The organism is Paenibacillus sp. EB106-06-01-XG199 (genome assembly GCF_058791575.1).
In genome coordinates, this window is sequence record NZ_JBYTDQ010000005.1 from 478,571 (window position 1) to 536,241 (window position 57,671).

46 protein-coding genes, 1 tRNA gene and 1 pseudogene (1 of these 48 cut by a window edge) are annotated in these 57,671 nt (G+C 43.3%); 41 read left to right on the plus strand and 7 right to left on the minus strand.

The features are described from left to right. Positions 1–708: 708 nt before the first annotated feature. A tRNA-Arg gene (locus AC3WT9_RS20715) sits at positions 709–782 on the minus strand. Positions 783–955: 173 nt separating this feature from the next. On the opposite strand from AC3WT9_RS20715, the gene AC3WT9_RS20720 reads away from it, so the two are divergent. The 10 genes from AC3WT9_RS20720 (at position 956) to AC3WT9_RS20765 (ending at position 13,731) form a co-directional block, all read left to right on the plus strand. After that, positions 956–1,849, plus strand: coding sequence for a hypothetical protein (locus tag AC3WT9_RS20720; RefSeq protein WP_492407903.1), 894 nt, complete (start codon positions 956–958; stop codon positions 1,847–1,849). A gap of 97 nt (positions 1,850–1,946) precedes the next feature. Further along, a complete protein-coding gene (tig, locus tag AC3WT9_RS20725) occupies positions 1,947–3,275 on the plus strand; it encodes a trigger factor (RefSeq protein ID WP_341095840.1) in 1,329 nt (442 codons plus the stop codon). Positions 3,276–3,564: 289 nt separating this feature from the next. Next, positions 3,565–4,155, plus strand: coding sequence for an ATP-dependent Clp endopeptidase proteolytic subunit ClpP (gene clpP, locus AC3WT9_RS20730; RefSeq protein ID WP_038595829.1), 591 nt, complete (start codon positions 3,565–3,567; stop codon positions 4,153–4,155). Between the two features lie 12 nt (positions 4,156–4,167). Beyond that, positions 4,168–5,424 carry an ATP-dependent protease ATP-binding subunit ClpX gene (clpX, locus tag AC3WT9_RS20735; protein WP_341379659.1) on the plus strand — a complete coding sequence of 419 codons (1,257 nt, stop codon included), beginning with the start codon at positions 4,168–4,170 and terminating at the stop codon, positions 5,422–5,424. A gap of 101 nt (positions 5,425–5,525) precedes the next feature. Beyond that, complete coding sequence (ispG, locus tag AC3WT9_RS20740) at positions 5,526–6,665, plus strand: flavodoxin-dependent (E)-4-hydroxy-3-methylbut-2-enyl-diphosphate synthase (protein ID WP_038600570.1); 1,140 nt, start codon at positions 5,526–5,528, stop codon at positions 6,663–6,665. A 482-nt stretch (positions 6,666–7,147) separates the two neighbouring features. Beyond that, on the plus strand, positions 7,148–7,810 hold the full coding sequence (locus AC3WT9_RS20745; protein ID WP_492407904.1) for a hypothetical protein: 663 nt from the start codon (positions 7,148–7,150) through the stop codon (positions 7,808–7,810). Between the two features lie 1,082 nt (positions 7,811–8,892). Beyond that, positions 8,893–10,605 (plus strand): ATP-dependent protease LonB, encoded by a 1,713-nt coding sequence (gene lonB, locus AC3WT9_RS20750; RefSeq protein ID WP_492407905.1) that lies wholly within the window; start codon positions 8,893–8,895, stop codon positions 10,603–10,605. A 58-nt stretch (positions 10,606–10,663) separates the two neighbouring features. Beyond that, positions 10,664–11,098 carry a VanZ family protein gene (locus tag AC3WT9_RS20755; RefSeq protein ID WP_492407906.1) on the plus strand — a complete coding sequence of 145 codons (435 nt, stop codon included), beginning with the start codon at positions 10,664–10,666 and terminating at the stop codon, positions 11,096–11,098. Positions 11,099–12,368: 1,270 nt separating this feature from the next. Next, positions 12,369–12,839 (plus strand): hypothetical protein, encoded by a 471-nt coding sequence (locus tag AC3WT9_RS20760; RefSeq protein WP_492407907.1) that lies wholly within the window; start codon positions 12,369–12,371, stop codon positions 12,837–12,839. A 685-nt stretch (positions 12,840–13,524) separates the two neighbouring features. Beyond that, entirely contained in the window at positions 13,525–13,731 is a 207-nt protein-coding gene (locus AC3WT9_RS20765) for a hypothetical protein (RefSeq protein WP_492407908.1), read from the plus strand. Between the two features lie 306 nt (positions 13,732–14,037). Here AC3WT9_RS20765 and AC3WT9_RS20770 read toward each other — a convergent pair whose 3' ends face one another. Beyond that, entirely contained in the window at positions 14,038–15,090 is a 1,053-nt protein-coding gene (locus tag AC3WT9_RS20770) for an acyltransferase family protein (RefSeq protein WP_492407909.1), read from the minus strand. A gap of 538 nt (positions 15,091–15,628) precedes the next feature. Here AC3WT9_RS20770 and lon point away from each other — a divergent pair. The 28 genes from lon (at position 15,629) to AC3WT9_RS20910 (ending at position 46,834) form a co-directional block, all read left to right on the plus strand. Continuing rightward, positions 15,629–17,992 (plus strand): endopeptidase La, encoded by a 2,364-nt coding sequence (lon, locus tag AC3WT9_RS20775; protein ID WP_492407910.1) that lies wholly within the window; start codon positions 15,629–15,631, stop codon positions 17,990–17,992. A gap of 12 nt (positions 17,993–18,004) precedes the next feature. After that, on the plus strand, positions 18,005–18,688 hold the full coding sequence (gene yihA / locus AC3WT9_RS20780; RefSeq protein ID WP_492407911.1) for a ribosome biogenesis GTP-binding protein YihA/YsxC: 684 nt from the start codon (positions 18,005–18,007) through the stop codon (positions 18,686–18,688). A 165-nt stretch (positions 18,689–18,853) separates the two neighbouring features. Next, on the plus strand, positions 18,854–19,441 hold the full coding sequence (locus tag AC3WT9_RS20785; protein ID WP_492407912.1) for a non-ribosomal peptide synthetase module: 588 nt from the start codon (positions 18,854–18,856) through the stop codon (positions 19,439–19,441). Positions 19,442–19,544: 103 nt separating this feature from the next. Further along, positions 19,545–20,327, plus strand: coding sequence for a tyrosine-protein phosphatase (locus tag AC3WT9_RS20790; protein WP_492407913.1), 783 nt, complete (start codon positions 19,545–19,547; stop codon positions 20,325–20,327). A gap of 140 nt (positions 20,328–20,467) precedes the next feature. Next, positions 20,468–22,468 carry an S-layer homology domain-containing protein gene (locus AC3WT9_RS20795; RefSeq protein ID WP_492407914.1) on the plus strand — a complete coding sequence of 667 codons (2,001 nt, stop codon included), beginning with the start codon at positions 20,468–20,470 and terminating at the stop codon, positions 22,466–22,468. A gap of 99 nt (positions 22,469–22,567) precedes the next feature. After that, positions 22,568–23,344, plus strand: a complete 777-nt coding sequence (locus AC3WT9_RS20800; protein ID WP_492407915.1) for a YveK family protein — start codon at positions 22,568–22,570, stop codon at positions 23,342–23,344. Continuing rightward, positions 23,325–24,014 carry a CpsD/CapB family tyrosine-protein kinase gene (locus tag AC3WT9_RS20805; protein WP_492407916.1) on the plus strand — a complete coding sequence of 230 codons (690 nt, stop codon included), beginning with the start codon at positions 23,325–23,327 and terminating at the stop codon, positions 24,012–24,014. Before AC3WT9_RS20800 ends, AC3WT9_RS20805 begins: the two co-directional genes overlap by 20 nt. A gap of 43 nt (positions 24,015–24,057) precedes the next feature. Further along, positions 24,058–25,890 (plus strand): polysaccharide biosynthesis protein, encoded by a 1,833-nt coding sequence (locus AC3WT9_RS20810; RefSeq protein ID WP_492407917.1) that lies wholly within the window; start codon positions 24,058–24,060, stop codon positions 25,888–25,890. 24 nt (positions 25,891–25,914) lie between these two features. Next, entirely contained in the window at positions 25,915–26,586 is a 672-nt protein-coding gene (locus AC3WT9_RS20815) for a hypothetical protein (protein WP_492407918.1), read from the plus strand. Next, the gene (locus tag AC3WT9_RS20820) at positions 26,583–27,554 is read left to right on the plus strand and encodes a copper amine oxidase N-terminal domain-containing protein (RefSeq protein ID WP_492407919.1); all 972 of its coding nucleotides are present in this window, start codon (positions 26,583–26,585) and stop codon (positions 27,552–27,554) included. Before AC3WT9_RS20815 ends, AC3WT9_RS20820 begins: the two co-directional genes overlap by 4 nt. Positions 27,555–27,599: 45 nt before the next feature. Further along, positions 27,600–28,217, plus strand: coding sequence for a sugar transferase (locus tag AC3WT9_RS20825; protein WP_492407920.1), 618 nt, complete (start codon positions 27,600–27,602; stop codon positions 28,215–28,217). 1 nt (position 28,218) lies between these two features. Next, the gene (locus AC3WT9_RS20830; protein WP_492407921.1) at positions 28,219–28,854 is read left to right on the plus strand and encodes an acetyltransferase; all 636 of its coding nucleotides are present in this window, start codon (positions 28,219–28,221) and stop codon (positions 28,852–28,854) included. Positions 28,855–28,856: 2 nt separating this feature from the next. Beyond that, on the plus strand, positions 28,857–29,999 hold the full coding sequence (locus tag AC3WT9_RS20835) for a DegT/DnrJ/EryC1/StrS family aminotransferase (RefSeq protein WP_492407922.1): 1,143 nt from the start codon (positions 28,857–28,859) through the stop codon (positions 29,997–29,999). Next, a complete protein-coding gene (locus AC3WT9_RS20840; protein ID WP_492407923.1) occupies positions 29,996–31,096 on the plus strand; it encodes a glycosyltransferase family 4 protein in 1,101 nt (366 codons plus the stop codon). Before AC3WT9_RS20835 ends, AC3WT9_RS20840 begins: the two co-directional genes overlap by 4 nt. Positions 31,097–31,133: 37 nt before the next feature. Next, entirely contained in the window at positions 31,134–32,456 is a 1,323-nt protein-coding gene (locus AC3WT9_RS20845; protein WP_492407924.1) for a nucleotide sugar dehydrogenase, read from the plus strand. Position 32,457: 1 nt separating this feature from the next. Then, the gene (locus tag AC3WT9_RS20850; protein WP_492407925.1) at positions 32,458–33,432 is read left to right on the plus strand and encodes an SDR family oxidoreductase; all 975 of its coding nucleotides are present in this window, start codon (positions 32,458–32,460) and stop codon (positions 33,430–33,432) included. A 1-nt stretch (position 33,433) separates the two neighbouring features. Then, positions 33,434–34,543: a glycosyltransferase family 1 protein gene (locus AC3WT9_RS20855; RefSeq protein WP_492407926.1), complete on the plus strand. Its 1,110-nt coding sequence runs from the start codon at positions 33,434–33,436 to the stop codon at positions 34,541–34,543. 47 nt (positions 34,544–34,590) lie between these two features. Then, on the plus strand, positions 34,591–35,925 hold the full coding sequence (locus AC3WT9_RS20860) for an O-antigen ligase family protein (RefSeq protein ID WP_492407927.1): 1,335 nt from the start codon (positions 34,591–34,593) through the stop codon (positions 35,923–35,925). 52 nt (positions 35,926–35,977) lie between these two features. After that, the gene (locus AC3WT9_RS20865) at positions 35,978–36,940 is read left to right on the plus strand and encodes a glycosyltransferase (protein WP_492407928.1); all 963 of its coding nucleotides are present in this window, start codon (positions 35,978–35,980) and stop codon (positions 36,938–36,940) included. Then, the gene (locus AC3WT9_RS20870) at positions 36,927–37,697 is read left to right on the plus strand and encodes a glycosyltransferase family 32 protein (RefSeq protein WP_492407929.1); all 771 of its coding nucleotides are present in this window, start codon (positions 36,927–36,929) and stop codon (positions 37,695–37,697) included. Before AC3WT9_RS20865 ends, AC3WT9_RS20870 begins: the two co-directional genes overlap by 14 nt. A gap of 24 nt (positions 37,698–37,721) precedes the next feature. After that, positions 37,722–39,230 (plus strand): lipopolysaccharide biosynthesis protein, encoded by a 1,509-nt coding sequence (locus AC3WT9_RS20875; protein ID WP_492407930.1) that lies wholly within the window; start codon positions 37,722–37,724, stop codon positions 39,228–39,230. Between the two features lie 55 nt (positions 39,231–39,285). Next, positions 39,286–39,828: a YdcF family protein gene (locus AC3WT9_RS20880; protein WP_492407931.1), complete on the plus strand. Its 543-nt coding sequence runs from the start codon at positions 39,286–39,288 to the stop codon at positions 39,826–39,828. Positions 39,829–40,405: 577 nt separating this feature from the next. Beyond that, positions 40,406–41,515, plus strand: a complete 1,110-nt coding sequence (locus tag AC3WT9_RS20885; protein ID WP_492407932.1) for a hypothetical protein — start codon at positions 40,406–40,408, stop codon at positions 41,513–41,515. Next, entirely contained in the window at positions 41,502–42,539 is a 1,038-nt protein-coding gene (locus tag AC3WT9_RS20890; protein WP_492407933.1) for an acyltransferase family protein, read from the plus strand. Before AC3WT9_RS20885 ends, AC3WT9_RS20890 begins: the two co-directional genes overlap by 14 nt. Before the next feature lie 176 nt (positions 42,540–42,715). Beyond that, the gene (gene vanR / locus AC3WT9_RS20895) at positions 42,716–43,411 is read left to right on the plus strand and encodes a VanR-ABDEGLN family response regulator transcription factor (RefSeq protein ID WP_341095796.1); all 696 of its coding nucleotides are present in this window, start codon (positions 42,716–42,718) and stop codon (positions 43,409–43,411) included. Beyond that, entirely contained in the window at positions 43,344–44,552 is a 1,209-nt protein-coding gene (locus AC3WT9_RS20900) for a sensor histidine kinase (RefSeq protein WP_341095794.1), read from the plus strand. Before vanR ends, AC3WT9_RS20900 begins: the two co-directional genes overlap by 68 nt. Before the next feature lie 138 nt (positions 44,553–44,690). Beyond that, on the plus strand, positions 44,691–45,581 hold the full coding sequence (locus AC3WT9_RS20905; RefSeq protein WP_341095791.1) for an ABC transporter ATP-binding protein: 891 nt from the start codon (positions 44,691–44,693) through the stop codon (positions 45,579–45,581). Between the two features lie 23 nt (positions 45,582–45,604). Next, the gene (locus AC3WT9_RS20910; RefSeq protein ID WP_492407934.1) at positions 45,605–46,834 is read left to right on the plus strand and encodes a hypothetical protein; all 1,230 of its coding nucleotides are present in this window, start codon (positions 45,605–45,607) and stop codon (positions 46,832–46,834) included. Positions 46,835–46,900: 66 nt separating this feature from the next. Here the strand turns inward: AC3WT9_RS20910 and hpt are convergent, their stop codons facing one another. From hpt to AC3WT9_RS20935, 5 genes and pseudogenes are all read right to left on the minus strand, one after another. After that, complete coding sequence (hpt, locus tag AC3WT9_RS20915; protein WP_038595755.1) at positions 46,901–47,428, minus strand: hypoxanthine phosphoribosyltransferase; 528 nt, start codon at positions 47,426–47,428, stop codon at positions 46,901–46,903. A 70-nt stretch (positions 47,429–47,498) separates the two neighbouring features. After that, positions 47,499–47,623: pseudogene (locus AC3WT9_RS20920) on the minus strand (hypothetical protein); the annotation flags it as partial. Positions 47,624–47,733: 110 nt separating this feature from the next. Then, on the minus strand, positions 47,734–48,696 hold the full coding sequence (locus tag AC3WT9_RS20925) for a metallophosphoesterase family protein (RefSeq protein WP_341095785.1): 963 nt from the start codon (positions 48,694–48,696) through the stop codon (positions 47,734–47,736). Between the two features lie 26 nt (positions 48,697–48,722). Further along, complete coding sequence (gene bglX, locus AC3WT9_RS20930) at positions 48,723–50,882, minus strand: beta-glucosidase BglX (RefSeq protein ID WP_492407935.1); 2,160 nt, start codon at positions 50,880–50,882, stop codon at positions 48,723–48,725. Between the two features lie 33 nt (positions 50,883–50,915). After that, positions 50,916–54,263, minus strand: coding sequence for a GH36-type glycosyl hydrolase domain-containing protein (locus tag AC3WT9_RS20935; RefSeq protein ID WP_492407936.1), 3,348 nt, complete (start codon positions 54,261–54,263; stop codon positions 50,916–50,918). 399 nt (positions 54,264–54,662) lie between these two features. Here AC3WT9_RS20935 and AC3WT9_RS20940 point away from each other — a divergent pair, with 399 nt between their 5' ends. The 3 genes from AC3WT9_RS20940 to AC3WT9_RS20950 form a co-directional block, all read left to right on the plus strand. Beyond that, positions 54,663–55,607 carry an ABC transporter permease gene (locus AC3WT9_RS20940; RefSeq protein WP_341097770.1) on the plus strand — a complete coding sequence of 315 codons (945 nt, stop codon included), beginning with the start codon at positions 54,663–54,665 and terminating at the stop codon, positions 55,605–55,607. A gap of 28 nt (positions 55,608–55,635) precedes the next feature. After that, the gene (locus AC3WT9_RS20945) at positions 55,636–56,532 is read left to right on the plus strand and encodes a carbohydrate ABC transporter permease (RefSeq protein ID WP_038595743.1); all 897 of its coding nucleotides are present in this window, start codon (positions 55,636–55,638) and stop codon (positions 56,530–56,532) included. A 77-nt stretch (positions 56,533–56,609) separates the two neighbouring features. After that, positions 56,610–57,671, plus strand: partial view of an ABC transporter substrate-binding protein gene (locus AC3WT9_RS20950; RefSeq protein WP_076114210.1) — the 5' portion only. Its footprint extends 519 nt past the window's final position; only the first 1,062 of its 1,581 coding nucleotides appear in the window; it begins with the start codon at positions 56,610–56,612; its stop codon lies off the right edge, out of view.

Here is a 57,671-nt window from a genome sequence, read left to right on the forward strand (position 1 = left end):
GTAGATAAACGCAGCCGGTAGGTGGATCTAACCAGCAGATAACCGCAGTCGGTAAATAGGCAAATGCCCCGCTTGTTATCAGGCGGGGTTGTTTCTTTTATGCATGGAGCTTGAGGTGTTAAAGGAAGGAGGACAATGGGAAGAATTCAAGCGGAATCTGTATCTGCTGACGAAAGGCGCTATTGCTCACCCGCTTCGGACCCAGGAGTCCTAATTATTGGAGATCAGGCTGATTTTAGGCGCATCCGGACTGAGGAGATGTTATTTGTGCTAAAATCCCCGATTTAGGTTGAATTTCTTATAAATAACGTCCCTGGAGTCCGCGACTCCCCCGGATGTCTGGTAATTGACTAAATAGCGTCCCCTGAGTCCGCAGTAGCCGAGATGACACAGAACTGAACCACTAGTATTTTCGTTTGTGGTCGCTCAGCACCCAACGGACTTCATTCAGAGATATGGTAGTCCCCCAATGGGCATCGCTCGCCGTTCCAGACGTCTAACGAACCCCCGGGGGCTTCACAATTCTAGATGCCTAACGACCAGTCAGAAGGCATTGCGTTGCCGGACGCGCCAACGTCCAGCTGACATCGTGTTCCCGACATTCTAACTCCGAACTGCACTGAATTCTCAGACGCGCCTGCCTGCAGCGGGCTCCGCTCGCCTGAACGCAGAAACAGCCTCCCCGAAGGAAGGCTGTTTCTGAAAGGACGTCCCGGAAGGGATTCGAACCCCCGACCGTGCGCTTAGAAGGCGCATGCTCTATCCAACTGAGCTACCGGGACATAATAGCTTGAGCGAAAAGCAAGCAAAAATTATGTTATCATACATAGACAACTTTTTCAACTTGTTTTTTTGAAACCTAGCCGGGATATGCTATAATCTACAATTGACTAAGGTTCGGAGAAAAGGAGGTGCCCTCATTAATCATTCGAATTCCCCTGCCAAAGAGAATGTCGTGCTGTTTCCGAAGACGCTGGATTACTATCAGATTCAGCTCACGGTGATGCTGGAGAGTGAACGTTATGGGGAAGCGATGGAACTGCTGCGCTTTTTGCTGCAATGCCAAGGTCAGGAAGAGCGGCACTACGAGGAATGGCAGTCGCTGCTTAGCTGGCTGGAGGCGGCCTTTCCGTACGCTGCTCAGGGCGGAGATGCGAAAGATGCCGCTCCCGGTGAAGAGCAGGATCTTAAGGAAGAGGACATGGCCCGCATACTGGCTAAATCGAAGCAGGAAGAGGATGCGGATTATCCTGATAAGTTATTGAAGCGTATCATGAACGAGCCGCTGTCAGAAGCGACGATCCTGGCACTGGAGCAGCTTTCTTATCTGGAGGGCGGACATGTCGACGAGACGCTGACAGACTGGCTGGAAAAGGCAACCGTTCATCCGCTGCTGCAATTCCGTACACTGCAGACCCTCCGGAGGCGCGGCGCACAGGGAACCATTAAGCTGATGCGCGGACAGGAAGCGTCGATTGTGGAGATTGAGACGGTACCCCTGCAAAATGAGGATTTCCCGCTGCAGGTAAGCCAAGTGATGGAACGGGTGGCTGAGCAGGCGGAGGTTCATGAGCCTACACTTTATTATTTTGCCCAAGAGCTTTGGGGACAATTTATCATGTCGATTTACGGTTCGGCCGAATATCGGGAATTGTTGGACGGAGAGGATGCGCTGCTCGATATTTGGGCGGGTGCGCTGCATCAAATGGTATCAGAAAGCCTGAACGGAACGCGGCAGGAGGAAGAAACACGCGGGATGTACGGGATAACGGGAGGCATGCGCTTTCAATTTGAAGGAGCCTATCGTTCTCTCAAAGGATTTGTAAAGAGTTCTCTACTTGATAAATAAAGCGATGTTGTATATAATATAATGGTTATTCTGTGCGTGAATTGCGTGATTATTTAAAGGTAAATATGTAACCTATTTTTGGAGGGAAAAGTATATTATGAAGGCAACTTGGGAAAAAATAGAGAAGAACCTTGGAGTTCTTGAAGTCGAAGTGGAAGCAGAACGCGTAGCTGCAGCACTCGACAAAGCTTTTAATAAAGTGGTTAAGAAAGCAAACGTACCTGGTTTCCGTAAAGGTAAAGTGCCTCGGCCGATCTTTGAATCCCGTTTTGGTGTAGAAAGCCTGTACCAGGATGCCATCGACATTCTTCTTCCTGAAGTTTACGGCGAAGCTGTTGAGCAAACCGATATTTTCCCGGTAGACCGTCCTGAAGTGGACATCGAGCAATTCGCTAAAGGTCAAGCATTTATTTTCAAAGCGAAGATCACTGTTAAACCTGAAGTGAAACTGGGCGAGTACAAAGGCCTGGAAGTTCCGGTTCAAAAAGCTGAAGTTACAGAAGAAGAGCTGGATGCCGAACTGAAACGTCTGCAAGAACGTCATGCTGAACTGGTTGTTGTTGAAGATGAAGCGGCAGCTAATGGCGATATCACTGTAATCGACTTTGACGGTTCCGTAGATGGCGTGCAGTTCGAAGGCGGCCAAGCAGAACGTCATTCCCTGGAACTTGGAAGCAACTCCTTCATCCCAGGTTTTGAAGAGCAGGTTGTAGGCATGTCCACTGGTGATTTCAAGGATGTAGAAGTTACTTTCCCTGAGGCTTACCATGCAGAGAACCTTGCAGGTAAAGCTGCTGTATTCAAAGTGAAGCTGCATGAAATCAAACGCAAACAGCTTCCTGCCCTGGATGACGAGTTCGCCAAAGATGTAAGTGAATTCGACACACTGGAAGAATACAAAGCAGATCTGAAAGCACAGCTTGAATCCCGCAAACAGGAAGAGCTGAAAGGCGTTCGTGAAACTGCAGTAGTTGACAAAGCAGCAGCTAATGCTGAAGTGGAAATTCCTGAAGCAATGATCACCAGTGAAGTTCAAAACATGGTTCGCGATTTCGACAACCGTCTTCGCCAACAAGGCATGAACATGGATATGTTCCTCAGCTTCTCCGGCCAAACCCGTGAAGATCTTGAGAGCCAAATGAAAGACGATGCCGAAAAACGCGTCCGCAACAACTTGGTGCTTGAAGTGATCGCGAAGGAAGAGAAAATTGAAGTTTCCGAAGAAGAAGTGACCCAAGAGCTCGCTTCCATGGCTGAATCCTTCAAACGTTCTCCTGAAGAAATCCGCAGCATCCTTGCAGCTAACGGTTCCCTGAGCAGCTTGAACGAAGAAATTTCGCTGCGCAAGACCATTGAACTGCTCGTATCCAGCAGCGTAGAAGTTGAAGCAACTGAAGAAGCTGCTGAAGAAACAAGCGCTGAGTAATTTTTTCTGGAGTTATATTTTACCTAGAACGGCCAAGCAGTAGTACGGCCTCCATAGACAGTTGATAAGGCACGTAAGTTAGTTACGTGCCTTATTTTTATCGGGTGCTGGCGTTTCGAGGTACATAACCGAACAGAGGATTGGCAATGTGTCTGGAATTGCGCTATAATGGCAGGCACATGAGCAATGCGGATTTCCTCAGCAGTGAAAAAATGACATACCGCCTTGAACGTGTTAAAATATTTCTGAACGGAAAGACTAATCTGTATAGAGAAAAGAGGTTGGTGGCATGAGTCTGGTACCAATGGTTGTGGAATCCACAAGTCGGGGAGAACGGTCATACGATATCTATTCCAGATTGCTGAAGGATCGCATCATCTTCCTGAGCAATGCAATTGACGATGATGTCGCCAATCTGATTATTGCCCAGTTGTTGTTCCTGGCAGCAGATGACCCCGAAAAAGACATTCACCTGTACATCAATTCGCCTGGTGGTTCTGTGACAGCCGGCATGGGTATATATGATACGATGCAATACATCAAACCCGATGTTTCTACGATTTGCGTAGGAATGGCAGCCAGTATGGGATCGCTGTTGCTTACTGCCGGAGCTCCGGGTAAAAGATACGCGCTGACCAATAGTGAGGTCATGATTCATCAGCCGCTTGGCGGCGTTCAAGGGCAGGCATCCGATATCTGGATTCACACGGATTGGATACTCAAGACTAGACATAAGCTGAATCAAATATATGTGGATCGCACAGGTCAGCCCCTTGAAAAAATCGAACGGGATACGGACCGCGATAACTTCATGAGCGCGGAAGAAGCGAAGGAATATGGGCTTATTGACCAGGTACTCTCTTCACCGATCATATCTTAAAGGGGTGGTAAGATGTTTAAATTTAATGATGAAAAAGGGCAATTGAAATGTTCCTTTTGCGGCAAATCACAAGAGCAGGTTCGTAAGCTTGTAGCAGGACCTGGTGTTTATATATGTGACGAATGCATCGAGCTATGCACGGAAATCGTGGAGGAAGAGCTCGGCCATGAGGAAGAGCTGGACCTGAAGGATATCCCGAAACCAAAGGAAATCCGTGATATTCTTGATCAATACGTAATCGGCCAGGAGCAGGCGAAGAAATCGCTCTCCGTTGCTGTATATAATCACTACAAGCGTGTGAACAGCCAAAGCAAGATCGAAGACGTTGAACTGACGAAGAGCAATATTCTCCTGCTCGGTCCAACAGGTTCGGGTAAAACGCTGCTTGCGCAGACCATGGCGAAGATTATCAACGTTCCGTTTGCCATTGCAGATGCCACTTCTCTTACGGAAGCGGGCTATGTGGGTGAGGATGTTGAGAACATTTTGCTGAAGCTGATTCAGGCTGCAGATTATGATGTGGAAAAAGCCGAACGCGGTATTATCTATATTGATGAAATTGATAAAGTAGCACGCAAATCCGAGAATCCGTCCATCACACGCGACGTTTCCGGTGAAGGTGTACAGCAGGCCCTGCTGAAGATTCTGGAAGGCACTGTAGCTTCCGTACCACCGCAAGGCGGACGCAAACATCCTCACCAGGAGTTTATCCAAATCGACACGACGAACATCCTGTTCATCGTGGGCGGTGCTTTTGACGGTCTGGAGCAAATGATCAAACGCCGTATCGGCAAAAAAGTCATCGGCTTCAACGCTGCTGTTGAAGGTCAGAAGGACCTGAAGACAGGCGAATACCTGTCCATGGTATTGCCTGAAGACCTGCTCAAATTCGGTCTCATTCCTGAGTTTGTCGGCCGTCTGCCGGTAATCTCCACGCTAGAGCCGCTTGATGAGAATACGCTGGTACGCATTCTGTCCGAGCCGAAAAACGCGCTCACCAAGCAGTATATCAAGCTGCTGGAAATGGACAATGTCGCGCTGAAATTTGAACCGCTGGCGCTTGAAGCCATCGCTAAGGAAGCCATCAAACGTAACACGGGTGCCCGTGGTCTGCGTGCAATCATAGAGAGTATTATGCTTGATGTGATGTATGAGGTTCCTTCGCGCGATGACATCAAGGACTGCGTGATTACGGAGAAGGTCGTTCAAGAGAAGGCGTTGCCTGAGCTGGGCATCAAGAAAGACAAGAAGAAGGAAGAAAGCGCCTAATTAAACAATACAATTCACAGACTCCACCTTTTTGCCGCTATCCCGCTTCACAAAGCGGGAGCGGTGGGGGTGGAGCTTTGATCGTTATGGGGGAGAAAACCATGTTCTTGAGACACCAGACCCGTCCTGTCAATGTTGGCGGAGTTATTATCGGGGGAAACAATGAGGTTGCTATTCAAAGCATGTGTACGACCAAAACCGCTGATGTGGAAGCTACGGTCGCTGAAATCCTGCGGCTGGAGGAAGCGGGCTGCCAGCTCGTGCGCGTAACTGTCAACAATGAAGAAGCGGCTGCTGCGATCAAGGAAATCAAGAAGCAGATTCATATTCCGCTTGTAGCGGATATTCATTTCAACTATAAGCTGGCATTGCTGGCTATTGAGAACGGTATCGACAAGGTCCGGATCAATCCCGGCAACATCGGCCGCCGCGACAAGGTGGAAGCTGTAGTCAAAGCCTGCAAAGAAAAAGGAATTCCGATCCGCATCGGCGTAAATGCCGGTTCACTGGAAAACCACTTGCTCGAGAAATACGGCTACCCTACTCCGGAAGCCATGGTCGAGAGCGCACTTTATCATATTGGAATTCTCGAGGAACTCGATTTCCATGACATTATCGTTTCCCTGAAGGCTTCGGATGTACCTATGGCTATCGAGGCTTACCGCAAGGCAGCAGAAGTCATTCCTTATCCGCTGCATCTGGGCATTACAGAATCGGGCACGTTGTTCGCAGGAACCGTGAAGAGCTCGGCAGGTATCGGGGCACTGCTCTCTATGGGCATCGGCAGCACCGTGCGGATCTCGCTCAGTGCCGATCCAGTTGAGGAAGTGAAGGTAGCGCGTGAACTGCTCAAGACTTTTGGTCTGATCTCCAATGCTGCCACCTTGATCTCGTGTCCGACCTGCGGACGCCTGGACATTGACCTCTTCTCCATCGCGAACGAAGTAGAGGAGTATATTTCCAAGCTGAAGGTGCCGATCAAAGTATCGGTGTTGGGCTGCGCCGTTAACGGCCCCGGAGAAGCCCGTGAAGCCGATATCGGCATCGCCGGTGCCCGTGGTGAGGGACTGCTGTTCCGTTACGGCAAAATGATCCGCAAGGTTCCTGAGGCAGAGCTTGTCTCCGAACTGAAGAAGGAAATCGACATCATCGTCGCCCACTTTGAAGCAACGGGTGAAATCCCCGGCCGCAAGCATGCCGGACTGGCTCCTGCAATAGGCGTGGGTAATCCGGAAGAATAGTAGAACTTATTCTAAAAAATTCTAAGCCGATAGCAATTGAAGGAAATTGCAACTGTTTGACCAGTTGAACAAGCTTCCTTTTTTATCCATGCTTCATCCAGCTGCTGATTGAAACTCGTTGCTCTGAAGTTTGGCTATACTACAATTGCACTAATTGAAATTAACTAAGGGGAAATACTCCCGATAATTTGTTATTATTCAGGAGAATGAAGAGTATAGAGGGAATTCCTCCCTTTAATACAATCATCTTAGGACGAATCGGAGATTTAGAAATAATTAAAGGGTAGTATTCCCTTTATTGCTCGAGAAACAAGCATTCTGGATATAATAGCGGGCGTATTTCCCTCTAAGTATAGATAGTTGTTCCTAATTTTTTTATAGTATGAAGCAAGGTGACGTAGAACGTCCCATTGCACCACGGGTGATCCGGCGGTGAAATGGGGCGTTTTTTATTTTATATAACCAAAGGGGGATTAGCGGATATGTATCACAAGCCGAATATTGAAGAGTTTATTCAGCATCATCTAGATTCTAGGAGCGGAGAGCGAAGGGGGAGGCTGGAGAGGGGGCATCGGCATGCCGAAGCATTATTTCTGCAAAATGTATGGTGGCCGCTGCGTGGTGACTTCTGCGATCTTCATCCGGAATATGAAGTCACGGACTGGCGCGGCCGTTCCTATTTTGCTGATTTTGCATTTTTGCCGGGAACGATCAGACTCCTGTTGGAGATCAAAGGTTATGCTGCACATGTAAAGGATATGGACAGACAGAAATATAGTAATGAGCTGAACCGCGAAACGTTTCTGTGTGCAATGGGTTACCAAGTCGTCTCCTTTGCCTACGATGATGTGGAGCAGTGTCCTGAATTATGTGTTACCTTACTGCGCATGGTGTTGAGCAGATATATAGCACCAGCTGTTCCAGTGGAGAAGTTACTGCTGGTTGAGAGAGAAATTATCCGTTTTGTAATCCGTCAGGCCGGAACCGTGGATGTAGCTGAATATTTCTCACTCGATCCTAAAACAGCCCGGCACATGTTGTATAAGTTAAGTGAAAAAGGTTGGCTGATACCTGCAAAACGTGGCGATGGTGTCCGGAGGGTAAGGTATGAGCTGGCGCGCAATGTTCTCAGTTACTGGGAATAGTAGAGCTAGTACTGAAACTAAGTGGTGTGTCGAACATGGAGAAATAGGATGGGAGGATTTTAGTAAGCGAAGAACAGTTAAATTCACGGGATAGCGGGAAATGTACTTATAAATTTGCTGTGATATGCTCGTGCTTACAAGTTGCGGGGAATTTGCCCGCTAACCTTTAATGGAGAAGCTGATTTTACAATAATCTTTAAAAATATAGGGAGGATATCCCTCTATTTTAGCTGTATAGATTAAATATCTTGAAATAGAGGGAGTATTTCCCTTTTGGGGAAAGTCTGTTCAAAAGTTTTTGTGAGGCTGCTCAATGTATGGCCCGCAGCAGCAACATTTAGAAGGGCATATCAATGGCTGGTGACCGCAGCTACGCGAGGAAGTCGCATCAACGTACTATCGGCTTATCGTTACAGCTTCGTTTAGTGGTGCACATCAACGACTAGTGGCCGCATCAACGCCAAGACGTCCGCATCAACGCACTTTCGCCCACAGTTACAGCTCCGTTTAGTGGTGCATATCAACGACTAGTGGCAAGCAGCTACGTGAGGAAGTCGCATCAACGTACTATCGCCCAGTTACAGCTATGTTTAGTGGTGCATATCAACGACTAGTGGCCGCGGCTACACCAAGACATCATATCATCCCGCAATAGCAACGCAAGACATCCTTATCAACGGTCTAGCGCTCGTAGCTAGGACTAAATAGATGTCAGAAACTGCGCTCTATCACCCTCAACAACGACAATCACCTGGCCTCTCGTGCCCCTAGTTGCAGCATTAGCACGAAGGCGATCCGCGCCTGACCTTCATTACGATTGCCCAACTCCTTACCGATCTTATCCGCCCATACCCTTTCCTACATCACCACCTTAATCATTCCTGTAACATTCAGCTATAAAATTCAGATAACCGTCCCGTTAATCTGGCCTTCGGTCATAACCCTGAATTATTATCCAAAATTTAGTTAATCTTTCATAAATACTGTCCCCACTGCGTTTACGAATGAACGAAACGGCTATACTACCTAGTAGTAGCCAACGGTATAGACCAGGTAGACTGAATAAAATGGGAGGATGACCTATGGAATTAAGCTCATTGAGCATATTGCTGATGATCGTGCAGCTCTTTTTCGCGCTGGTTATCGGCGTTTATTTTTGGAATTTGCTGCGGGGACAGAAGACCAATAAGACGGCGGTGGATCGTGAGTCGCGCAAGGAGCTGGATAAGCTGCGGAAGATGCGGATGATTTCTCTAACCAAACCGCTCTCGGAAAAGACGCGTCCGGCCTCCATTGGCGATATCGTCGGGCAAAAGGATGGACTGCGCGCCCTGAAGGCGGCGCTGTGCAGCGCCAATCCGCAGCATGTCATCATTTACGGACCTCCGGGAGTCGGCAAGACTGCTGCTGCCCGTGTTGTCATGGAGGAAGCGAAAAAAAATGTGCTGTCCCCCTTTAAAAGTGATGCCAAATTTACAGAAATTGATGCGACAACAGCCCGTTTTGATGAACGGGGAATTGCCGATCCGCTAATTGGCTCAGTGCATGATCCGATCTACCAAGGGGCCGGTGCAATGGGAGTGGCAGGCGTGCCCCAGCCGAAGCCGGGTGCTGTGACCAAGGCGCATGGCGGGATTCTTTTTCTGGATGAAATCGGTGAGCTTCACCCCATTCAGATGAACAAGCTGCTAAAAGTTCTTGAAGACCGCAAAGTGCTGCTGGAAAGCGCCTATTACAATTCCGAGGACAGCAATACACCTGCGTATATCCATGATATTTTTCAAAATGGTCTGCCAGCCGATTTTCGTCTCGTCGGAGCAACCACGCGTTCTCCTGATGAAATTTCACCGGCGCTGCGTTCACGCTGCATGGAAATCTATTTCCGTCCTTTGCTGCCTGATGAGATCGCCGTGATCGGGCGTGATGCGATTCAGAAAATTGGTCTGAAGCCGAGCCCGGAAGCCGTGACTGTGGTGCAGCAATATGCCACTAATGGCCGGGAAGCCGTCAATATGATCCAACTCGCCGCAGGGCAGGCTTTGACCGAACAACGTGACACTCTGACTGCAGCAGATGTTGAATGGGTGGCTGGCAGCAGTCAGTTGCCGCTACGGACGGAACGCAAGATTCCATCATCGCCTCAGATAGGGCTGGTCAACGGCCTGGCGGTGTATGGACCTGGTATGGGTACTTTGCTGGAGATTGAAGTTTCGGCTGCACCTGCCAACGGTCAGGGTCGGCTAAACGTTACCGGTGTGGTCGATGAAGAAGAGATTGGCGGGGGATCGCGCACGATCCGTCGCAAGAGTATGGCCAAAGGATCTGTAGAGAACGTGCTGACGGTCCTGCGCACGATGAATTTGGAGCCGGACCGTTACGATCTGCATGTAAACTTTCCCGGTGGTACGCCGATTGACGGTCCATCCGCAGGAGTAGCAATGGCTGTTGCCATCGTCTCCGCAATCCGCCGTCTGCCGGTTGACAACACTGTTGCCATCACCGGAGAGATCGGGATTCACGGACGTGTTAAGCCAGTCGGCGGCGTAATCGCCAAGGTAGAGGCAGCTTTTCAGGCTGGAGCAACTACTGTGCTGATTCCGAAAGAAAACTGGCAATCCTTATTCGCCGACCTCGCCCCCCTGCGGGTCATTCCGGTGGAGACGGTGGAAGAGGTATTCCGTCACCTGTTCGGCGCAGAGACCGCGGATGTAAGGCTGCCTGCAGTCTCCGGCGAGACGTTCTCTGCGTCACCTTCGCTCTTTAAGGCTGACGCTGCAGGGGATATGCAAAATTAGATTTTTGATAACAAATCTGCGATACTATAAACACTGTAATTTGAAAGTGGGTATTGTAATGAAAACTGTTGTGCTTATCGCATGGGCCATTCTGTTGCTTGTATTCACTTGTGCTTCTGACTCAAGCTTTTGGGTGAACGGCACCGTTCCATCGTTTCATTGGTCGGGGTGGCCTGATTTCCATGTTCTGACCAAACTCGATTTCAGTCTTGATTTAATGTACAACACTGGATATGTTCTTAGAAAAATTGGACATTTCTCAGGATTTGCTGTGCTGGCAGTCCTGTTCTATAGACGGAGTAAGAGCACCATCCTGAGCATTCTTGTATCCATTGCCTTTGCCCTGCTGACAGAGCTGCTCCAATTATACTTTGGACGTGACGGCAGACTGTATGACGTAGTTATTGATTCTGCCGGTGTTGTGTTTGGGGCAGTGGTTGTGCAGGCTGTGTACCGGATTAAGCCGCACCGAAATGTGAGCAAGGCTAATTAGAACGTTACTGTGCAGCAGAGGAGGGGGGATGTCTCAAAAAGCCATGGAATGGCAGCCTGGTACATCCCTCATTTTGTTTAGGCTTAGCATATGAACACTTGGTCTGGACGCTCCACAAACGGGTCGTTGTGCCATAAATATCATCGAACAAATTTTTGCCAATCGATTTAGAAGAGAATATTCTCCTAACAAATTTGTTCGTGTAGTCAAGGTTGTCATAAACTGGCTAGCTAGTGCAATTTTTGACGTGCCTCTACTGGCGGTGATTGAGACATCTCGTTCCCAAAAGATACTACACAGAAATCAATTAATAAGCTACCAAAGTCACTCCAATCGCTAAATCAGAAACCGATTCGCCACTAGTGGTCATAATGTTGTAGGGTTTACACGGGAGAAACGTTCTACGAAGATGGCGAAATAACTATTATCAAGTTTGAAGATATGCCTGTCCTAGGGAGCTCCATAATTAATACAAAAAATCAATCACATTATTCTGGACTGCTCTTCAAGTAGCCGAGTCTACCCCTGGAATTGATGGATTACTCTTAGAAAGAGGAATTACTGCAGATAATTGTGGATGGAATAACTTCCCCAGGAGTGGGGTTAAATTGTAGCGGTCACAGTTAGTTCCTGACCTTGCTCCTTACTATTATGTTTTTAATCACTGTGCGTTTGAGTACAATAAAAGCATGGCGTCTTATTGGGTAATCGTGCGAATGCAGTTTATCCTAATGACTGCTACACTAGATATAATTGGTCACCATCATATAGGCTTCAACTGCAAGTCTATATGGCGGTGTACATACGGATGGTAAAAATTCCGATCTTCCGCAGGGACCAGAGTTTGAACCAGAGGGGTGTATAATTTAAGGTGGTGTGAGTGCCTACAATTCCCGTTACGGAACTAATCTGGCGCGTTGTAACGACATCAGTATTATCGGTGGGTACTACGAAGATAATCTAGTGGAAAAGTTTAGCCATCGGAGACAGCTACGGATGTGTAATAATCACCCCGATGCTTACTCAAGGGTTTGTGGTAATAACCTCTGATTATGACCTAATAATGCATCCTGCAACATATTCAGTTATCCCAATTACATCATCATTCGAGGTGGATATGTGGATAACGGTAAGTTGAATTTTTTATGGAGCATTTGAGGAGCGCTTAATCTTGAGGCTCACATCTAATGGGGTTTTTATTAGTCCAGCGGCGAATAATTGAGACATAGTTATCGAGAGACGTTACGGTGTTGGTGTTGAAGCAAAATATGTGATTTCAGATAAATTGCGCTTACTGGCTAAGTATCTCACCATTGGGAGTGCCACCTTTGCCGGAGCTGGTCAAAACTACTTATTAGCTCCTGATGGCTCTACACAAGATAGCATTACCTTTCAGGGGGTAAAGAACAGCCAGTTTACAACACTATCGGTGGCTGATGGCACAAGAGAATCTGTTACGGTAACAACTCTTAGATTGCCGGCAAATAGTGTAACAAGTCGCAGCATTAACGAGGGCGGTACGGTCAATGCGTCTGGAGCCGATTATGCGGAGTATATGCGTAAATCTGATAGCTGTGAGATGATTGATAAAGGAAAAATTTGCGGCATTGATGGTTATAGAGAGTTAACGGATAGCTGGGAAAACACCGTTACCTTTATCGTTATATCGACAACTCTGACCTATGTAGGCGGTGATACTTGGAGCAGCAATATCGAAAATCCATCACTACAACCAGAGTGACACCCCGAGATAATTAACTATTCGGGGTAAGTGACCAACGCAGGGGAATCGGATGATGAATACCACGGTCGGTGGCTTCATACTGGGAGAGACTGCCCGAGTGGGAAGTAGCTCTTGAGTCGGAACGATTAAAGTATAACCGGGTGGCTTTCGCGGAACAAGTGACTGTCAATGTCTATAATGCAGCCTAGCTCTTAGATTTTCCCTATTCAAGACGAGACCGGAATTAAGGGCATATCAGTAGCGGAACCTACGTGCCTCAATATATTACTGCTTTGGGGAGAGTGATTGCCATTGAAGATGATGAGCGATCTCGAACTATCGTGAAGGTTTCGTGACGAAAGCGGATAAATTATATAACGACGGTGAACTAATTGGATAGCTAGTAAGTTAGAGAACGTTTTAATGAATTATTGTTGAAGTGGTATTCAGCAGAGAGTGTCGTTATAAATGATCGAAGTGTGGATTTAGGTGATGATAGGCTTGAAGCGGAAAGAAAAGTTTATGAAGAAGGATGAATGACTTTTTTGAAAATGATTAGTCATCGGCATGGCGAAATGACATGCAGGGTTAGGATATGGCGGCCGAACACTGGGGGGTTGGACTCGCGCTGATCGGAATCGTTGGGTGGCAGCGCAGGCCGGGGGAGGAACGGCACGTCTACTGTAAGTGTATAAGGGGAGTTTTGGCTATTGCAAAGTTGGTGGAAAAGGCGACCCAAACCGGGACCAATGCTGCTTTTTCTTTAAAAGCTGACGTTGCCTACACGGACAACAAACTTGCACTGACGGCCAATCAAGCGGACCTAAGTGTAACGAATGCGAATAAAGCGGACATATCGTGCGTAAATCAACAAATTGCAATTGTGGGTAGTGGTTTGCCTGCTGATTAAGTATCAGGATAAACGTGTTGGCTTCATCTTGCCGTTGCTGCGAACCGGAAAAACAAGTCCTACGAGCGGGTTAAAGAATTATGTCAATGCGATCAAGGATGTGTGCGATCGGTATGGCATACCCACATTGGATCTGTACACAGCAGTTGAATTGCTCCTGACTTCACAGCAAGTAAAACCGGCACCATTCCTGATGGCCTACATCCCAATGACGCAGGCCGTATGCTAATCAGTTATAAAATTGAGGAATTCTTGAGACGCCTATAGAGTATGGATAGCTATTTAGTTGTGACTAAAAAGATAGAGTCATTGAGAATTATTTGGGACATATTTAGTTTGAGGAATAATTCGTTCTCCAAGAAGATATTTTCGGGTTACTTTGAATCGTTCAATTAAAAATTTTGAGAAGATGACGGGAACAGTGACGCCTACTATGGTGAAGATGGTATTTCCATAGTCGGATACTACTGAAGAAAGTATTGAATTCACAGCAATATGTAAATACATGATTATCATGGAGGAGCGCCCTAGCAGTGAAAATGTGCATGTCAGTTTGTATTTAGAAAATACTTGACATAGTCCAAGAAGTGAGATTGTTATTAGTATTGGGATAACAATATCAAGCAGAAAATTGTTATAGTAAACTACTTTTAGGTCAAGATGATAAGTAATCTTGTTCATAACAGATAAAACGATGAAGGTCATCGATAAACTGATTGCGAGCGCAATGAGTATCTTTCTTAAATGTAGCAGGTGCTTTTTTGAATAATATCCAAAAGCAAAGTAAGTTAGTGATATAAGTGCTACATCAAGATTCAAAGGGATTTTCAAGATGCTCGTTAAAATAGAGTTTGAATGTAATAACCATGACTCTATATGTGCTATCATGTAAAAAAATATAATGATTAGTATCTGTAGAGAGGTGCGTTTAATAACCATTATCAGGGCAGAGAAAATAATCTGGGTGGCGAGAAGTGTTGTGACAAACCAAAACACACCATATACACCTCCAACCAGCCTACCTCCGAAAAGAACAACTACAAAGTCTTTAATATACCATATAAGGCTGTAGTTTCCGTTTAACGCTTCATAAGAGTACCTTATAATCGTGAAAATGAGCAAAAACGAGAGATAAGGGATTATAAAATGTTGGATTTTTTTAAGTGTTGACTTTTTAAATTCAACCCACGTTTTTACGGGTTTGAATAAAATCCCGCTGATTATAAAAAAGGCTGGCATATGAACCCAATAAATATATTCAATAGCTGTGTTTTTGTCAAAAGTAGTAGAATGTCCAATTACCACAAGAACAATCAATAAACCTTTGGCGATATCAATCCATTTTTCTCTCTTTTCCAACTGTTAACACTCCTCATAATTTCAATTATTATATTATAGCGGAAGGGAAGAAGTGTGGGAATAATATCGTTTTAAAGTTAGTAGAAAGAAGATCGGACAATACTGCGTATTTAATCGGGCATTTTACCTTAAATCTTATTTCACTGTTGTTGATACATGTTTCTGTGGACAGGCGGGTAGCGAAAAGCGCCCGCTCTTTTTGCGGATTTTTTAGTGACTAGTGCTCTAGATCTTGGTTAGAAGTTAGACTTTTGATCGGTTACTTTTCATGAATGTCCACTAGTGCTGCTATTGTTGTACTGAATGTATGTGAAGTGACCTTCATTATGCATTTGTCTCGTTTCAGACAGGTATACCATACAAGGGACCCGCAAATACTTATTATGTATAGACTCTACATCAACCCTTCAAGTATTATTAATTGTTTATCAAACAAAGAACGTTTACACACTAAGGCAGCCTGTTGGTGTTTTGATGCCGCTTTTGTTAGAATGAATGCATATGACACTACTTGAGAACCATGGGAGGTGCGAAAGCGATGATACCAAACAAAACAAAAGGTCGTCGTTTTCCTTTATTGCCCCTTAGAGGTCTTCTTGTGTACCCCAGTATGGTTCTTCATTTGGATGTGGGCCGCGAGAAGTCCGTTCGGGCGCTGGAAAAAGCTATGGTTGAAGATAACCTGATTCTCCTCTGCTCACAGTCGGAAGTGAATATTGAGGAGCCGGGACAAGAAGATATTTTTCGGGTCGGTACCGTCGCGAATGTGCGGCAAATGCTGAAGCTTCCCAACGGCACGATTCGTGTGCTGGTGGAAGGTGTGGAGCGGGCCGAAATTATTCATTATATGGATAATGAGGAGTTTTACGAGGTGATGGCGCGCGAGCTGCCAGAGCAGGAGGATGTGGATCAGGAGAGTGATGCTCTAATGCGCACCGTACTGAGCCAATTCGAGCACTACATCACTTTGTCCAAAAAAGTCACCCCAGAAACGCTTGCTGCTGTCTCCGATATTGAAGAGCCGGGAAGACTCGCCGATGTCATCACGAGCCATTTGGCGCTGAAGATTAAAGATAAGCAGGAGATTCTGGAGACCATTGATGTCAGCAAACGCCTGGAGAAGCTGCTCGATATCCTTAACAATGAGCGGGAAGTGCTTGAACTTGAGCGCAAGATCAACCAGCGTGTGAAGAAACAGATGGAGAAAACCCAGAAGGAATATTATCTGCGTGAACAGATGAAAGCGATCCAGAAGGAGCTCGGCGAAAAAGAAGGCCGGGCCGGTGAAGCGGATGAGTTGCGCAGCCTGATGGAAGAAAAGAATCTGTCGGAGCGTGTGCAGGAGAAGATCGAGAAGGAAATCGACCGATTGGAAAAAATGCCGGCTAGCTCAGCGGAAGGCAGCGTCATCCGTAACTATGTGGATTGGCTGCTGAGTCTGCCTTGGAGCGAATCGACAGAGGATGATTTGGATATTCTGAAGGCGGAGCAGGTGCTGGATGCGGATCATTACGGTCTGGAGAAACCGAAGGAACGGGTGCTGGAATATCTGGCCGTCCAAAAGCTGGTCAAGAAGCTGAAGGGCCCGATTCTCTGTCTGGTAGGGCCTCCGGGTGTCGGCAAAACTTCACTGGCACGCTCGATTGCCCGTTCACTGAACCGCAAGTTCGTGCGCATTTCTCTGGGCGGCGTGCGGGATGAAGCTGAGATTCGCGGCCACCGCCGCACCTATGTGGGGGCAATGCCGGGCCGGATCATTCAGGGGATGAAGACAGCGGGCAGTGTTAACCCGGTCTTTCTCCTCGACGAAATCGACAAGATGGCGGCGGACTTCCGCGGCGACCCTTCGGCGGCACTGCTGGAGGTGCTTGATCCGGAGCAAAACAATACGTTCAGCGATCACTTCGTCGAGCTGCCGTTCGACCTGTCGAATGTTATGTTCGTGACAACTGCGAATGCTGTGCATAACATTCCACGTCCACTGCTTGACCGGATGGAGATGCTCTTCATTCCTGGCTACACAGAACTGGAGAAACTGCAAATTGCCAGCCGTTATTTGCTGCCGAAGCAGCGTAAGAATCATGGCTTGGAGGATGAACAGCTATCTATTGAAGATGACACCCTGCTGAAGATTGTCCGCGAATACACCCGGGAATCCGGGGTGCGTAATCTGGAGCAGCAGATCGCGGCACTATGCCGCAAAGCAGCGAAGCAGATTGTATCCGATGAGAAGCAACAAGTTAGTATCCTGCCGGGTGAGGTCAAGGACTATCTCGGTGTATCGAAATACCGTTACGGTATGGCGGAGTTGGAGGATCAGATTGGCACTGTAACCGGGCTGGCATGGACCGAGGTTGGCGGCGACACGCTGCTAATCGAAGTGACGGTTGTTCAGGGCACTGGCAAGCTTACGCTTACGGGACAGTTGGGTGATGTGATGAAGGAGTCGGCACAGGCTGCTTTCAGCTATACCCGTTCAAAGGCGGAGGAGCTGGGACTGGCACCGGATTTTCATGAGAAGAATGATATTCACATTCACATCCCTGAAGGTGCAATACCGAAGGATGGCCCCTCTGCAGGGATCACCATTGCTACTGCGTTGATCTCCGCACTGACCAAACGATATGTATCTAAAGACGTGGCAATGACGGGTGAGATTACGCTGCGCGGGCGTGTCCTGCCGATTGGCGGGCTCAAGGAGAAATCGCTGGCTGCCCACCGTGCCGGTTACAAAAAAATCCTTCTTCCGAAGGACAATGAGCGCGACCTCAAGGATATCCCGGAGAGCGTACGCAACGATGTGGAGTTTGTGCCTGTATCCCATATGGATCAGGTGCTGCAGCATGCGCTTGTTGAACATCATACAGAAATTAGCAGTGAAGCGCCGAGTAGTGTGCATTAGAAAGGAAGTCCTATGAAAGTTAACAATGCCGAATTTATCATCAGCGCCGTAGGCCCTGATCAATACCCAGTTGACGCCTTGCCAGAGATTGCTCTGGCAGGGCGCTCCAACGTAGGGAAGTCCTCCCTGATCAACCGGATGATTAACCGCAAAAATCTGGCCCGTACCAGCTCCACACCGGGCAAGACACAGCATATGAACTATTACCGTGTCAACGAAGATATGTATTTTGTTGACTTCCCGGGCTACGGGTATGCCAAAGTTTCCAAAACCCAACGTGCCTCATGGGGGAAAATGGTCGAAAAGTATATGGCTGAGCGGGATACGCTAAGGCTTATTCTGCTTATAGTGGATTTGCGCCACCCACCAACCAGTAATGACAAAATGATGTTTGATTGGCTGAAGCATTATGATCTGCCACTCTGCGTAGTGGCAACCAAAGCGGACAAGATTCCCAAGACCCGCTGGCCAAAACATATCAAAATTATGAAACAGGAGCTCGGCGTATTGCCGGGTGATAATTTCATCTCCTTTTCCTCGGAGCTGGGCCTCGGCAAAGATGAACTGTGGGAACTGATTGAGAGATACTGCCTTCCTTCTGAAGAAGAGCTAGCGGATGAGCAGGAAAGCCAGGAACCCGGAGAAGCATCTCAGTCTGAGGATACCTCTGAAGAAAAAGTTGGTCCTGATCTATAGAAAATATGCGTATATCATAGGATCAATGCGAATTCTTCACCTATCCTCCCATTCCCACGCTATAAGAGGGAGCAATGGTCTTTAGCCTGCTCTAGCATGAGAGGAACCCGCCGCTCTACGTTGTATAATCAATCTAATGATTGCTATAAGAATAGAGGGATGGTTATGGCTCAGCGATTGGCGACGGAATATGTAAATACTACTTTGCAAATGACAGAATTTCAGATGAACCAGTTTCTGCTCACAGCCGATACCTGCTTTATCAGCCACCGTGTTAAGGTCCTCGGAGGTGGAGAACAGGAGATTGTACTGGAGGAAAACGGGGGAGAAGCGATTCGCCTCAATGTGGAACGCCGGGGGCATCTCTATATCTGCACGTTTTCCTGCCGGGTGGTGAACCCTCATCTGAATAATGCAGTCCGCAAGCTTTTTGTCACTTATAAGGGGTCTGGTTCAGTGAATAGGATTTTTCAAGGATTCACAATGGAGTATTATTATGAGAGTGGATCGGTCCGCCGGATTTCAGAGCTTACTGCTAATGGCAGCAAGCTGATCTATCAACACAAACAGTCCTTATCGGAGATGATGACTCTCTTTAAGTCTGACGTTATAGAACGCGAGATTGCAGCGCTGCGCCTCGAAATTGATAGTTTATTAGATTGCAGACTTACCGTCCAGAACGATAAAAAGATAGGTGGAATTGACGGTAAACTTGCAGCGATAAACCAACGTTTGATAGAATTGGAATTATAGGAATAAATTACACATTGATTCTAGCGATTATTCCCCAGTGAGATGGTTGTGTTTTTGCGAAAATTCTATACAATAAAGCTAGAAAAGGAAGAATAAAAAGTATATGATAGATATCCATAACCACATTTTACCTTTTATGGATGATGGAGCTGCGGACTGGGAAGCGGCTCTCGCCATGGCACAGGACGCCCAGAAGGACGGCATTTCTACGGCAATAGCTACACCTCACCATGCCAATGGAGTATATATGAATCCCGCTCCAAATATTGGACAAGCTGTGCAGCTTCTGAATGAGAGACTTCAGCAAGCTGGTATTAACCTGCTTGTACTGCCCGGTCAGGAGATCCGCATATACGGGGATCTTCTGATTGATTTGGAACAAGGCCAGTTGCTGACGCTTGCGGGTTCAAAGTATATATTGCTAGAAATGCCTTCTTCTCGGGTACCACGCAGCATGGAGGAAACTTGCCATGAACTTATGATTCAAGGTTTTGTCCCAGTCATTGCCCATCCGGAGCGCAACGCTGAAATTGCTGAAGATCCCAGCAAATTAGAAAGATTAATAGAGCTGGGAGCACTAGGGCAAGTCACAGCACAGAGTATTGCCGGAGTCTTTGGAAGCAAACTGCAGAAGCTCTCACTCGATCTGTGTCGAAGAAACGCTGTTCATGTGATCGCTTCCGATGCACATGACAGCCGTCATCGGCCCTTTGGTCTCAGTGAAGCTTACAACGTTGTGGAGAAAGAACTGGGGGCAGCCGTTTCTGACTGTTTTCGCCACAATTCACAGAGAATTATCGCCAACGAGGAGCTAGTTCGAGTGCTTTATACGGGTTCCCGCAAAAAAAGTCAAAAAATCTTCGGATTATTTTCTCGTAAAGCGTGACCAATCTCTCGAATAGTGGTAGAATGGGTAATACTGGGTTATTGTTACATTTTATTTGAATAGAGTCGGCTTAGTATGACCTATTCTAACAGCAACAGCAGTAACAGATTCAACACTACATACAAAGAGGTGGATGAAAAGTGACTTTGAAGAAAAAATTAGCAGTATCAACACTAGCAGTAAGTATGGCAGCAGCATCTGTAGCAGGCTTCCCTTTCAGCAGCCAAGGTTTGGCTAAACATCTAGGTGGCGTTGCATTTGCGGCATCAGTAGATAATGCAGCATTACAAGCTCGTGCAGATTTGTTGTATAAAAATCTGGGAGATCCCGGACGAGCAGCACTGAGAGCTACACGTGCTGAGATTAATGAGAAAATTGATTCTGCCAAATTTAATGCTCTGTTCGCACCGGTGCTTGACAATCTTCAGCCCGATGTAAATAAAACGGAATTGTACAATTTGTTCCACGATGTTGCTAATGTATATTATGACCTGAATTACACTGATCTGAAAGATATCCGAAATAACGAAGCGTACATTGCAGTCTTGAAACAAATTGCAGCAGATGCAGGTGTAGCGGATCTAACTGTTGACGATGTAATTGATTTTGTACTTGGTGTGGAAACATCTCTTAAGAATTTGGTGAGCAACAAGACCACAGCTGAGTTGGTTGCGCTTGCTAAGAACCCAAGTGCTCAAGAAAAATTATTCGATGATGCGATCGATGTTGTTCTGGGAGCAACTGCAGGTGCTAATAAATACACTGTAAGTACAGTGCTTACTAATCTTGGAGTTTCCAAAGCGGATATCAAGGCTTCTGTTAATGCAGTAAGAGCAGAACTTACAACCGATAAAGAAGCTGCAACTCAATTGGCTCTTGCTTACATTTCTGCATTTGGATTGGGTTATAATCCGGGATCTGGAAATGGTGGCGGCGGTGGCGTTGCTGGTGGTGGCACTACTACAACTACATTGACTCCTGCTGAAGCTTTTGCCAAAGCCTCAATATTTGATGCGTCCAAATACGTTGTGATTACAGGTGATAAAGCCACAGTTAAATTGGTTGATGCTGACATCCTTGCGGCGTTTGATAAATTGGTTGCAGCTGCAAAAGCTGTAGGTTATACCGGTCCGTTGACACTGACGCTTGATCTTGGTCCAATTAAAGTGTCGACTGTAGAAGTTCCACTATCCAAAGTGATCGTTGATGCTGCGACGGCTAAAGGTATTGCCAACATGGGTGTGACCTATAACAGCCTGACAGTAACAATTCCGATGGCTCAATTTAATACAGAGGTTGCCCTGACAGTTACAACAGCTGCTGATACTACCGTAACATCTATTACTAAGCTGAAACTGGCGTCAAGTGTATATGATTTCGGATTTACTGTGAAGAACGTTCCAACAACAACGTTCAAGCAACCATTGACTATTAAGCTTCCACTTAAGGATACTACTGGTCTTGACAAAGAATTGTTGTCTGTAGCAAAAGTGGTTTATAGTAATTTGCAATTCCAAGGCGGCGTGCTTGACGGTGAATATATCGTTGAACCACGAGACACATTCTCTTCCTATGCTGTTCTTGAGAACAAGGTGAGCTTCAGTGATATTGCTAAAGTTCAAGCTTGGGCTGGAAGACAAATTCAAGTCGTAGCTGCTAAGGGCGCGATTGAAGGTATCGGAAATGGTAAATTTGCTCCTAAGAACAATGTTACTCGCGCTGAATTCGCCAAGATGCTGGTTCGTGCATTGAACCTGGAGAATAGCACAGCAACTGAAAACTTCACTGATGTGAGCTCAACTGCTTGGTATGCTCCTTACGTGGCTGTTGCTGCAGAGAAGGGGATTATCCAAGGCCGCAATTCTACTACATTCGATCCAACAGCAACAATTACCCGTGCTGAGATGGCAACACTGATCTCCCGTGCATTGAAATTGACTCACCCGGATGCAAAAACGGATGCTTCTGCTTTGAGCAAATTCTCCGATGCAGCTAAGATTAGCGCTACTTTGAAAGATGGAGTAGCATTTGCAGCTAGTAACAACTTGGTAATTGGTGACGCTGGTAAGTTCAATCCTACAAACACAGCTAGCCGTGCAGAAGCTGCAGTAATTATCTACCGTACTATTAACTTCAAGTAAGTAATAAGCAAGTGGAGAGCCTCCTCTCGTCTACGTGAGAGGGGGCACTTTTTTAGCGTGAATTGAAATATTACAGAAACAGCTTGGAGGGAAATTCACTTGTCAGCACAAGAATTGGATCTTCGCGATTATTTCCAGATCGTAAGGAAAAGACTTTGGATGATTGTCAGTATAGTAATAGTGGTCTGTATTCTTGCCGGAATATACAGTTTGTATATTAAGAATCCCGTATATGAAGCTTCTACGAAGATTATTGTGAATCAGACGCCTACACAATCTACGGTAGGTCAACTTGATCTTAACCAGATCAACACGAACATACAGCTGATTAACACGTACAAGGAAATTATTAAGACACCGGCGATTCTAGACGTCGTAGCCAAGAACTATCCGCAATTTAATATCACTGCGGAGGAGTTGTTAAATAAAGTAAACGTGAGTTCCGTAAATAATACGCAGGTGATGACACTTGTCGTTCGAGATAATTCATATCAGAGAGCCGCAGAAATCGTGAATGCCATTTCACTTGTGTTCAAACAGGAAATCCCGTCATTATTCAATGTTCAGAATGTATCCATTCTTAATGAGGCTAAGGTTAACCCATCTGTAGAACCAGGACCTGTGGAACCGAATGTAGTGATGAACCTTGCTATTGCATTTATTGTTTCCTTAATGATTGGTCTCGGAATTGCATTTCTTCTGGAATACATGGATGATACGCTGAAGACTGAAGCGGATATTGAGCGTTACCTGGGATTGCCAACTATTGCGATGATCACAAGAGTTGGACAAGATGAAGCCAAGGGTACTGAGGCACAAGCTCAGACACAAGTCAGAAAGTCGGGGGAACTAGAGCATGTCACAGCAGCCAAATAAACAACAACGTCATCTGATAACTGTTACGAACCCACGATCACCGGTATCGGAGGCGTTTCGGGCATTACGTACCAATATAGATTTTTCCTCTGTGGACGAGCAGATTCAGGTTATTATGGTCACTTCATCGGGTCCGGAAGAAGGGAAGTCTACAGTCTCAGCTAACCTGGCAGCAGCTTATGCCCAATCGGATAAAAAAGTTCTTTTAATTGATAGTGATTTACGCAAACCTACAGCTCATAAGACGTTCTCGCTAAGCAACCGGGTGGGATTATCCTCTTTATTATCTCAACAGTCAAATCTCGAGGAAGTGATTCAGGAGTCAGGGGTTAATAATTTATCGCTTATGACCTCGGGGCCAATTCCTCCTAATCCTGCTGAAATGTTAGCTTCCAATCGTATGAGCGCTATTCTGCAGGAACTGCGCCAGCGATTTGATATTGTATTAATTGACACGCCTCCTTTGCTAGCAGTTACAGATGCACAAATTGTTGCCTCAAAGAGTGATGGTGTCATTATGGTAGTGAGTTACGGCAAGGTTAAACGGGATATTGCTGCTAAAGCAAAGGGGAATCTGGATCGAGTGGGTGCGAAAATGCTGGGAGTGGTGCTGAATAATGTCAAAAGGAAAGCCAGCGAAGGCTACTATTACTACTACTATGGAAATTGACATTGTTCTATAGATCAAATTGTTATTTTTGGAGGCACTAAAAATGACAGCGAAAAAAAGGGTTTATATGTTGTTTTTGATCGATCTTGCAATAATCTGGTTTAGTATTGTGACTTCCTATTTATTCAGGTTCTACAATCATGTTCCCGAGGATTATGTTGTCCAGATGGTAATGTTCGGGCTTATCTCGACACTTGCATTTGGGGGGAGTCTGATTTACTTTGGGCTGTACCGTAGAATGTGGCAGTATGCCAGCATTGGTGAGATCATATCCGTTTTTAAAGCTATTGTAGTAGGAGCAGTACTCTCATACTCGGTAGCTTTTATTGTTCTGCCGCAGCGGGTACCTTTTAGTATTGAAGTGAGGTCGATGGAGACAATTCTGCTGCTGGTAGGTGGTGTGCGTTTGTTTTGGAGGGTTTTCCGCGGTGATCGGACTAATAGCAAGGACACAGAGGTTCATACGCTTATTGTCGGAGCTGGAAATTGCGGTTTATTAATTGCAAAAGAGATGATGGGACCCTCATTTGCACATACTCGTCTAATAGGATTTATAGATGATAGTGAAGATAAATATCACCTGTCTCTCCTTGGCGTCCCTGTTTTAGGCAATCGATATAATATTCCACAGATTGTGAAGGAAAGGGACATTCACGAGATTATTATTGCAATGCCTTCGGTGTCCAGAACAGAAATTTCTGAGATTATTAACATTGCTAAGGCAACAGGTGCTAAACTGAAAATCATTCCTGCCCTGAATGATCTGATTGCCGGTAAAATATCCGTTAAAAAGCTCCGTGATGTTAGTGTAGAAGATCTGCTGGGACGTGAACCTATAGTAGCGGATTTGAATAGTATTTTAGGATATGTTCACAACAAGACAGTATTGATTACTGGAGCTGGTGGTTCCATCGGTTCGGAGCTCTGCCGTCAAATCTCACCATTTTCACCGGATAAGCTGTTGATTCTTGGACATGGCGAGAATAGTATTTATACGATAGAAATGGAGCTGCGTAAGAAATTCCCAGAGTTGAACATCGTTACTGTAATTGCTGATGTACAGGATCGCAACCGGATGATGGAAGTATTTCACAGCCACAAGCCGCAGGTTGTCTTTCACGCGGCAGCGCATAAACATGTTCCCTTGATGGAGCGCAACCCTTCCGAAGCAATTAAGAATAATGTATTTGGCACACGTAATGTGGCTGACTGTGCAGATAAATATGGAGCGGAACGGTTTGTACTGATCTCATCAGACAAGGCGGTTAATCCTACCAGTGTAATGGGAGCGACGAAGCGGATCGCTGAGATGTATGTACAGAGCCTTAACATATCTAGTCCAACTAAATTCTCTGCTGTTCGATTTGGCAATGTATTGGGCAGTCGAGGTAGTGTAATACCTGCATTTAAACAGCAGATCGCTGCTGGTGGTCCAGTTACTGTCACTCATCCAGAGATGGTGCGATATTTCATGACTATACCGGAGGCTGTTCAACTAGTCATTCAGTCTGGCTCCTTTGCTAAGGGAGGCGAGGTGTTTGTTCTGGATATGGGGGAACCGGTGAAGATATTAACGCTAGCGGAAGATTTGATCACTTTATCGGGTTATGAACCATATAAGGACATCGAGATCACCTTCTCTGGTATTCGTGAAGGCGAGAAATTATATGAAGAATTATTGACGGCAGAAGAAAATTTAGGATCTACACAACATGATAGAATCTTTATCGGCAGACCAAATGTTCTCAGTCAGAATCAACTTGAGCTGGAGTTTAAACGGTTAGAACGAGTATTGAGTGAAGATAGTGAAGCGATTCGTGAAGTGATAAATCAGATTGTACCGATGCAGCCGGTGGCTCAAGTAGCTATTAGCTAAACTTTTATATTGGAGGTACCTTAAGTGTTCAAAAAAAGATGGAAAAAAATGTTGTTCTGGACGCTGTCGGTAATTGTAGTCTTAGGTATTGGTGGCTTGTTTGCAGCAGATTATGCTGTAGACAAGTTAATGAACTCTATGGCGGAAAGTTTTGACCTGGAATCAGAAGAAAAAGCGGTTGGTCAGATAGATGGACTTGCCACTCCTGCTCCTTCAACTGGTCTAGAAAGTGCAGAAACCTCTGAGACTGTAGCGCCAGTAGTCACTCCAAATTCCAAAGTTAATACATCTCCGGATAAAGCGGTTGAAGAACATAAAACTTCTGAGAACATTAAACCCACTGATACTCCAGCTACAGAAAAGGCGGAGAAATCCAAAAATGGATACTCTGCGCAGGTTTCAACTGACAAAGCAAAAGAGATTCAAGAAAATGTAACTGTGAAAGATAAGGCTAATGTAGCGTCTATAGTAATGGGACAATTAAGTGTCTCAGATATTAAACGTCTGCAAGAACTAGCTAATGGCGGTTTGACCATTGATGAGAAACGTGAAGCTCGGAGTATCATTCTTGGTAAAGTTTCTGAAGAACAGTACAACGAGCTTTCACAAGTTGCCAAAAAATATGGTGTGAGTCAAGGGAAATCACGTGATCAAGTTATAGCTGAAGAAGAAAAAGCGAAGGAAGGAAGTGAATGATGATGTCTAAGATGAAGTATCCGGTAGTAGCCTTTTTGCTGCTTATATTAATAAGTGTTGCTCCGTTAACCGCATCAGCCCCACTATCTGCAGCAGCTGCAGTTTCCAATTCTGTTAAGGTGCAGAGTATGAACGTTAAGATGATATTTGACGGGTTGAGTTTGCAACCACCAGTAGGTCAGTATGTATTTACTTATAACAATTCAACATATGTACCTCTACGCTTTGTTTCCTATGCTTTGCAGAAGAGTGTGAATTGGGATGCGAGGAATAAAAAGGTTACAGTAGATGAACCAAATGGTTCAGAGCTTGTGTTAATCAAAGAATACCTAATGAATTCAAAAAATAATGAACTTGCATCATTAAAGACTATTACTATAAATGATGTGAAAGCAACGTATGTATTTAATGGTAAAAATGTTTCTGTACCTAAAGGGCAAACCAGTTACACAGTGAGTGGAACTTTATATGTCCCTCTACGTTTTTTATCGGAATCAGTGGGGAAATCTATTAATTGGGATTCGAAAAATAAGACTATCACAGGGAATTCTTTGACTGCTTCTAGTGAAAATGGAAATGAGCCATCGACAACAGCTAGTCCTGGACCAACATTAAGTCCTGGCGCGACAGATGGAAGCTCCTCAGGAACGGGCAAAGTTTCATATGAATCAATCACAAGTGACACGGAAGCCAAGCTCAATTCACTTAGATCACAAAGTCAGTCTGCTCTAATGAGCATTGCAATGGAATACATTGCGGCTAAGGATAATGCTAGTAAGCAGAACATTAAGGCTAAAGGATTGCAACAATTATCTTCCTTTACTTCTTCATTCAATAATATAATAGCAGCTGCAGAGCAAAAATTAAGCAGCAATGGATATAGTACAGATATTATTCAGCAGTATAGGAGTACCTTCGAAGCAGAATTGCAGGCTGGCAAAGAACTTGCAGAGGGAATGGTTGATTAATCCTTCCCTTTTATATTTTTATAAACAGAAAAGGGAGGGAGAAGAATGGGATCCTATCTTGTTATAAAAAGAGTACTAGATTGGGTAATTGCTGTTATATTACTGATTTTAACATCCCCGATTATTCTTGTTGCCTTTATTTCAGTCAAGCTTAGTTCTGAAGGATCAGCTTTCTTCTATCAAAAAAGACCTGGAAAGCAAGGGAAGATATTTACTGTTTATAAGTTTAGAACAATGTCGATGGAAAAAGACTCAGAAGGGAGACTTTTACCAGATAACTTAAGAATTAATCGAGTGGGTTCTATCCTGCGTAAAAGTAGTATAGACGAGTTGCCACAGTTGATCAACATTCTCAAAGGGGATATGAGCTTCGTTGGTCCTCGGCCATTATTAGTACAGTATTTAGATTTATATACACCGGAACAAAATCGTAGACATGACGTTTCACCTGGTATCTCAGGTTGGGCACAGGTTAATGGTAGGAATGCAATTAGCTGGGAAGAAAAATTTCAATACGATGTATGGTACGTAGATAATATCAGTTTCTTGCTAGATATAAAGATAGTTTTTAAAACGATCAAAAATGTTCTTATACAGGATGGAATTAATAGTTCTAAAAATGATACTATGCCTATATTTTCAGGCAGTTCTTTAGATAGCTGAGATGGGGAATTTATTAATATTAGGGGCCGGAGGGCATGGGAAAGTTGTTGCAGACACAGCTATTGCTACTGGGAAGTGGAAAAGTATAGCTTTCTTGGATAATAATAAAGAAATCACTGATAGACTTGGCATTCCTGTATTGGGGGAATTCGGAAGTTACCAAAATCATAAGAGTATGTACTCTGCTGCGTTTGTTGCAATAGGAAATAATCAAAAAAGAATACACTGGCTAGAGAGACTAGAGCAATTTGGATATGATATACCTGTTATTATGCATCCTTCTAGTACTTGCAGTAAATTTAGTGAAATAGAAAATGGAAGCATAGTTATGGCAGGAGCAGTGATTAATGCAGGCGTCTATATTGGTAAAGGTTGTATTATAAATACCGCAAGTTCTATTGATCATGATTGTATATTAGAAGAAGGAATTCATATTTCTCCTGGTGTGCACATCAGTGGAACTGTTAGTATCAAAAGACTCAGTTGGCTTGGGGTAGGGTCAAATGTTTCAAATAATATTTTTATTGGAAATAATGTTATAGTTGCAGCAGGTGCTACTGTGATTAAGGATATACCCGATAGTGTAATGGTAGCTGGAACTCCAGCTGAAATAAAAAAGCGCTTTGGAGATGAATGATTATGTCAGAACGGATTTTTTTATCACCACCTTGTATGAGTGGTAATGAGATGAAATACATACAAGAAGCATTTGAAACTAATTGGATAGCTCCTCTTGGTAATAATGTTGATATGTTTGAGAAAGAGATCTGTGAGTATGTTGGTGTTAAACAAGCATTAGCCTTATCTTCTGGAACTGCTGGAATTCATCTTGCACTTAAGTATTTTGGAGTTGGTCCACAAGACTATGTTTTTTGTTCAGACCTAACTTTTACCGCGAGTTGCAATCCTATTCTTTATCAGTATGCAAATCCGATTTTCATTGACTCAGAACCCGAAAGTTGGAACATGTCCCCGATAGCATTAGAAGAAGCCTTCGAATGGGCTAGAAAAGAAAATAAAATGCCTAAGGCGGTTATAATAGTAGACTTATATGGCCAAAGTGCAGATTTTGATAGGCTCCTTCCTATATGTGAACGTTATGGAGTGCCTGTGATAGAAGATGCTGCTGAAGCACTTGGAGCGACATATAAGGGTAAGAAATGTGGGACGTTTGGTCACATTGGGATATTTTCATTTAACGGGAATAAAATTATTACCACCTCCGGTGGTGGCATGATTGTTTCTAATGATAAAGAAGCCATTTCAAAAATGCGATTTTGGTCTACCCAATCCAGAGAACCTGCCAAACATTACGAGCATAAAGAAGTTGGATATAACTACCGTATGTCTAATATTAGTGCCGGTATTGGACGGGGACAATTGGAGGCTTTAGATAACTTTATTTTAAATCGAAAGGCTATTAATTATTTGTATAAAAATTCTCTTAAAGACTTGCCTCTCCAATTTATGGAACACTCAGATTTTGGTGAAGTTAACTATTGGTTAACTGTTATTACTCTCACTGAGAACAATACTATGCTTAGAGAGAGTGTCCTAAATGCTCTGGAAAAAGATAATATAGAAGCTCGACCGGTATGGAAACCAATGCACTTGCAGCCCTTGTTTCAAAACTCTTCTTTTTTTAGCCATGGTGATGGGGTATCAGAGAATCTTTTTAAAACAGGGATTTGTCTTCCCAGTGGTACTGCTATGTCGAAAACTGATATTAATAGAGTTGTAAATACTCTAAATAAAACTTTTGAAATCTCCCTAACAAAATGAAAATTTTAATCATCGCAGGATATACACCCTCGCTCATCAATTTTAGAGGTGACCTAATTAAAGCTATAGTTAAAAATGGACATGAAGTAATTGCAGTTGGACCAGAGTCTGGATATGAAAGTGAAATAGAGCAGTTAGGTGCTAGATTTGCACAACTACCAATTGTACGAACAGGAACCAATCCTTTAAATGATCTTTTTCTTCTTAAGCAAATCTATAAATTGATAAAGGAAGAGAAACCAGATCTTGTATTTAATTACACTATTAAGCCTGTTATATTTGGTTCAATTGCAGCTCGAATAGCAGGTGTTAAAAAGATTTATTCTATGCTTACTGGCTTAGGATATGTATTTATTGCTAAAGGAATAAAGGCAAAGATTATTAAAACAATTAGTAAATTTTTATATAGAGTGGCATTAAAACAATGTGATATGGTTTTATTTCAAAATCCAGATGATCTAAACGAATTTGTAAATAGTAATTTAATTATAAAAGAGAGAACAGCATTAATAAATGGGTCTGGAGTAAATTTAGATCATTTTAGTCCGGTACCATTACCTCCAAGGGTATCTTTTCTTATGATATGTAGAATTATCAAGGACAAAGGCGTTTTCGAATATTTAAAGGCTGCAGAATTAGTTAAGAAAAAATATCCTGATACAAAATTTTCATTGGTTGGTCCATTTGATATTAATCCTAATGCTATGAAATATGATGACATAAGGCCTTATTTACAATATGTGGATTATTTTGGAGAAGCTAAAGATGTTAGACCTTTTCTTGAGAAGGCTTCTGTATTTGTACTTCCGTCATACCGTGAGGGGACTCCTCGAACAATCCTAGAGGCAATGGCAATGGGTAGAGCTGTAATAACAACGGATGCCCCAGGGTGTAGGGAAACAGTAATTAATGGATTAAATGGTTTTTTGGTTCCTGTTAGGGATGTAGACAGTATTGTTGAATCAATGATTTATTTTATTGAGAACGAAGTTGACCTTAAGTTGAAAGCAGTAGAAAGTCTTAAACTCTGCATAGATAAATACGATGTTGATAAAGTTAATGATAGTATAATGAATTTATTGAAACTGAGAACTTGATCGATTGCAATGATTAATTTGATTCGGGAGGATATACATGGGTTCACTATATGAAGGTATTAAAAATAATGAAATTAAATTATCAGTGATCGGCCTTGGTTATGTTGGTATGCCTTTAGCAATAGCATTTGCTAAAGTTGCTGATGTAATTGGATTTGATATTTCACGCAATAAAGTGGAAGAATATAGACGTGGAGTAGATGTGACCAACGAGGTTGGTAATAAAGATGTTTCAAATACAAAAGCCTATTTTACATGGGAAGAAGAATATCTTAAAGAATCTAAATTTCATATTGTAGCAGTTCCTACTCCTATAAATAAAGATAAAACACCTGATTTGTCGCCCTTGATCTCGGCGAGTAGAACATTGGGTAGAAATCTAACGAAAGATTCAATTGTTGTATTTGAATCCACAGTATTTCCTGGAGTAACAGAAGATATATGCATTCCCATATTAGAGGAAACTTCTAATTTGAAATGCGGTATTGATTTCAAAGTTGGGTATTCACCTGAAAGGATAAACCCAGGGGATCATTTACATAGACTTGAAACGATTGTTAAAGTAGTTTCAGGTATGGATGAGGACTCACTAGAACAAATTTCAAGTGTGTATGGTATGGTTATAGAAGCAGGAGTTTATAAGGCTGAAAGTATTAAGGTTGCGGAAGCAGCAAAGGTAATCGAAAACTCACAAAGAGATATAAATATAGCTTTTATGAATGAGCTGTCAATTATATTTAACAAACTTGGAATTGATACTCAGGCTGTACTTAAGGCCGCTGGGACTAAATGGAATTTTTTGAACTTTACCCCTGGCTTGGTTGGGGGGCATTGTATCGGGGTTGATCCATATTATTTGACTTACAAAGCAGAAGAAGTAGGCTATCATTCTCAAATTATTTTGTCAGGAAGAAGAATCAATGATGGAATGGGTAAATATGTAGCCGAGAATGTGGTTAAAAATCTTATAACCGCAGATTTTTCTATACATGATGCAAAAGTCGCTATATTAGGGTTTACTTTTAAAGAAGACTGTCCAGACACAAGAAATAGCAAAGTAATCGATATTGTAAATGAATTGAAAGAATATAAAATAAATCCACTCATCTGTGACCCTAGAGCAAATCCTTTAGAGGCTGAACATGAATACGGAATCCGATTTACTAAAATTGAAGAATTGAATGATATGGATGCAGTTGTAATTGCTGTTTCCCATAAAGAATTTTTGGATATGGATTTAAGGGATTTTGACAAACTATTTAAAAATGTAGATAACAACAAAAAAATAATAATCGATGTAAAGGCTATATTTGATCGAAAAGAGATGGAAAATTTAAACTATAGATATTGGAGACTTTAAAATGGGCTATAATAATTTGAAATTCCCTCCCAAAAGTAGGTTTCTTGTAACTGGCGGTGCTGGATTCATTGGTTCAAATCTATGCGAAGCTATTCTGAATATGGGCTATTTTGTAAGGTGTTTGGATAACTTTTCTACCGGAAAAATGGAAAATATCAAGCCCTTTTTAGACAATCCTTTTTTTGAACTTTTAGAGGGTGATATTAGGGATTTTGAAACCTGTATGCAAGCATGCAATGGGATCGATTATATCACACACCAAGCATCATGGGGAAGTGTTCCAAGAAGCATAGAAATGCCATTACTATATGAAGAAATCAACATAAAAGGTACTTTAAATATGATGGAGGCAGCAAAGCAGAGCAAAGTGAAAAAATTTGTCTATGCTTCTAGTTCTTCAGTATATGGAGATGAACCAAATCTCCCCAAAATTGAAGATAGGGTAGGGAAAGTATTATCTCCGTATGCGCTCACTAAAAAAGTTGGTGAAGAATATGGAAGATTGTATACTCAAATTTATGGCCTTGATACTATTGGCTTTAGATATTTTAATGTATTTGGTAGGAGACAAGACCCTCATGGATATTATGCCGCTGTAATTCCTAAGTTTGTGAAGTCATTATTAAATAATGAAAAATCAACTATAAATGGTGATGGAGTTCAGTCAAGAGATTTCACATATATTGAAAATGTAATTGAAGCAAATTTAAAAGGAATGCTCGCGTCAAAAGAGGCAGCGGGTGAGGTCTATAATATAGCCTACGGTGGTAGAGTATTTTTAATGGATTTGTATAACAAGTTATGCGAATTATTAGGAAAAGACATCGTACCGAATTTTGGACCTGATCGTGCGGGTGATGTTAAACACTCTAATGCTGACATTTCAAAGGCGAAAAGGCTTCTTGGATATAACCCCGATTATGATTTTAATTCAGGTATTGAGTTGGCAGTTAATTGGTACAAGGAGAATTTATAAGATGGGTGCTACATGCTGCCCTATACGTATTCTTCATGTCTTTGGGATAATGAATTGCGGTGGGGCAGAAACTTTTATCATGAATATTTATCGGAATATTGACCGAGAGAAGGTCCAATTTGATTTTATTGTACATAGTAACGAAAAAGGGTACTATGACCAAGAAATTGAATCCTTAGGTGGAAGGATTTACTCTGTCCCAAAATTTAAAGGAGTTAATTTTATAGAATATATAAAAGCATGGAAAGATTTTTTCTGTAAACATAAAGAATATGAAATTGTCCATTCACATATTAGAAGTACAGCAAGTATTTTTTTATCGATCGCAAGAAAGAGAGGACTTGTAACTATAATACATAGTCATAGTATATCGTCGGGGAAGGGGATTTCCGCTTTTGCTAAAGACATTTTACAAGCTCCGTTAAGGTTCATAGCAGAGTATAGATTTGCATGTAGCAATGAGGCTGGTGAATGGCTGTTTGGAAATAGATATTTCGATGTGATTAAAAATGCAATTGATACGCAGAAATACATTTACAACCCAAAAATTAGAGAGGCCTATCGTGAAAACCTTGATATAACAAATAAATTGGTCATAGGAAATATCGGTAGATTTTATGAACCTAAAAACCATAAATTTATAGTGGAAATATTTAAATCAATGTTCAAAAAACATCCTGATTCTATTCTTTTACTTGTAGGCGATGGAAAGTTAAAAGGAGACATAGAAAGTAATGTTAAGAAACTTGGATTAGAAAAAAATGTAATTTTCACTGGCGTGCGAGATGATATCCCAGAGTTATTACAAGCTATGGACATCTTTCTCTTCCCATCACTTTATGAAGGGCTGGGCATTGTTGCCATAGAAGCGCAAGCAGCAGGATTACCTTGTATTATATCTGATAAAGTTCCTAAAGAAGTTGTTGTGACAGATACAGTTGAATTTATGTCTTTACAAAAAAGTGCAGATGAATGGGCAGACTATATTCGAAAATGTTATGATTCACATCAAAGAGGCGATACTAGCGAAAAAATAAATAAAGCCGGTTATGATGTAAGGAAACAGGCGGATTTTTTATTGGAATTTTATTTGAAAGTTGTTAGTCTTTGAAGTCCTTGATTTAAGAGAATATTTTATTAATAGTAAGGATGGAATATATGAATATCGCTATTCTTAAAAATAGAGGGCCATATTATTTAATACTCATATTATCATTAAGTATTATGATGTTTTCAAATTCTATAAACAAAAACTTATATTTAGTATTCGGTTTTTTTTGTTGGCTTTTGATATATAAAATCGAAAGAAAAAGAGAACTTAATGTAAATATAATCTTTATAAAAATGATCATCTATAGCCTCCCCTTATCATTTACAAACATATGGGGTGGATCTTATGATGATTCAATTTTATCATGGTATAATATTTTCTTTGTGATTTTAGTTTTAAAATATTTATTTTCAAATCTGTTTTCCAGAGAAAGTAAAATTAATAGCTTAAGTATTTATGCGTTCTTTTTGATTTTAATCACTGTCATTCCTCTATTAAATTCAATGCAATTTCTTGATGGTGCGGAGCAGTTTATTAATTTAATAATCCCTCTTTTGTTGATAATTGTTGGTAATGGCTTGCGGAATAAAATAACTCATGATCAAGGAGAAGAGTTAATATTAACTTATATATGTTCAGTCAAAATTGCGGCAATAGGTGTAATTGTTCAATACCTATCTATTAATTATTTGAATATCAAAGTTGGTAATTATGCTTTCTTAGGTGGATACAGACATTCATATGGTTTTTTATTTTCTGATGTTAGTTTTTTGTCTCTTTTCATAGTTTCAGGTGCGACTTTGCTTTATTTTTCTAAAAACAAATATATAAAGGAAAACAACCTATATTGGGTTCTGCAAATAATTTTTCTACTTGTAACTAGTATTATTACTTCAGCTAGAACTGGAATAGTATCGTTTATTATCTTATTCTGCATTTATTCATTTTTCAGAATCTTCAAACTATTAGCTAAAGGCTCTTTAAGTGCTGTTTTCATCGCTTTATTTAATGTAACTATTATATGGTTAAGCTATATTTTAGTACTAAGAACTCGTGGATCATCAAACTTTAGCGACTCAGGAAGGAATATGCTAAATGAGGTAGCCTTTAAGGTGTTTTTGGAAAATCCAATCTTAGGAATAGGATTAGGTAAAAATTATTATTTCTCTACAATAGGAACTTTACCTCATAACTTATTCTTTCAATCTTTAGCACAAGGAGGACTTATTTACGTAATTCCTCTAGTTTTATTTTTAATCATGTTATTAATAAGTACTTATAAAACAAGCAATGTTTTATTTCCTGTTTTGATTTGTATCTTTATAGGTGCTCAGTTTATACCAAATATTTTTAATTCAAGATTTTTGGCTGTTTTATTTATAATGGTGCCTTTGGTTAAGTTTAATAAATCATCTGGAAAAATTAAAAAAAGCGATAATTAGATCACATTTTTAAAAGTCTAAATGGACTTTAAATAATCTTGGGGAGTAGATTATGATAGATGTAAGTTTTGTTATACCGATTTATAATGTTGAAAAATATTTAAGAATATGTATTGAATCTATTCAAAAACAAAAGTTTTCTGGAACCTTTGAAATTATATGTATTAATGATGGCTCTCCGGATAGAAGTATCGACATTCTTCAAGAATACAGCGAGAAAGATTCAAGAATTTTAGTTATTAATCAAACAAATCGAGGACTTAGTGCTGCTAGAAATGTTGGTTTGAGAAAAGCGAGAGGCAAGTACGTAATGTTTATAGATAGTGATGATTACTTAAAACATGATCTTGCCCTTAGCTTGATGTTCCATAATGCAAGTGAAAATAATGTTGATATTTTAGTGGCGGACTTTGAATATGACTTTTTGGATAAAACTAAAAATTATCAAATTAAAAGACATGATTTTATCAAAGGAAAATTATTAAATGGAAAAACTTTCTACGATTTAGGTATGGCTAAAACAACGTTAATGTCAGTAGTATGGAATAAGTTATACTTGAGGGATTTTCTTTTACAGAATGATCTCTTTTTTATAGAAGGTGTTTTATACGAGGATATGGACTTTACTCCAAAAGCTTTCTATTTAGCTAATAAAGTTAAACATATTGATGAAGTTGTCTACATGTACAGGCAACGAGAGGGTTCTATAATGAATGTAAACAATGTACATAAAGCTGATGATTTTTTTGTTTTAGCTGATAGTTTGAATGAATTTAACAAAAGATTCAATTCTAGTGTTTTGTTAAATGCTAAATTATATATTTATATTTTAATTATGAAAAATATCATGAGGACTTCTGATATAGAATTAAAGAAAAAAAACATTGAGAAATTACTAAGAAGAAATGTAGGGACCGATTTCTTAAAATCTTCAAATATCAAGTATAAATTGGTAAGTGTATTTTTTAGTTCATTATTTTTGAAGATACAAAGGAGAAAATATGAGCAGAAATAGAATTCCTAGAACAATCCATTATTGTTGGTTTGGAAAAGGAGAATTACCTCCGTTAGCTATAAAATGCCTAGATAGTTGGAAGAGGCATCTGAATGATTATGAGATTGTTAGATGGGATGAAGAAAATTTTGATATAACATCGAATTTATTTGTGAAACAAGCTTATGAAAATAAAAAATTCGCATTTGTGTCTGATTATGTAAGACTTCATGCATTATATAATTATGGTGGAATTTATATGGATACCGATGTCGAAGTTGTAAAGACAATTGATAAGTTCTTAGAAAATGAAGCATTTTCAGGGTTCGAGACGAAGGATAGTATTCCAACGGGTATAATAGGATCTATCAAAGGTAGTAAAGTTATAGGGGAATTATTGGATTATTATCAGGAGAAAAGTTTTGTTAAGGAAGATGGTTCATTAGATACTAAAACCAATGTGAAAATAATAACGGAATATTTCTCGCATATTGGTTTTAAACCTAATAATGAATACCAAGTTCTGAATGGTTTTACCTTTTACCCTAAAACATTTTTTTGTCCGTTAGACTGGAGTAAGAAAACATCAGAATATTCTGAGAATACACATACTATTCATCATTTTGCAGGTTCTTGGCATGATGAAAGGCAAAAAAGAAGGAAAGATAGTTTTTTTTGGAAATACTCAAGGAATTCGATTGGGAGATTAATAAAAATAGCTCGTACCTTATTAGGGAATAAACTTTATGAGAAAATCAAGCGAGTTATTGTAAAATGATTTAGTTAGTAGAAAGGATATAATATGCGTTCTAAAAGAGCCCTCTTTAATACGTCAGCAGCAGCCATGATGCAAATTGTTACTTTTATTATTGGTCTCATTTTACCTAGGCTTATTATAGAAGGTTACGGATCAGAATTGAACGGACTAAGGGCATCAATTTCACAATTTATAAGTTATCTATATATAATTGAATTGGGTGTCGGCGGAGCGATTATATACTCTTTGTATAGACCTATCACAGAAAATAACACAGATAAGATAAATGCAATTCTTTCTGCTGGTAAAAGATCATACAAACAAATTGGAATATACTTTACTGGACTTGTTATTTTAATGATGGCCTTATATCCTTTGGTAGTAATGTCCGAAAATATAACTTATGTTGAAATAGCTGTACTGGTTATAGCGATTGGTGCTAGTGGTATTATAAATTACTTTACTGCTGCTAAGTACAATGTTTTGTTGGTGGCTTCTCAATTAGATTATGTAGTTTCTATTATTAGAGTGATTTATTTGCTAACAAATACCAGCATTATGTTACTATGTATTCATCTTAAGTGGGATCTTTCCTTTGTGTACCTTACTTCTCTAGTAGCAAATATAATTCAAGTAAGCTTAACAACTTTATATACAAGACACAAGTATAAAAATATCGACTTTAAAGTTGAACCTGATAATGAAGCTTTAGCTAAACGATATGATGTCATCATTCATCAGATATCTGGAATGGTGGTTTTTGGATCACCTATTATATTGCTAACCTTATTTACCACTTTAATTGAGGTTAGCGTATATTCAATATATGCTTTGATCTTTACGGGAGTTAATATGATTATGAGTATATTTAATAGTGGATTTACTGCTGGGTTTGGACAGCTTATAGCAAAAGGTCATGGAGAAAAGTTGAAAAATGCTTATAACCACTATGAATTTTTATACTATATGATTTTAACATTTGTATATTCTTGCGTACTAGTTCTGGGTATTCCATTTTTGAAGATCTACACTAAAGGTATTTCTGATGTGGATTATATAGACATCACTATATTAGTCTTATTTGTTATAGTTGGAATAATGAATAATTGGAAGATTCCTCAGTCAACAATTATTGTGTCAGCAGGTCATTTTAAGGAAACAAGGCACAGAGCTATAATAGAGGCAACACTTACATTAATAGCTTCTTCGGTTTTAGCATTAATATTTGGACTTAAAGGAGTGATATTAGGAAGTATTGTTGGTTTAGGTTACAGGTCGATTGATATTATATACGCCCTGAAATTAGTTGGTGTTTCCTATAAAACAACTTTTAAGAGACTGATAAGAATATTGTTAATTGGTAGTTTATCGATTATGCCGATATTATTATTTGTGGAAATTAAGCCTGATAATTTAATTCAATGGATTAGAGATGCTATATTTGTTTCACTCTGGATTGGATTCTGTGTTTTTGGAATAAATTATATTTTTGAACCTAAAACTATTCACGAAATATTCAAAAGGTTAAAAGGGATATTTGGATATGGAAAATAGTTTTATGAAATGTGCTAAAAAAATTTGTTCTTAAGATTGTTAGTGTCTTAATATCATGATCCTTTTATTACTTCTTAATGCAGGCCGTTTCCTTACCATTAGTCAGACTCCCCAGCACGCAGATGTTATTATCGTACTAAGCGGAGGAACAGGTAGAGTGGAGAAAGCGGTTGAATTGTTTGAAGATGGATACGTAACTTACATGATATTGTCTAAGGCCCAAGAAACAGCAAGTGAATCAGTGGATATGTTGCAAACGGCTATCTCTTTAGGCATCCCTAGAGAAGCTATTATTTTGGAGAATGCTGCTGCAAGCACTTTGCAAAACGCTGAGTATACATTTTCGATTATGAAGAAGAAGGGATTTTCCTCAGCAATTGTCGTCTCTTCAGACTTTCACATGCGACGTACGAAATTTCTGTTTGAGCCGGCATATAATAAATCAGGTATTGAACTCAAATATATTGGTTCTTATTCGGGATATAATATTAAGTACTGGTGGAGTAGCCAGTATAGTCGGCAGAAAACCTTTAATGAATACGTAAAGATAGTTGGGAATACATTCGGCTATACGTGCCAGAAGCAAAAAATACATTAGATCAAATTAAAAACTGGTTTCGCGGATACCTTAAGTAGTTTATTTTTATTAATAAAAACATAATGAATCTCATTGATTACAGTCTTTAAAGATAATGACGAGAGAGAAGTCGGTAATTCTCATTTTTAATACATCTACTAACCTAACTTGAAAGTGAAAAGTCAGACTCAACCTCAACTTTTACGAGAGTTTAAGAGCCACTCCTTATAGGGAGTGGTTTTTCTGTTTAAGTAGAATAGCGGAAGAAGGGTGTGATACATTAAATAAAATTCAATATAACTTATAACAACAGGAAGTAATGAGTAATTAATTTAATTAATAGGACAATTGTTGGGGAATTCTTGAATATATAATTATAACTATGCAGCCAATCTGCTTCATCTACAAAAAGCACGCAAAGCTCAAATAGCTGGACATTCTCGGGTGCACTATATTAATTCAACCATCATTTTATTTCATCTTTCACATTCCCCCCCCCAACCCAATCTTACACTTTAGAGTGATGGAAAGTTATGAATTCCGTCTTATACTCTATAAGAAAGTACTCTATAAGAAAGTCAAATAAAGGGGGGGGAAAGTGAGGGGGATGAAGGAATATGACTATTCATTGGATGCGATTAAGGGGATTAGCTGTATTTTGATGATTGTAGCACATATTCCGCTTTATTTTAATGGCAATGAGCGGGTGTTTCAGATTCTTGCCGGCTTGGCCCCTGTACTTTTCTTTGCTGTCTCGGGGGTGACAACCACCTTGCAGGTTCGAAGGAAAAGCTTCAGGTCGCTGCTTAGCTTCTACGTGTTGTTCGCTGTCATCGGTTTCTCCTATAATCTCATGTGGAAACCGGAGGTTCAGGCGTTTTCGGTAATGGATGTTCCTCAGATCATTGCACTCGGAGTGCTGAGTGTATACCTCATAGAGAAATATTTGAAACCTCCACTCTATTTGTATCTCCTTTTGGCGTTGCTTGTTTTTTTGGTGCATTTTTTCATTGGCAGTCTTTTGCCGGACTTCCCGTTTAAATCCATACTGTTCACAGAAACTGTTGGGTTTACCTATTTCCCGTGGATGTTTGCGTTTGTGGCCGGGATCTTCGCTTATCGGTGCAGCAACCGGGTGAACCTTATTGGAGCTCTTGTAGCGGGGGTACTGCTCGTGATATCCAGTTACGGTGGAGTGCGTGAAGCGGATTTTATTAAATACAATATGTCTGTGAACTATCTTCTGCTGTCTTTGTTTGTATTGTTCGGGGTCTTTTATCTCTTCAGAAGGAAAAAAAGCTATGCTCCCAGTAATCTGATGCTCTATTTCGGTAAGCATTCATTTCTATTTCTATTTACCCATCTGATCTTGATCTTGGCCTTTGACCGGCTTGGGCTGGGCCGCTTGTATATTGTGTGGATATGGTGTCTGGCACTGGTCGGCACTTATGTGGCGATGAGAGTCCTGCTGTGGCTGGGCCGCTTCATCGAGCCGTATATGGGGTATCCGGCGGTTTGGGTTCTTATTGTCATTAGTGTGGTTGCGATTCCGCTGGTGATTTCTAATCGGGATTTAATCATTCTTGCGGAAGCTTCGCTTGGCATCCTCTTTTCACTGAATTACAAGAAACTTTCCAGTCTAATGCCTGCGAGCCCCTCTTCCCGCCAGCTGCCGGCGCTTCAGGAGGTTATCCATGACAAAGCTTAATTATAAGCTGATCAGCACGTACCGCACCCAACTCATGGGACTGGCGATTCTGTGGGTGGTGCTGTATCATTCGACGATGAATGCATCCTCCGTGCCGGTTGTCGGCACCTTGCAAGCCTATGGGTACGGTGGAGTTGATATCTTCCTGCTGGTTTCAGGTTTGGGGTTATATTATGCCTATCGCGGCAATGTCAGCACGGCTACCTTTTACAAAAGACGGCTGCAGCGGATTCTGCCAACGTATCTTCCAGTGGTACTGTTGTTTTGTCTTCTGTATTGGGGGATCGGTGAGATGTCCTTTACAGAGGTCCTTCTGAATCTGACGACGCTTAGCTTTTGGCTCGGGCTGGACAGCCGGTTTGACTGGTACGTCCCTGCACTATTGGTGTTGTATTTGCTTACGCCGCTGTTTATGTATTTTTTCAGAGAGCGGAATAAGGTTATTACTGTTGCTGTGGCCAGCCTTCTTGGAATACTGCTCAGCGTAGTTCTATCTGGAACTTCGCTCTCCTATTTGCTGATTTTCACGATAAGAATTCCGATATTCTGTGTAGGCGTGTTTGTTGGATACCTTATCGATCAAAAACGGGCAATCTCGCGGCTGAGTCTGATCTTGCATCTTGTAGTGTTTGTCTCAGGTATATTGCTGCTGGTAGTTAGCCAGAAATATTTGCAGGACTATGTATGGAGTTATGGACTGTGGTGGTATCCTTTTATTCTGATTACACTGCCTTTATGTATCTTGGCGGCGGGAATGCTGCATTGGATGGCAGAGCGTAAATGGACCCGTTATCCCTTCCTCTCATTCTGCGGCACGCATAGCCTGGAGATTTATCTGCTTCATGAAAGAATGCTCAAGATGTTGACAGATCTCCGGAGAAGCCTGAACCTGCAGGTGAACGACCTTGTTGTGAATGCGATTTGTATCCTCATTACGTTGGGACTGGCCTTTCTATTGAAAAAATCAGTTGCCGGGTTCAGCGCCAGAGTGAAGTCCGGTACAATACCGGCAACTACTTCGTGATTGCGTTTAAAATCTAAGGCTGTCGAGATAGTTTCGGCAGCCTTCTTTATGTGGGAAGTTCAGCTAACCTTAGGATTATCTTAAGAATTAAACAGGAAAAAAACAACATAAGCCCTTTCCGTTTTCTGGTACAATAAGTATATTTCATGCAGTAAAGTAAAGGAAGGGATCCCATAGTGGCTGAAAATATTCTGGTGGTGGATGATGAGCAGGCCATCACCGATTTGATCGAAATCTACTTAAGAAATGAAAATTTCAATGTTCTTAAGTTTTATAATGGGCAGGATGCCCTCAAGTATATTGAGAGTGAACATGTGGATTTAGCAATTCTGGATGTTATGCTCCCGGATATTAACGGTTTTACCATCTGCCAGCGCATTCGGGAAAATCACAATTTTCCTATAATAATGCTTACGGCTAAGGATGAAGAAACAGACCAGATTACGGGTCTTACGATGGGGGCAGACGATTATATTACCAAACCGTTTCGTCCGCTAGAGATGGTCGCGCGGGTAAAGGCGCAATTGCGCAGATATAAGAAATACAAGTCCATGCCAGTGCCTGATGAAACGGTCATAGCCTATTCCGGTCTGGTTCTGGATGTGAACACCCATGAGTGCTGGCTGAACGAAAAACAGTTATCTCTTACACCTACAGAATTTTCAATCTTACGGGTCCTTTGTGAGAACAAAGGCAAAGTCATCAGCTCGGAACAACTATTTCGCGTGATTTGGGGCGATGAATATTACAATAAAAATAATAATACCATCACTGTTCATATCAGGCATTTGCGCGAGAAAATGAATGATTCAGTGGATAATCCGAAATGGATCCGAACGATATGGGGGGTGGGGTATAAAATTGAAAAGTAAAACCCATATTCAGATGAACTATGCAAAGTTAAGGATGAAAGTATTCATTCGAATGCTGATTTTGATAATTCTTGCTATCATCGCAGTGGATATTCTATATTTACTGGTTCGAGGACGACTGGGTGAGGGAGGCGTTCTGTTATTACAACATGTTTTTGGTTACGAATATAGCGATGCCCTTTCGATTTACGAAAGTACTTTCCGTGATCATTGGGAAATCATAATGCTGATAGCGATATCGGCCTTTTTTCTTATTTTTTTCTATTTTTCTTTATCCTGGTTTACAAAATATTTTAATGAAGTCAATGCAGGTATTGATGCCTTAATTAAGGATGAAGCAGATATTACGCTATCACCGGAGATGTCCTCATTGGAGCAGAAACTGATTTTTGTGAAGCAGACCCTCAAGAAACGTGAACTGGAGGTACAGGTGGCAGAGCAGAACAAACGGGATTTGGTCATGTATCTGGCTCATGATATAAAAACGCCGCTTACTTCCGTCATTGGATATTTGAGTTTACTTAACGAAGCTTCCGATATGCCGAAGGAGCAACAAGAGAAATATATGAAGATCACTTTGGAGAAGGCGTATCATTTGGAGCGTCTTATCCATGATTTTTTTGAAGTCGAAAGGTATAACCAGCAAACACTTCAACTCAACAAACAGAATGTTGACATCACTTATATGCTGATACAAATGCCGGATGAATTTTATCCCTCGCTCACGACTGCCGGGAAAAAGATGGTTATTGACGCCGAAGATACGATAACCGTTTATGGTGATGCAGATAAGCTGGCGCGGGTTTTTAATAACATTTTGAAGAATGCCGTTGCATACAGTGACGATAACAGCACGATTGAGGTGGCGGCAAAAGCCCATGAGGGTATGGCCAACATTACCTTTACGAACACCGGGCAAACCATACCGCCTGATAAGCAAAACAGTATCTTTGATAAGTTCTACCGGTTGGATGATGCCCGTTCAACGAATACGGGAGGTGCGGGCTTGGGTCTGGCCATTGCCAAAGAAATAATAATGGGGCATGAAGGGCAGATCGGGATGCAGAGTGAAAATGGGAAAACTGTATTTAGCGTAAAAATCCCGCTCACTTCACATGGAGGTCACTTAATGCATTCTTAGAATTTTCTTAATAAAATAACGTTTAGTTATTAAAGTTCAGTCTGCTTGCTGACGGTACAATAAATACCGGGTAAGCAGACTTTTGTCTGTAATGGAAAGGGCATGAGACGTTTCTAATTGAATAAGGGAGGTTGGAGTATGGAATTAATGCTGGACAGACTTACCAAACAATATGGACGCAAAACAGCGGTCGATCAAATGACGATTAAGATGAAACCAGGAGTGTATGGCCTGCTTGGGGCGAATGGGGCAGGAAAAACTACACTTATGAGGATCGTCTGCGGAGTGCTGAATCCTACCTCTGGCGATGTTCTTTTGGATGGTAAAAGTGCAGGGGAATTGGGGGAGGATTACCGTAATCTTCTAGGGTATCTTCCGCAGGATTTTGGATATTATCCGGATTTCACAGCAGAGCAATTTATGCTCTATGTCGCTGCATTGAAGGGGATTTCACCTCAGAAGGCCACTATTCGCACAAGGGAGCTTTTGGGGTTAGTGGGTTTGTCCGAAGTCTCAACCAGAAAAATCCGGACGTTTTCCGGGGGGATGAAGCAAAGACTGGGAATTGCACAAGCTGTTTTGAATGACCCTCAAATTTTGGTGCTGGATGAACCTACTGCGGGACTTGACCCGAAAGAGCGTGTGCATTTCCGCAATCTAATTGCGAACTTTTCCAAAGACAAGATAGTCATTCTTTCTACTCATATTGTATCTGATATAGAATATATCTCCGACTCCGTTCTAATGATCAAAGACGGTAAGCTGATCATCAATAGTCCAGCCGGCAACATTGCGAACGAAATGGAAGGTAAGGTGTGGAGATGTGTGGTTACGAAGGAGTATGCCAATACAATCAGCAATTCATTGTGCGTGGCAAATCTGCACCACGGTGATAATGATACGGTCATCCTTCGTGTACTTAATGATGATATCCCGATGGACGGTGCAATAAATGAGGTGCCTACGCTTGAAGATTTGTACTTGTACCATTTCCGGAACGATATTGCCGAATATAGGGGGAGCCGATGAATAGTTTATTCAAATATGAGTTGTTGAAAATCGCCAAAAAGAGAATGAATATAGTGGTCGTTCTGGTCAGCTTGTTCTTAACGCTGCTGTTCTTTATCATGCCTGTTCAGAATTATATTTCACTGGAGCGTGATGGCAGGCAGGTGAATGGTGCTGCTGCAATTCAGCTTGAGAAAGAGTATGCCAAAAAGCTTGAAGGAACACTTACGGAAGAACGGGTTGCACAAGATATTAAAGAGTATCAGACATTGTTCACCAATCCTAAGAATGTGTTGAAAGACGGGGATAAGGTTAACTTAACGGATGAGAATTATGCCCGTTATGTATTACCGCATTACTCTTACTTGAAAATGATTGATGAAGCTTTTTTGAAGCCTCAGGTTGCTGATAACGGACTAACGGTTCTTAGAGATATGCGCTTGGAGGATACAGCGGGATTTTATCAGGCGCGCGCGGACAAAGTGAAGAGTTACTTAGATATTGACTATTCTGACTGGAAATATTCGAATCAGGAAAAGCAATTCTGGAACACTAAAAACAGCCAGATTGAAACGCCTTATGAATATGGTTACCACGCTGGATGGAGAAGCTTGTTCCAGTGTTTTGAATTGCTGATTGTTTCTATTATTGCAATTTGCATTTGTATTGCTCCAGTATTTGCAGGAGAATATCAATCGGGAGCTGACAGCGTTATTCTATCTACCCGATACGGGAAATCGAAATTAATAAAGGCGAAAATTTCAGCGGCTTTTCTTTTTGCACTGCTTGTGTTTCTAATAAATGTTCTGGTGGCAGTAGGTATTCAACTATACGCGTTTGGATTTGAGGGCTGGGATCTTCCATTACAGATTTTAAATGTTACCATTCCTTATAATCTATCCTTGTTGGAAGCGGCTATGGTGTGTATTTTGATCTTATTATTGGTTTCGATGGGGATGGCCGCCGTAACACTTCTTTTGTCCGCAAAGCTGAAAACAGCTTTTGCAGTGCTTGTTGTAGATGTGCTGGTCATATTACTCCCTGTCTTTTTGGGGCTTAGCGGGACAAATGGTATACTGAATCATATTCTTATGCTGTTTCCGTACATGGCTGTACAGCCGGTATTTCCTGCGGAGTACACTTCGTATTTTTCTTATCCATTTCCCGGCTTGACCGTAGATATTATCACTATGAGGATTATTGTTTATGTTGTTATAAGCGCTGTATGCATTCCCTTTGTCGGCCGCGCCTTTAAGCGTCACCAGGTCCAATAAAGCCTTATGAATTCATTACAGCAAAAAGAGCCGGCACTTAACAAGTTTCGGCTCCTTTTGCTGCCCCTATTCGCCCGTCTGCACAATCCAAACCTCCGGCAGGTTCCGGAATTGTTCGGCATAGTCCAATCCGTAGCCGACGACGAATTCGTCGGGGATTTCGATGCCGCAGTAGTCGATGGGGATGTCGGCAAGGCGGCGGGAGGGCTTGCTGAGGATGGTGCAGATGCGGACACTAGCGGCCTCACGGAGAGCAAAGAGCTGCTTGAGATGCTGCAGGGTCAGGCCGGTGTCGATCATGTCCTCGACGAGGAGGACATGTTTGCCGCGGATGTCGGTGTCGATGTCTTTTTTGACGGTGATGACGCCGCTTGAGGTGGAGCTGGCGCCATAGCTGGATACGGACATGTAATCCATGCCGATGGGGAGGGTGATCTCGCGCATCAGGTCAGCCATAAATACGGCTGCTCCCTTGAGGATGCCGATGAGCACCAGCTCCTTGCCTTCGTAATCCCGTGAGATGTCTGCTCCAAGCTCCTGGACTCTTTGCTGCAGCTCTGTTTTGGTGACCAGAACCTTTTGTAATGACGTCATTGTGTGGGCTCCTTATGAATCAGAATGATCCCGCAGCAGTAACCTTTCTATGTTCACAGGCTGCTAATGATCAGGATGTTCTGTCTTTTTCCTTTAGCATAACATCATGTGCCCCCCCTTCGTAAATAGTTGTGGAGGAGACGAGGGTGATTTTGGCATGGTGCGCAGCTGGGGAATGGTTGAAGCGCCGCAGCTGCGCGGAGCTCCCCAATATTCTTTGATGAAGTCCACGACATTCCCGGCGCCTAAAAAAGAACGAGACTGCCGCCATTACGCGGGAAGTCTCGTTCTAAGAGCTTGGAAGATTAGTGTACGGTTACGTTATCCGGCTCATGAACCGGCTGCTCCAGTACGGTAGAGCCGTCTTCAAGACGGAGCCAGGTATCAAAATTCTTGTCGCCCAGGGTTAGTTTTATCACGCGGGCACCCCGCTTAAAGCCTTCTTTTCCATAAGTATTGTAGCCTGAGGCCCGCCCGTAACAGAGGCGTATGCCATGCAGGCTGCCGACAAAGTCGTTGATATGGTCATGTCCGCAAAAGGTGCCCAGCACATCGCCCATTTCCAGCAAAGTCGCAAATAATCCGGAATTAACAGGAGCAGAACAGACGCGTTCGAATCGGTGTCCATGGCAGAGCCGGGTAGACCATACCTCCTGGTACTCGGGAATCGGGATATGAAAGAATGCGAGTGCAGGCAGCTTATCCTCTTGTGCTTGCGGGTTCAGCCGTGCCGATTCAGCTGTCAGCCAGTTAAGCTGATTCCGCTGGATCCAATTATAGCCTGGTACCTGCTCAAGCTCGGAGTAGCTGCCGGAGTCCAGAAAATAAAGAACTGCAGCGGAGCTGCCATTAGGCCCCTCAATTTCAAGTGTATAATTGCCTGTACCGGCAAGCTCCGCAGGTCCGGCCTCAGCCAGCGTGTGAGGATGCTCCAAGGCTACCTGCATCAGTTCATCACGGGAAATGCGGGTTTCTGTATCATGGTTGCCAAATACAAAGGCCCAGGGAATGCCGGTTTGTTCAACAGCGGCGACAGCCTCCCGGAAAGCTTCCTGAGGATTCTCACATTCCTTTTCTTCCGCTGGAACGGGACCCGTGTAAATTAAATCCCCCGTAAAAACGATAAGATCAGGCTGCTCCGCTTCTATAATACGCTCCATGAGTTTACGGGTAAGCTGATCCTCGGCTCTTCCATCCATCCAATGTAGATCGGTAAATTGCACAATTTTAAAGGTTCCATCATTCTGGAATGATAAATGGCGTTTCATTTGAAAATTCCCCTCTCTGGCCAAAATCAGTCGATATGGATACGCCGGGTGAAATGATCTCCTGAGTTTCGGCCGATCATAATATCAAATTCACCAGGCTCGAAGATAAGCTTATCGTCCCTGCCATAGAACATCAACATGTCTCTTGTGATTTCGAAGGAAACCAACTGTTTCTCATGCGCTGTCAATGAAAGCTGCCGGAAACCCTTAAGCTCTTTAACCGGACGCACAACGCTTGCGCTGACATCGTGAATATAAAGCTGAACGGTTTCTTTGCCGTCGATGTCCGAGGTATTCTCTACCTCAATAGAGGCTACAAGCTTGTCAGCGGCTTCAACCTTGAAGTTGCTGTAAGCAAAATCAGAATAGCTCAGGCCATAGCCGAAGCAGAAGAGCGGGTCGTTGGGGCAGTCTAAGTACCGGGTTACATAACGTACTTGCGGATACATGGGATCATAGGGACGTCCCGTTGAATAGGCATTGTAATAAACCGGAATCTGGCCCACAGTATAGGGGAAGCTCATGGATAAACGTCCGGATGGATTGTAGTCCCCGAATAGTACATCTGCCAGTGAGTTCCCTGACTCCGAGCCGAGGAACCAGGCCTGGAGCAAAGCATCGCTGGCATCCAGCACAGGCTTCAGCTCCAGTGGCCGGCCGCTGAATACAATGGTCACTATCTTTTTGCCAGTGTCCTTCAGGCGCCAGATCAGCTTCTCCTGATTAGGCGACAGGCGCAGGTTGGTTTTGCTGCCGCCTTCTCCGGTATCCTGCTGGTTCTCGCCCACTGCAGCAAGGATCACATCGCAATCCTTCAAGCGCTGAAACGCTTCTTCTATCCCGTCCTCTACATCAAATATACCCTCCAGCATACTCCCCAGCTCGCCGGTCATTGCTGTAAGGATATCCCCGGCTGAGGTTTTCCGGGAAATTCCTGTGTAGAGCGAGACCGCCGGGTCCTTTTCCGTTCCGGCCCAGCCGCCCAGCACATCTATGGAAGTGGCGAAAGGACCGGCCAGGCCGATTTTCATCCCCCGCTTGAGCGGCAAAGCTTCATTCTCATTTTTTAGCAGCACAACCGAACTTGCGCCAAGCTCGCGCGCGGTCTGCAGATGCTCCGCATTAGGCTCGGCTGCCTCATCCACTTGCGGATCCGCATCCTTAAACGGATTTTCAAACAAGCCCAGTGCGTCCTTAAGCTCCAGTACCCGGATAACCGCTTCGTCGATCAAAGCGGCATCAAGCCGGCCTTGTTCAATCAGATCTGCGGCATGATGGAGATAGTGGGTGGACATCATCTCGATATCAAGACCGGCAGCCAGACTTTTCTCTGCGGCTTCGCGGCCATCCACTGCAGCCCCGTGGGGGATCAGCTCATTGACGGAATTGAAGTCAGCGATGGTAACACCATTGAACCCCCATTCCTCCCGCAGAATCCCGCGCAGAAGCTGTTCATTTCCGGTTGCCGGAATACGGTCTACTGTATTGAATGCGGCCATTACCATGGCTACACCGGCATCGACCGCGGCCTTGTAGGCAGGCAGATAGAATTCACGCAATACACCGGTGGACATATCGACCGTATTGTATTCCCGGCCGCCCTCAGGCGCACCATAGCCGGCGAAATGCTTGACACAGGCGGCTATGCGTCCTTTTTCCTTCAGGTCTTTGCCCTGATAGCCGCGCACCATGCTTTCGGTGACGCGGGCATTCAGATAAGGGTCCTCACCGGATGTTTCCATGACACGGCCCCAGCGCGGATCGCGGACGAGATCGGTCATCGGAGAGAAAGTGACATGAATCCCGGCAGCTGCGCTTTCTTTGGCAGCAAGCTCGGCAAAGCGTTCACAGGCTTCCAGATCGAAGCTGCAGCCCAGCGCCAGAGGAATGGGCAGTATGGTCCGGTAGCCGTGGATGACATCTGCCATAAAGAGCAGCGGAATCTTCTGGCGGCTTTTTTGCATATGGCGGGTCTGCATTTCGATGGCATTCCGGGCTCCAACGCCGTTCAGAACGCTTCCGATATTCTCAATGGCATGTGGCTTAATTTTGAGCTCCTTGAACGGACCTGTCAAATCAACGGTATCGTCCAGGCCCCAATAATAAGGACCAAGCTGGGTTAATTGGGCCAGTTTTTCGTCCAGTGTCATTTCATTCACAAGCTCTTGGATAAACGGTTTAGTCATGGCAGACTCCTTCTTCATCGAACGCATTGAAAGTTATTGGGATAAATAGATTTGCAGTTCTTCGTCAGGCAGCGTAAGCACAGTGCTTGCAGGAATGCTTAGCGCACCCGGGCGATACGGATTGGCCAGGATTTGGCCGGCAACGGCATTGCCCTCCGAACGCAGTTCCGGTGTGCGGGTGGAACCCGATCCGATATGATAAACAAATTGTAAGGTACGGCCGAAACATTGATAAGTGAAGCGCAGACCGTCCAGACTGGCCGGAAGAACCGGATCAATAATCAGGCTGTCTGCCGTGAAGCGGATTCCCAGAATGCCGGAGATGAGCTGATTCAGGTAAATGCCGGGTCCGCTGGAATATAGCCGCCAGCCGCCTTTCACTGGGACGCTGCCGGTGCGCAGCTGATCGAAATTCTTGTGATAGCTGTAGCGGTCCGGGAAATCTCCGTCCGAACTGCTGAAATACATATTGCTCTGGCGGATTTTCGCATTAGGCACGCTCTCGCGGATATTGATCGGATTGATTTGGAACAGCCCTTCCCAGGCACGCTCAGCATCTCCCAGCTTAGCGGCCGCCTCAAGATAACGAATATGGGCATGCACATATTGCAGGCTGATTTCACGGCCGACATTGGCGGCCTGCTCGGCACGCCGGAAAATGGTGCTTACACCGCCTTCATAGCGGGCCGGGCGGTCCATTAGGCGTACGCCATCCGGACATTTGAGATGCTCATCAATCAGGCGCAAATTCATATCCGCTTGTGCAGGGTCCACCAGTTCGGCAATGATGCTGCGTGTCATCGGCAGCAGGCGATACTGTATTCCGGTATTTTGGTCCAGCGGATGCAGCATGTATTCGATGGTTTCGGCGTCTTTGAAGTAAGCGAAGCCGGCAATAACCTCATCTTTAATGAGCAACGTCTGGAAAGAGGCCTTCATCTGTTCTGCCATTTCAGCAAGCGACCTTGAGAACTCAGGGTCGAATGCCGTGACCTGCGACAGATTCCGGATGACCTGGAATGCCAAGGCAACGGTCCAGGCGCTGACCAGCTTGGTCTTCAGCGCTTCATCGGCAGGCTGCAGGGTATCATCCCAGTCACCGCCGGCATAGGAGATGAGGGCGGTTCCAGGCAGGAAGCGCTTGCTGATTGTGTGCACAGCTGCCTTGACATGCTCAAGTACGGATTCCGATTCCCGGGTAGGCAGGGCATCTGCCAGATAGTGATAGACTACCTCTTCTTGGAAAATAGAGCTGTCCCCGGTAGCCATTACATAGTCGGCAATGCATTTAAGCGGCCAAAGCACGACATCGCCATGCCATTCAGGGGACTGGACAGGGTGCTGGTCGAACATAAACCATTGCGGCCACTCCCGGCTTTCCCACAGCTGGTGGGCAAAAATCTCCAAAAGAACATTTCTGGCCAATTCATAATGCTGGGTCATCAGGAAATATTCCATCGGCCCCTGACATACATCCCGCGTGCCCCATGCGGCTCCGCCTGGCTGTTCAAGTCCGTGCGGCACAATAAAATGGACCATTGCATTATGCGTATACCACCATGCGGTTTCGTTCAATTTATCAATCTTTACCTGTTCGGCACCCTCGATCTGCAAGCAGAAGCGGGAACTGAAAGCTTCGTAGAATTCTCTGTACAATGTTACTTCATCTTCAAAGCTGTAAGGAGCCAGCGGCAAACTTCCCTTGTCCTCAAGCCTTCCTTGCATGACTAGCTGGAAGCTTGAGGACTGCTCTACGGAAAGGGTAAGCAGTGTACCGTTGCGCGGCTTGCCGTCTTCATAGAATATCCGGTCGTCACTTAAATTGAAAGCGGTATCAGGTAATTGAATGTCATAATGCAGGCCGGGATAAGGATGGTTCCGCCAAGTGTTCTCATCTGGTTGAACGCGGATAATTCCGTCTGCAGCGCTGACTCTCACCGGATGCTGGAATTCATGCTCGCCCATAACCAGCTGATTAGTAATCAGGTAATCGTAGGATTTTCCGAGCTTTGACTGTACCTGAAGCACAATATCCGGTTGATTGGCGGCAGCAAAGGTGGTGATCGTTAACGTATCATCCTCCAGCTTGTAATGCCATTTGGCAAAATTCACACCCATTTCATAAACGGCCGGCAGGGTAAGAATCCGGTAGACGCCATCATGGCGGATATAAATGCGCTGTCCTGTGTTCTTGAGAATATTGAGCAGGCCGCGCGGCGTGGAGAGGAGCTTATGGAAAGAAGTATTGCCCGCCACCGTCTGACCGTTGAAAATACCGTACATGTAGTTGGTGGACGTAATCAGGTTGTTGTTGACCTGTGTGTCATCCATCAGGGTGGTAATGATATGTCCGTGCGGGCGTTCAACGAGCAGTTCCTTGGGCTGCAACACGACATGGACGTGGTCATTAGTAAAGAAGGACAACAGTTTACCATCCTCGTATTCCTCGAGCTTTCGCTCAGGGAACGCGGCATCAATCTCGGCTTGTGACCACTGCGGAGAGACATAAGGTCCCCCGATTTCAGCACTGAGCGTGACTGTGTCTCCCTCTTGTACAGTGTCGCTCAGGTTCCAGTCTATGAAGGCATAAGCTTCCTGCAGCCGGGACCCAAACTCAAGAGACGTTACAGCGGCGGGATGAGTCTGGCGGAACAGGCCGTAGAAGGCAAAATCAACGGTTCCAGCCAGCTTCATTTGCTCTGTTTGCAGACCGGTATAGGCCAGCTCATATTGAACATTTTGGTTCGGAAGGCCGCTTTCCAGTACTTGAGGAATATCCAGGGCTTTAAAAGATAAGCCAAAAAACTGCGTGCCATCTGTTGAATAGCCGACGGCTTTGGTCTGAAGCACACCTTGCTGCAGATAGGGGAAAGCTGTGCCCTGAGGCTGGTTTTGGCGCGAGCATACAGCGTAACCGTTAGGCCCCTCCCAAATGCTGTGATCCAGGTACTGGCTCATATACAGCTCATTGGACAGCACGCCGCCTTTTTCAGCGACACCGAGATCCTGTCCATAAATGACATCAACCGTTTCCCCGTTTCCGGAGAGCTGGATATGCCAGAACCAAATGCCATCAGCAGCAGGGGAGAAGGTAACACGGTAATCAATAGCCTCTATCCGGCCTTGGTAAATAAGTCTTTCGTGATTGTACAATAGTTTGGAGCGGGAGCGGATTCCCAGCAAGGGATAGCTTTCAATGCCTTGTGCTGTATGCACGCGAAGATAAATATTATTGGCCGAACCATCCATAGAATTGCCCTGGAACTGATTGATGAGGAATGGCCCGTTGGAGAATTCAAAGATGTCGCCTGTTGGCAAGAACGTGTACTTGGATTCATCGAGTGTAAAGGTAATCATGTTGGATTGTGGTCTGAAAATCATAAGAACCCTCGCCTTCCACTACATGAATAGGACATGAAATTGAACGGATAGGGGAGTTCAAATCAAATGTCATCAAGGGCATGCATTTTCACCAAAAAAGATAATAGAAACGTTTCCATGTTAGGTATACCTCGATATTAGTCTCGTGGCTAAAAAATGTCAATCATCTTTGAAATAATTATTGTTTCGAAACATTTGGGACTGTATATATAATTAATGTACTTGAAATTCGAAAAAAAATTCAATTGACAGCGCATACATTTTAAGAGTATGCTCTTCGCAAGGGGAGTTCCAAAAAAATGATGGAAACGTTTCTATACCTTTAAAACATAGCTTTTATCGTGATTGGTAGTCGAGTTAATTTATTCCATTGGTGTGAATGCATCGTTCAAATTGGAGGTGGGTCTATTGGCTAGAATTATGCGAACTGGTGGAAATATCGGCCGGGAATTGCTGAAGAACAAAGTTCTTTTCCTTATGCTGCTGCCCGTGCTTCTGTATTTCCTGATCTTCCACTATGCGGTAATGCCCGGAGCTTATGTCGCATTTGTGGATTACAAACTTAACAAGGGGATCTTCGGAAGCCATTTTATCGGCCTGAAGAACTTCGAATTCCTAGTCCAAAATGGTGATCTCTGGAATATCACCAAGAATACCCTGCTGTACAATGTGGCTTTCCTTGTCTTGGGGAATATCATTCAAATTGTGTTTGCCATTATGCTGTCGGAGATAACGGGCAAATGGTTCAAGAAGATCTCCCAGTCGGTGATTCTCCTCCCGAACTTTATTTCAATGGTTATCGTAGGGGTATTTGCCTACAACCTATTCAATTTTAACTCCGGTTTTATCAATACGATGTTGGCCGGAGCCGGGCTGGACCGCCACGAGTTCTACTCCGATGCAGGCATTTGGAAATACATTATTGTCGCCTTCAAAATCTGGGCCAGTACCGGATACGGCATGATTATCTATCTGGCGGCCATAACAGGGATCAACCATGATTTGTATGAGGCTGCTTATATGGACGGCGCTACTACCTGGCAACGGATCCGCTACATGACCTTGCCGATTCTGAAGCCAACCTTTATTCTGCTTCTGCTGTTCGGAATGGGCGGGATTCTCAAAGGCTCCTTTGACCTGTTCTATAATCTGATCGGGACGAATTCCGTACTGTATCCGCAGACGGATATCATTGATACTTATGTCTTCCGCTCATTGGTGGGGCAATTCAACTTCTCCATGGGAGCCGCTGTTGGCTTCTACCAATCCTTGTTCGGGCTGCTTCTGGTGCTTGTGGTGAACTTTATTGTGCGCAAGGTCGAGCCTGACAGCGCATTATTCTAAGACTCAGAAAGAAACAGGGGTGATGATAATGGAAAAGAAAGCAGTCAAACAAGATGTCGGCAGTATCTTCATTAAAGCCATCAGCTATTTGTGCATCACAATCTTTGCGCTGATTTGTTTATTTCCTTTTGCGCTGATGATCACTTCCTCATTTATGAACGAGCAGGAAATTGTCCGCGAAGGCTACAAGCTGCTGCCCAAAGAATTTTCCTTCAAGTCATATGAGTTGCTGCTTAACAACTCTACAAATCTCATCAATGCTTATCAGGTAACTATTTTTATCACTGTAGTGGGTACGGTGCTGGGACTGTTTATGATGTCGATGGCCGGCTTTGTGCTCAACCGCAAGGATTTCAAGTACCGCAATTTCTTCTCCTTCCTAATTTACTTTACGACGCTCTTTAGCGGCGGCTTGATTCCAACGTATATCCTGATGGTCAAGCATCTTCATATGAAGGATAACTTGTTCGCTATGATCCTGCCGGCTGTGGTCGGCGCCTGGTCGATCTTCCTGATGCGCAATTTCATGAAGGCGATTCCGGATTCCTTATATGAATCCGCTACCATTGACGGTGCCGGCGATTTCCGCATCTACTGGCGGATTTTTATTCCCTTAGCGGTTCCGTCCTTGGCCACCATTGGACTGTTCTCGGCGCTGGGCTTTTGGAATGAGTGGTACAACGGGATGTTGTATATGGACAGCCCAACTAAATACCCGTTGCAATACTTTTTGCAGCGGATGGTTAATCAGACCAACCTTGGGACTATGATTAACTCGGGGGCAGTGATTAATTCAGCCGATCTTCCTACGCAATCTATCAAGATGGCTACAGCTGTTCTCGCCACAGGGCCAATTATTCTCCTCTACCCGTTTGTGCAGCGTTATTTTGTAACAGGGCTTACCGTCGGGGCAGTAAAGGGTTAATGGACGTGATCTCTTAAGAGAGGCGTTTATTATAGATGAAGAATTCATAAACAGACAAGAAAAGGGAGGCTTACCTGATGAAAGGTAAAAAAATCGCGTCTTCTTTAATGGCAGTCCTCATGCTTGCCGGGGTATTGACAGCCTGTACGTCCAAGAACAACAACAATGAGTCAAGCACTTCTCCAACGGATTCCGGAAAGTCGGAAACTACTGCAAATACGGGTGGAGTAGACACTTCCAAGGAAGCTAAGCTGACGTACTACCTGTGGGGCAGTGAAGGGGTTAACAACAAGGCGATCCTTGGCGAGATCAACAAGAAGCTCAAGGCAGATCTGAACGCAAGCATTGAAGTGAAGTATATTGACTGGCCGGATACGGCTACCAAGTACCCGTTGTTATTTGCTTCCGGTGAAAATTTTGATATGTCCCACGCCTCTCCCGGAGCACCAGTTTCCTATTTTACATTAGCCAGTGAAGGCGCACTCGTGGACATCACGGAGATGCTCGACAAGGTTGCTCCTAAGCTGAAGGCAGAAATTCCTGCAACTGTCTGGGAGAACACGAAATACAAAGGCAAAATTTATGGAGTTCCGAGTCTTTACAGTGAATACACACCTACCGGTTTCGCTTATCGTTCTGATCTGCTGAAGAAATACGGCATGGAAAAAATCAGCTCAATAGATGATATGGTGAAGTACATGGACAATGTTGTTGCTAACGAATCCTTCACGCCGATCAACGGCAAGGCTGAAGATGCGCAGAATATGTTCAGAATGCTGGTCGATACCACGGATATGTGGCTTAACGCCCCTGGTATTTCTCTAAATGAACTGAATCTGGTGACCAAAAGTCCGGAGGACTTCAAAACCGTCTTCCATCCGGCCTACACCCAGGAATTTGAAGATTGGGCTGTGAAAATGCGTGAATGGGCGGATAAAGGGTATTGGGGTAAAGATGTGCTGTCCGCAACCATGGGCGGGAAAGAGAACTTTAGAGCGGGAAACTCTGCAGGTTATTTGACTCATGCCCAAGACTGGATCGGTCAGTATGGAGCGGATATCAAGGCACAACCTGAATCAGATCCTTACTTCTTCACTTTCGCTGAAGCGAACAAGAAAATCAAACGTAAGATGGGCGTG

Coding starts and splice junctions, on each gene's coding strand:
- AC3WT9_RS20790 (WP_492407913.1), top strand. CDS start 19,545: ATGATAGATATCCATAACCACATTTTACCTTTTATGGATGATGGAGCT.
- AC3WT9_RS20830 (WP_492407921.1), top strand. CDS start 28,219: ATGGGGAATTTATTAATATTAGGGGCCGGAGGGCATGGGAAAGTTGTT.
- AC3WT9_RS20875 (WP_492407930.1), top strand. CDS start 37,722: ATGCGTTCTAAAAGAGCCCTCTTTAATACGTCAGCAGCAGCCATGATG.
- AC3WT9_RS20755 (WP_492407906.1), top strand. CDS start 10,664: ATGAAAACTGTTGTGCTTATCGCATGGGCCATTCTGTTGCTTGTATTC.
- AC3WT9_RS20810 (WP_492407917.1), top strand. CDS start 24,058: ATGACAGCGAAAAAAAGGGTTTATATGTTGTTTTTGATCGATCTTGCA.
- AC3WT9_RS20865 (WP_492407928.1), top strand. CDS start 35,978: ATGATAGATGTAAGTTTTGTTATACCGATTTATAATGTTGAAAAATAT.
- AC3WT9_RS20880 (WP_492407931.1), top strand. CDS start 39,286: ATGATCCTTTTATTACTTCTTAATGCAGGCCGTTTCCTTACCATTAGT.
- lon (WP_492407910.1), top strand. CDS start 15,629: ATGATACCAAACAAAACAAAAGGTCGTCGTTTTCCTTTATTGCCCCTT.
- AC3WT9_RS20845 (WP_492407924.1), top strand. CDS start 31,134: ATGGGTTCACTATATGAAGGTATTAAAAATAATGAAATTAAATTATCA.
- AC3WT9_RS20825 (WP_492407920.1), top strand. CDS start 27,600: ATGGGATCCTATCTTGTTATAAAAAGAGTACTAGATTGGGTAATTGCT.
- AC3WT9_RS20850 (WP_492407925.1), top strand. CDS start 32,458: ATGGGCTATAATAATTTGAAATTCCCTCCCAAAAGTAGGTTTCTTGTA.
- hpt (WP_038595755.1), bottom strand. CDS start 47,428: ATGACGTCATTACAAAAGGTTCTGGTCACCAAAACAGAGCTGCAGCAA.
- AC3WT9_RS20805 (WP_492407916.1), top strand. CDS start 23,325: ATGTCACAGCAGCCAAATAAACAACAACGTCATCTGATAACTGTTACG.
- AC3WT9_RS20945 (WP_038595743.1), top strand. CDS start 55,636: ATGGAAAAGAAAGCAGTCAAACAAGATGTCGGCAGTATCTTCATTAAA.
- yihA (WP_492407911.1), top strand. CDS start 18,005: ATGAAAGTTAACAATGCCGAATTTATCATCAGCGCCGTAGGCCCTGAT.
- bglX (WP_492407935.1), bottom strand. CDS start 50,882: ATGACTAAACCGTTTATCCAAGAGCTTGTGAATGAAATGACACTGGAC.
- AC3WT9_RS20835 (WP_492407922.1), top strand. CDS start 28,857: ATGTCAGAACGGATTTTTTTATCACCACCTTGTATGAGTGGTAATGAG.
- clpX (WP_341379659.1), top strand. CDS start 4,168: ATGTTTAAATTTAATGATGAAAAAGGGCAATTGAAATGTTCCTTTTGC.
- lonB (WP_492407905.1), top strand. CDS start 8,893: ATGGAATTAAGCTCATTGAGCATATTGCTGATGATCGTGCAGCTCTTT.
- ispG (WP_038600570.1), top strand. CDS start 5,526: ATGTTCTTGAGACACCAGACCCGTCCTGTCAATGTTGGCGGAGTTATT.
- AC3WT9_RS20870 (WP_492407929.1), top strand. CDS start 36,927: ATGAGCAGAAATAGAATTCCTAGAACAATCCATTATTGTTGGTTTGGA.
- AC3WT9_RS20745 (WP_492407904.1), top strand. CDS start 7,148: ATGTATCACAAGCCGAATATTGAAGAGTTTATTCAGCATCATCTAGAT.
- tig (WP_341095840.1), top strand. CDS start 1,947: ATGAAGGCAACTTGGGAAAAAATAGAGAAGAACCTTGGAGTTCTTGAA.
- clpP (WP_038595829.1), top strand. CDS start 3,565: ATGAGTCTGGTACCAATGGTTGTGGAATCCACAAGTCGGGGAGAACGG.
- AC3WT9_RS20900 (WP_341095794.1), top strand. CDS start 43,344: ATGATTCAGTGGATAATCCGAAATGGATCCGAACGATATGGGGGGTGG.
- AC3WT9_RS20840 (WP_492407923.1), top strand. CDS start 29,996: ATGAAAATTTTAATCATCGCAGGATATACACCCTCGCTCATCAATTTT.
- AC3WT9_RS20785 (WP_492407912.1), top strand. CDS start 18,854: ATGGCTCAGCGATTGGCGACGGAATATGTAAATACTACTTTGCAAATG.
- AC3WT9_RS20925 (WP_341095785.1), bottom strand. CDS start 48,696: ATGAAACGCCATTTATCATTCCAGAATGATGGAACCTTTAAAATTGTG.
- AC3WT9_RS20860 (WP_492407927.1), top strand. CDS start 34,591: ATGAATATCGCTATTCTTAAAAATAGAGGGCCATATTATTTAATACTC.
- AC3WT9_RS20935 (WP_492407936.1), bottom strand. CDS start 54,263: ATGATTTTCAGACCACAATCCAACATGATTACCTTTACACTCGATGAA.
- AC3WT9_RS20820 (WP_492407919.1), top strand. CDS start 26,583: ATGATGATGTCTAAGATGAAGTATCCGGTAGTAGCCTTTTTGCTGCTT.
- AC3WT9_RS20855 (WP_492407926.1), top strand. CDS start 33,434: ATGGGTGCTACATGCTGCCCTATACGTATTCTTCATGTCTTTGGGATA.
- AC3WT9_RS20890 (WP_492407933.1), top strand. CDS start 41,502: ATGACAAAGCTTAATTATAAGCTGATCAGCACGTACCGCACCCAACTC.
- AC3WT9_RS20905 (WP_341095791.1), top strand. CDS start 44,691: ATGGAATTAATGCTGGACAGACTTACCAAACAATATGGACGCAAAACA.